We start from the raw sequence: 57,671 nt of genomic DNA on the forward strand, positions 1-57,671 counted from the left end.
AATCAAGATTTACTATAAATATAGACAAAAATTCAGTGTATTATATAGGGGTGATAAAATGAATTTTATAAAAAAGTTTGAAAGTGTTTCTTATGAAAATGGGAAGCTGAAGGATTAGAAGATGTATCACTTAGAAGAGTTAGAAAGATAAATAGACTCTTAAATATAAATTTTTATGAATTAAGCGATAATTATGAAAATTTAAATAATAAATGGAAAAAAGAAAAACAAGATAAAGATTTGGAAAGACAGTCTACACAATAAAAAATAAAGTAGCATAAACCTAAATTAAAATATAAATAAAATACCTTGAAATCAACAATAAAAATTGTTATAATTATTATATAACAAAAGCGAGAAGTATGTAGTCTTCCTAGTTCGGCTAGGTATTTAAAAGCATACAAAATAAGAGATGTGTTCTTCTCCCTGATTAATCAGGTATAAAAAACACCAGAATAAAAGCGAGAAGTATGTAGTCTTCCTAGTTTAGCTAGGTATTTAAAAGCATACCACAAAAAAGTTTCGAGGTAATACAGTTGTATTATCTTTTTTTTTACATAAGATTAATTGAAATTTCACTCTATATTCAATATAGAGTGATTAAAATGTTGATTTTATGCCACTTTATAAGGTATAATTAAAATAAAAGTAGTTTATTAATAATTTACTTAAGGAATATGAGGTTATTTATGGAAAGATTTGATGAAATTATTATTGATTTTGATATGCCAAAGCATATAAAGGAACAAATTGATGAGTTAGATGAATTATATGATAAATATGGTGGTGAAAATTCAAAGAAGTATAGTAAAGAAGAAATTACTCAAGCAGAAATTAAATTTTTTGAAATTATAGGTTGGTTAGAAGTAGATGTAAGATCTGCATATAGAAATGGTCTAATAAGTGTTGATGATGGATATAAAATATTAGATAAATATTTAAGTTTTTAATTGAAAGGAGAAAATTATATGATAAAAGATTTTAATAATATTGTTAAAAATTATTTAGTATATGGTGGTAACGCTGGATTTAAATTAGGATTTATTAATGAAAGTAATGAGAACTGGTTTTTAAAGTTTCCTAAAACAACTAAAAATATGATTAATGTTGATATGTCATATAATACGTCACCACTATCTGAATATATTGGATCACATATTTATGAAATATTAGGTTTTAATGTTCACAAAACTGAATTAGGTGTATATAAAGATAAAATTGTTGTTGCTTGTAAAGATTTTATAGAAGGAAATAGATTTGAAGAATTTAAAAATTTTCAAAATAATTTTTCAGATAATTTCAGTATAGATTTAGAAGAATTTCAATCAAAAAATAGAAGAGAATATGAATTAGATATTGAGGAATTATATATAATAATTAATGATAATAATATAGAATCAATAAAAGAATTAAAAAATAGATTTTGGGATATGTTTGTAGTAGATATGTTTATAAATAATAATGATAGACATTCTGGTAATTTTGGTTTTATTTATAATAATAAGATAGAATTAGCACCTATTTATGATAATGGAAATTCATTTTTTAGTAAACATTCTGATAATAAAAAAAAGATAATATTAGAAGATAATCAAATGAAAAATTCTATTATTAATACTGGACAAACACCATATACATATAAAGATAAAAAAATAGATTCAGTAAAATCAATTCTAAAAGCTGAAATAAAGTTAGGTGACATAAATAATGAAATAAATATTGATTTAAGAAATGCAATAATTAGAAATACAATAAAAATTGAAAATAATATTAATAAAATAAAGGAATTTATAAATAACATACCTGAACAGCATCAAGGCAAAGAAATAATTTCTAAATTAACAAAAGAATTTTATAATGTATTTCTTGAAAATAGATTAGAAAAATTAATATTAGGTAAGGAAAAGGCAATTGAAATAAATAACAGTATAAATAAATGGAATAAAAATAAAAAAATTGAATATAGAGATATATAATATTCACTCTATATTCAATATAGAGTGAAAGGAGTATATTATGAAAAATGAAAAATGGAAAGATAAATTAAAACACATAAATGTTCCAAATTATGTAATGGAACAATTAGAAGAATATTTTCAATATGTTAAAGAAAATAATAAATTTATGATAAGCATACAAATTGATGATGTATTATCAAATTTAAATGTAGCTAATCAAGAAAATGATTTAACAATTGAGGAAATAATGTATGTAAGATCAATATTAGGAGAAGATTTTTATGATTGATTTTCAAAAAGCTGAAATAAATTTATATAGGGTATTTGATGGTGCTAATGGTAATAAAATTTCTATATATTATGATGAAAGATTATATATGTTAAAATTTCCAAGTTATCATCCTAAAGAAAATTTTGATACAAAATCTACAATTAACGAACATATTTCTTGTTTAATAGCTAAAGAACTTGGCTTAAATAGTCAAAATACATTATTAGGAATGTATAATGATAAAATTGTTGTTGCATGCGAAGATTTTCAAATTAGTGGATATAAATTAGTTAATTTTACTTCTATTAAAAATAGTATAGTAGATAGTGAAAAAATGGGTAAAGGTTTAAATTTAAATTCAATTTTATATACAATCGAAAACCAAAAATATGTTAATAAAAATAAATTAAAAGAATTTTTCTGGGATACATTTATTCTTGATTCATTAATTGCAAATGGTGACAGACATAATGGAAATTGGGGATTATTAATTAATGAAACAGATAAATTATGTAAAATAGCACCTATTTATGATTGTGGATCATCATTTCATTCTCATTTAAATGATGAAGAAATGTTAAATATTATAGAAAATGATAAAAATACTCTTAATAATTTAGTAATGGGAAAACCAAATTCAGCAATTAAAATAAATAATAAACAAATTAATTATTATAATTTCTTAACTACTACTGATAATCAAGACTGTTTAGAATCTTTAGTAAAAATAACTAAAAAAATAGATTTAACTAAAATTGGAAAATTAATTGATGAAATTGAATATATGACTGACATTCATAAAAAGTTTATTAAAACTATCTTACATGAAAGAAAAACTAAAATTTTAGATAAAGCACTTATTCTAAATAATAATATCTCTAAATGGACTAATAAAGAAAATATTGATAAAAATTTATATAGATAGTTTTCACTCTATATTTAACATAGAGTGAATAAAATATAAAGAGAGGATACATTTGATGAAATATAAAAAAATACCTGAAACATCATATGAAAAATATATTTCTGGGTGGGAATCTTTAAATATACCATATAAAAATGGAGAAATTGCTGATTGGCATCCACATAATTTTTTTATATCAAGTAATGATGAATACATTAAATTATATTATTATAATCCAATAATTGGGAATGTAGGAATAGAGAAAAGAAAAATTACTTTTCCAGAAAATAAAGAAGTCTATATTTCTAATTTTCCAAGAGCGATTATAGATTTATTGTTAAATTTAAATAAAAAAGAAATAAAACAATTATATGGATCAAAAAATGAATTATTATCCAATACTGATCAAAAACTATTATATGAATATCTAATGATATTAAAGGATAATGAAAATATAAAAGACTATTTAAAATATGAATATGGATATATTGAATAAATTAAAAACATGAGGTTAAATATGGAAATATGGAAAACTAAAAGAATTGAAATAATGAAAGAAATTTTAAACATTATAGGAGAGAATTATATACTAAAAGGTGGTACTGCATTAATGCTATATTATGGTTTAGATAGATTTTCTGAAGATATTGATCTTGATTCTAAAACTAATAATTTAAATATTTTATCAAAATTAGAAAATTATTCAAAAAAGAATAATAAAAATTGGAAATTTAATATAAAAAAAAATACTGATACAGTATTTAGAATAATGTTAGATTATGGAGAAAAAAATGAAAAAGGATTATATCCTTTAAAAATTGAAATATCAAATAGAAATAAAAATTTAATAATTAATAATGTTTTGAATTATACGATAATTAACGGTGTTAATGTATATAATTTAGAAGAAATATTATCTATGAAAACAAGAGCTTTTAATAACAGAGATAAAATAAGAGACTTTTATGATATTTCATTTTATATAGAAAAAGAACCTATTAAATTTAATGAAAATGATTTATTAAATATAAAAGAAAAACTAGATTATACAGATATGGAAGTTTTTGAAAAATTATTAAATAATGAATTTAAAGAAAATAATTTAAAAGATATTGATGCAGAAAAGATAATTATTAATACTTATGAAAAAGTTGAAGAACTTATATTAGAAAATAAAAGAAATAAATGGAATAAAAAAGATAATAATATATCTGATAGAGATAAAACTAGTAGATAAAAGGAGTTATTATGCTTGAGAACTTTGATGAAAGAACATTACCAAGATATTTAAAAAATGATATTGATGCATGGGTTAACAAAAATGAAAGTAATAGACATATATGGGATTGTTTATGGGGTGAATTGTACGGTTCAATAAATTCAGCACAACATGATTTTGTAATTTCAAAAGAAGTTGCTGATTATTTAAGAAATAAATATTTAGGAATATAAAAAAGAATATTAATACAAAATATTTTTTTGTATTATTATATATAAGGAGTTTTTATGAAAAGAATAATATTCACTGATTGTAAAATTGATTATACAAGGGCATATGGTGGGGCTAATGGTAATAAAATTGGAATCATATATAATAATGAAAATTATATGTTAAAATTTCCACCTAAACCAACAATTAATAAAGCAATTAGTTACACAAATAGTTGTATTAGCGAACATATATCATGTAAAATTTTAAATGAAATTGGAATGAATGCACAAAAAACATTATTAGGAGAATATGGTAATAAAATTGTTGTTGCTTGCAAAGATTTTACAGAATATAACAAAAGATTTTTTGATTTTGCTTCATTAAAAAATACAATAATTGAAAGTGAACAAGAAGGTTATGGAACAGAATTAAATGATATATTAGAAACAATAGAAAATCAAAAAATAATAAATAAAGATAATCTAAAAGAATTTTTCTGGGATATGTTTATTATTGATGCTTTTTTAGGTAATTTTGATAGACATAATGGAAACTGGGGATTTTTAATTGATGAGGATAAAAATATTTCTATTGCACCAATATACGATTGTGGATCTTGTTTATTTCCTCAAAATGATGATAAACAAATGGAAGAATCTTTAAAAGATTTACAAAAGATGGAAGATAGATTATATTCATATCCACAGTCAGTAATAAAGATAAATAATATAAAAATAAATTATTATAATTTCTTAACTACTACTGATAATCAAGACTGTTTAAAATCATTAAATAAAATTTCTAAGAAGATAGATTTAATTAAAATAGGAAAGCTAATTGATGAAACAGAATATATAAGTGATACTCATAAAAAATTTATTAAAACAATTTTACATGAAAGAAAAACTAAAATTTTAGATACATCACTCACTTTAAATCCTAATTTTTCTAAATGGAAGAGTAAACAACAAAATCATAAAAATATATATGATAGAGATGAAACTGGCAGATAAAAGGAGTTATTATGCTTGATAATTTTAATCTTTTATTTGACAATAAATTTTAAAAATGATAGTATCAAAATATAAACAATAAAAAATTTAAATTAAATGAATTACTGATTTAATTAGCTGGTTAAATCTTAGGGTATTCATACAAGTCAGCGAGCTTGTTATGGGTACCTTTTTATTTTAAGAAAGGAGAATAGAATGGCAATTTATAGATTAAGAGCAAAAGCAGGTAAAGATGTATTACCTCATTTAAGTTATATAAATGGAGAAGATAAATATAAAAATAAAAAAGATCATATTGAATTTATTGAGACAAAAAATTTACCTGAAATTTTTGAAAGTGTAAAAGATTTTTGGAATACTGCATTACAATATGAAAGAAAGAATGCGAACATATATAGAGAATTTGAAATAACATTACCAAAAGAATTTAATAAAGAAAAAAATAAAGAAATTTTAGATAGATTTTTAGATAAAACTTTTGGTAAAGATTATGTTTATAATTACTCAATACATAATCCAAATGGGAATCAACCACATGCTCATGTTATGTTTAATGAAAGAAAATTAGATGGAATAAAAAGAGAAAAAGAAAACTTTTTTAAAAGATATATTCCAGAATATCCTGAAAAAGGTGGAGCTAAAAAAAATTCAGAATTAAAGAATAAAACTTATTTAAAAAATATAAGAAAAAACTGGGAAGAACATTTAAATTTATATTTAGAATCTTCTGGAATAGAGAAAATTTCAAGTAAAACTTTAAAGAAGCAAAGAGAAGAATCAATTAATGAGGGTAATTTAATAAAAGCTGAAATATTAGATAGAGAACCTGTTCATTTCAAGCAAAATTTAAAATATAAAAAGAAAAAAAATAAAGATGCTTATGATCTATATGAAAGAATAAAAAGAGATGAATATATAAAAGAAAAACAAATAAAAGATGAAGCTGATAGAGTATATAAAATTAATTTTTTAAATGAAAAATTTGAAGAAAAGAAAGAGGAATTTAAAAATTATTCTTTTGAAAAACTATTAGAAGAGAAAGAAAAAGTTGAAATAGATATATTTAAATTATCTAAAAAAATGTTAGATAAGACATTAGAATCTGAAGCATTAAATCAATTAACAAATGGGCAAAGTAATAAAAATAAAAATGAAAAAAATCATTTATTTAAGATGATAAAGAAAGATAAAAATAATAGAAATAAATACAAAAAAAGAATCAATGAAATTAATAAAGAAATGGATACATATAAAGATATTTTTAAAGAAAAACTTATTGATCTGAAGTTAAAACTTAAAGCTAAATATATGAAACCATTTAAATATAAAATGATAGAAAAAGGGATTGTTGATGAGCTTTTTATGCAGAGATTAAAACAAGAAAAGTATAAAAATCAAGACAATATAAATTTATATAAAGCATATTTTGAAAGAAAAAATTTAAGAGATGAAAAGCTAAAAGAATTAAAAAAAATTGAAAGTAATAAACAAGAAATCAAAAAATTTGTTAAATCAAAAGATTATAAATCAGCAAAATATTTTCAGAGTATAAATTCAAATTTATATAAAAATATAAGATCACTTGATAGAATTTCTAAAAAATTTAATAGAGATATAAGAGTACAACATCAAATTTTAAAACATGGTGAATTTATACTTGATGAATATAAAAATATTTTAGAAAATGAAGAATTAGAAATAGAAAGAGAGAGATAATTTATGGAAAAATTTTTAGCAGTAGGTATATGTTTTTTAGCAATAGTAGTGATGTTATTTTTTATTTTTGATAAAAATAAATATAATGAAAATAATGGAAAGTATTTAAAGGATTTTATACGAGATAGTATAATTATATTTATTTTATTTGTAATTTATAATTATCTTTTTATTAGTGGTGACACAAAATTTTATTTTGAAAAAGAATTTATATTTTTCTTAATTTTAAGTAAATTAATTCAAGAATATTACCAAAAATTTAACAAAGAAAAATATAAATGGAAGATAAATTTGATAAATATAGTTTATATATTTATCATCATAATTAAAGATTATTTTAGAGGGTAGGACTACCCTCTTTTTTTTTAAATCATGGGAATCAAAGATTCCTATGCACGCTTAGCTGTTTCTCTAATTTTTGAAAAATTTACGAGAAACACTATCGTGGTTTTTTATATCCAAAAAACACTTGCCACAAGGGCTTGAAGAAAGAAAAAATAGAAAAAAATTTAAAATATGAAATTTTGATATTGTAAAAGAAAAATATTTGTGGTATAATACAATTATAAAAATGAATAAAAGAAAATTATGGGATACTGATTTAATTAGCAGGTTAAATCATTAAGGTACTCATACCAGTCAGCGAACTGGTGTGGGTACCTTTTTCTTTTTTTTCAGATTTTAAAAAAAATTAAAAAAAGGAAGTGATAAAAATGTGAGATATAAAACAAATAAAATTATTCAAAAATAAAATTAAGAAAGGAAATAAAATGAAAAGAAAAAATTTATTATTTATTCTATTAGGAGTACTTTTATTTTCAACTTTAACTTTAGCAGATACAGCTGGAGCTACTGCAGATGGTTTTGAGAATTTCACAAAATATTTAGTTAGTTTTTTAAGATTTATAAAGTTTGTTGGGTATGCTGTTGGTGCAATTTATTTTATAGTTAAACTAATTGAATTTATATTTAACCCTCAATGGGATCAATTAGGAAAAACAATTTTAACTTTTGTTTTAATCATTACAGGAATATTTAGTATTGATACTATAGTAAAAGCAGTAGGTGGAAATACTGTTAATGAAAATATACCAAAAGTTAAAGTATTAAAACTTGAAAAACAAATTTTTTTAGGTGAAAGAAATGAAGGAAAGTAGATTAAGTAAAATGGGTAAAAAATTTATTGTTGAAGAAAATAAAAGTTCAAGAAATAGAGAAAAGTTAGGATTAGGAATTGAAAGATATATTGCACTTGCTGAATCATTAAATACTTGGAAAAGAGCTTTTATAGGAATGACATTTTTAGCATTATTACTTGGTGGTGTGTCTACATTTTTATTCATTAATAAAGCAGAAACAAAAAGTTATTTAATAAAAGTAAATGATTCAGGAGAATTAGTTGGAACTGAAAAATTAAGTGATCAAATTACAAAAGTTGGGAATAGAGAAATAGAATATTTTATGAAAAAATTTATTAAAGATACAAGAACAATTACACTTGATAAAAAAGTCTTTGATAAGACGATGAAGGAAGCTAATTATTTCTTAAATAAAGAAACACAATCAAAATTAATTTCGATTTTAAGTACAGAAAAAGTTTATTCATTTTTTGAATTAGGTAAGACAAGAGATGTAGAAATTATTTCATTTATCAAAATACCAGAAGCTGAAAATACATATCAGATTAGATGGAGAGAAAAAGAATTTGAATCTAATGGTGATTTATCAAAAAGAAAAAATCTTAACGCTATAGTAAAAATTAAAAATTTCAATCCAAATTCAGAACAAATAATTTTAAATCCATTTGGAATAGTAATAGTTGATTTCAATATGCAGGTGGAAAACTAATGGGGAATTATAAAAATTATTTATTTTGGAAAAGAAAAAACATTTTAAAAATAATAAACAATGAAATTGAAATTTTTGAATATAGTGTTGATAAAAAAATAAATGAAATAAGAGATTTTTTACAAGTGAAGTTATCAAAAGAAGAAATACTATCTTTAGAAGAAAAAGCTGAAAAAGAGGAATATAATATTTTATTTAAAAAAGAAAAAGATATATTTTTAGATATAGAAGATTACTTAAATGAATTAAAAAAAGAAACTAAAGAAGAATATAAAAGTTTAAAAGATAAACTTGAAGAATTTTTTGAAAATTCAGATATTGAATTTGATGAAAATCAAATATTACAAGTTATATTTGAAGAAAAAATATTAGAGAAAGATGAAAATGATATTATAGATATTTATGAATTACCATTTAAATATAGAGGGACTATTTATAATATAGATCATCAGAATAAAGTTATAAAAAAAATATAAATGAAAGGATGTAATTTAAATGAAAATGTCAAAAGTTATGGGATTATTTTTATTAAGTACAACAATTTTATCTTATTCAAAAGATACAAACAAAAATATTTCTAAATTACAAAAAGAAGTAAAAAAATATGAACAAAATGTTAATAAATTAAATAATATAGAAAACATAAATGATGAAGAAATACAAAAAATATTAAAAGATAAATTATCAATTATTTCTGGAAAAGCTGCATCAATTTATGCAGTATCAACTGAATTTAATTATTTCAAATCTTCCATTTATCAAGTTTATACTAAACCAAATTTCACTACAGTTTTAAAATTAAATGCTGATGAAAATTTAGTTTATGTTGGTGGTGGAGATACAGAAAATTGGCAAATAGATGAAACATCTGGTGGTAATGATGGAGCAACATTCTTATTTGTTAAACCACTAAATAAAGGATTAAAGACTAACTTAAATATTATAACTGATAAGAGATCATACTTTATAGTTTTAGAATCAACTGAAACTGATTTTAATCCATATATTCAATGGAAATATCCATATGAAAACAACATGTCACATATTAAAAAAATAATTGAGAAAAAAGAAAATCAAGAAATTACTTTAGGTAAGAGTGATGAAATAAAATTTGGATTTAAATATGATAAAAATCATAAGTTAGCACCAGAACAAGTATTCACTGATGCTGAAAAAACAATATTAGTTTTAAATGATAAATTACAAGAAGCACCAGTTGTTTATGTTTATGGAGAAGATAATGTATTAAGTTTAGTAAACTATAGAATGATTGGAAATAAAATAATAATAGATAAGGTAGTAAATAAATTTCAATTAGTATTAGGTAATGAAAAATTAGATGTAATCAGATAACTGAAGGGAGAAAAATTATGAAAAATAAAAAAATAGCCTCTTCTGTAATTGATAGAATGAATAAAAATTTAGATGTTATAAATTTTTCAAAAGATGAAGATGAAGTAATAGAAGCAAAAGAAAAATTTATTATGGATTCTGAGGAATTTGAAGAAGTAATAGAAAATATTGAAGATGAAGTTGAACATTTAAATGAAAAAGATGATATACCTAATAGAAAAACAGAAGAACAAATAAATAAAGATTTGATAAAAGAAGATAAATCAACTTCTTTAAAAAATCTAAAAATGTTATTTGGAATTATTGCACTTTTATTATTATCAATAGTTGGTATTACTATATATAAAAATTTACCAAAAGCTGAGAAACAAGAAGAAGTTGTTGTAGCTGATCCAAATAACTTTAGAATAACTGATAAAAGTGAAATTGATGAAGATGAGGCTTTTGAAAAAATTGAAGATATACAATATACAAAAGAAAAAAATCAAACAGAAGATCCTATAAAAGAAGCTGTTGTTGAAACAACACCAAATAATTCAAATATAGAAAAATACGATGATATTTCAAGAGCTGATGATAAATACAATAAAGAACATGCTGAACTTGATAGAGCAATTGCTGAGCTTGAAGGAGAATCACATGTAAATGAAGTATTAGGTAAAAAAAATAGTGATAGTTTATCATTCTTAAAAAGAGAATTACCTAATAATAAGAATAAAGAACAAGAAAGTAAAAATATTAATAAAAATCAAATTATTAATAATAATAAATCTTTTGAAGATGATGAAGTAGTTAATGAATTTACAAGAAAAAATAAAATTGCAAAATCAAATAATGAATATACAGTTCATCAAGGTTCTGTAATACCTGCAATATTTTTAACTGAAGTAAATACTGATTTACCTGGTGCTGTTCTTGCACAAGTAAGAGAAAATATTTATGACAGTAAAACAGGACAACATTTATTAATACCTAAAGGTTCTAAAATGTACGGTAGATATGAAAGCAATGTATTTAAAGGACAAACTAGAGTATTCTTAGTATGGGATAAAATTTCTCTACCTAATGGTAAATATGTTGAATTAACAGAATTTCATTCAACAGATAATTTAGGGAATAGTGGAGTAAGTGATAAAACAAATAATCATACTTGGTCTTTAATTGGAAATGCTATTTTATCAAGCATACTTAATTTTACAGACACTTTAGCAAGTGGAGTAAGTTTTAATGTAGCAGGAGTAAACATAGGATTAAATGGACAAGCTAAAGAAGGTAAAGAGGGTTCACCTTTTAAAGAAGTTACCTCTCATTTAGTAAAAAGAGAAGTAGATAGACAACCTACTATAACTATTAGAAGAGGATTTAAATTTAATATTATTGTTAATGGTGATTTAGAATTAGAAAAATATAAATATTAAGTGATATTATGAATAAGATTAAAATGATATGGAATGATTTAAAGAAAATTAGATGGAAAAACATGAAAAAAATTGAAAAAAGATTTGTAATAGGAACTATATCTTTAATAATAATTTCTATTTTTTTAATAATGTTTTTCTATCTATCTAATTATTCAAGAATAATAAATTATCCTGAGGTATTTAATAAATATTTAATAGTAGATATAGATAAAATAAAAATTTATTATCCTAATAAATTTATGTATAAAGCTTTATTGAAAACACCTAATGCTGCTAAATGGGCAAAATATGAATATTTAGCAATACAAGCTTTATTTACTATACCTTATATAATCTTTTGTTTACCAATAAAATGGATTCCAAAAGACACTACATATGGTTCGGCAAGATGGGCAACTTTTGATGATTTAAGTTTAAGTGGATTTATGATTCCTAGATTATCAGCTAAGGCTTTTGAATTAAATTTACTTGAAGAATCTGGTGTAGTATTAGGAGAAGTTGATGGAAGAATAATAAGAGATAATGGGAAAACACATATACTTTTATCTGCACCAACTAGAACTGGTAAAGGAGTTTCAGTAATAATTCCTACACTAGTTGATAGCTGGAAAGATTCAGTAATGGTATTAGATATTAAAGGTGAGAATTATCAAATGACAGGTGGATGGAGACAAAAAGAATTTGATAATACTATTTTTAAATTTTCCCCTTTATCAATAGATTCTTGTTCATTTAATCCAATGAAAGAAGTTAGGTATTTAACACCAGATGAGATAGATGATTCTAAGACTATAGCACAGATTATAGTAATAGATGAAGGTTCATCAGATCCATTCTGGGGACTTGCAGGATCAGATTTAGCAACTACTTTAATACTTTATGAATTATATAAAGGAAAAGGTGAAGCTAATTTAAGTAGTGTTGTTAAATTTATTACAGATCCTAGTGGACCTCTTGAAGAAAGACTTACTAAATTAATTAATAAACCTGTTTTTAATCCAGAAAAAGATAAAGATATTCTAGAAAAATTATTAAGTATTTATACAGCACAAGATGATCAAGAGCAAATAAAAAAAGGGATACATCCTTTTATAGATAGAGGATTTGCTGATGCTTTAGGTAAAGGAGAAAAGACACTTCAATCAATAGTTGCCACAGCAAAAGCAAAATTATCTATATTTGAATCACCAAATGTTGAAAAAAATACTAGTAAAAGTGATTTTAGAATTTTAGATTTAATGGCAGCTGAAAAACCAATATCTTTATATATAGTTGTTCCGCCAGGACAAATACAACCTTTAGCCCCTTTATTAAGAATATTAGTAATACAATGTGTTCAATTATTAACACCAGAAATGGATTATTCTGGGAATTCAAATAAAATAAAATTTAACCACAGATTATTAATGCTTCTTGATGAGTTTCCAGCAATTGGAAAAATGGAAATTTTAGAAAAAGCAATAGGATTTGTTGCTGGATATGGAATGAAAATGATGTTAGTAGTACAATCCCTTGATCAATTAAATAAGATATATACTGAAAACAATATGTTTATGGGAAACTGTCAGGTTCAAGTATTTTATACAGCAAATGACAATAAAACAGCTGACTATATTTCTAAAACTATAGGACAAGAAACAATAGTTACAAAAAACGTTTCAAGTGATGGAGGAATATTTAGTAAAAAAAATATTTCAGTTTCTAAATCTGGAAGAGATTTAATAAAACCAGATGAAATGAGAAGATTTCCTTTAGATCAGATTTTATTATTAGTAGGTGGTAAACCACCAATAAAGTCCAAAAAAGTCTTGTTCTTTACTGATAAAAGATTTAAAGATAAGGTAAAACTACCAATTAATCCAACACCACATATGCAAAAAGAAATGGAAATACAACAAGGAAAAAAGGGGTGATAAAATGAAAGTAAACAACAGAATAATGGAATATGAAAAGAGGATAAAAGAAGAATTGAAGAGACTTAAAAATAATTTAACAAAAGTTTTTACAGAATCTCTGGAAAAATATCCTATTCATACTTTTTTTTCTCAACGAGATTTACAAAAATTAATTAAAGATATTTATGAAAAAAGGGAAGAAAATCCCATAATAGTTGAATTAATGTATGAAGAAAGAAAACGAAGGAAAAAATTAGAAAATAAAGAAATTGATGAAAATGATGATTTAGAGGAATTAGAAAAATTAGAAAAAGAAATTAAAGAATTAGAAGAAAAAGAAGCTGATTAATATGACGGATTTAGAGATAAAAAGAAAACTTGATTTAGAAAGAAAAGAAAATTTTCTAAAAGAAAATTTAACTGGGATACAAAAATTTTTAGAAGATATATCTATTAGCGAAATTTCTTTAAATCAAGATGGAAAAATATTTTTGGATATTAAAGGTAAAGGTAGGGTTGATAGTGGAGAAACACTATCTAAAATTGATGGAGAAAATATCATAAAGATAGTAGCTGCATTTAGTGAACAAGAAATTACGGAAACATCACCTATAATATCAGCGTCTTTACCAGATGGATCAAGATTTGAAGGATTAATGTATCAAGTCACAAATTATAATCCAGTTTTTTCAATCAGAAGACATACTACTGAAGTAATACCTTTAGAAAAATTTATTGAAACAAATTTTATTACAGAGGATCAAAAAAAGTATATAGAAACTGCAATTAAAGAAAAGAAAAATATTTTAGTAGTTGGTGGTACATCAACTGGTAAAACTACATTTTTAAATGCATGTTTAGATAAACTAAAAGATACTGATGATAGAATTAGTGTTATTGAAGAAATAAGAGAATTAAAATGTGAAGCAAAAAACATAAATTATTTTACTTCTACTGATACAACATCTTATAGAGATTTATTAAGATCAAATATGAGGCTAAATCCAGATAGAATTATCTTAGGAGAGCTTAGAACAGGTGGAGAAACATTAGAATTATTAAAAGCATGGAACTCAGGTCATTCTGGTGGATTTGCAACAATTCATGCTAATAGCACTATAGCTGGTCTAAAAAAAATAGAACAATACATAGATGAAGTTACTGTAAAGTCACAGCATTATTTAATAGTTGAAGCAGTAAATATAGTTGTAAACATAATAAGAGATGGTACTAGAAGGTATGTTAAAGAAATAGCAGAGGTAATAAATTATGATAAAGAAAATGACACATATATAATAAAAAAAATATAAGGAGTGCATAAAATGAGTAAAATGTTAGAGTATATACAAGGTAAAATTGAAAAGAATAAAGAAGAAAGAGGAAATGAATATGCAGGAATATCTAAATTCGCAATGTATACGGATTTAGGATATAAAAAAGATGCAGATTTTATGAAAGACTTAAATGAATTAATAGAAAGTAAAAAATTATTCTTCTATAAAAGAGAGTATACTAGTTTACAAGATAATGGCGATTTAGAAAAATATAGCAGTAGTGTATTTTTTACTAATATAGAAAAATTTGTTGATTATTCTTCTGAAATGTTAAATAAGAACAAAGAAGAGGCTGAAAAAAATATTGAAAAAGAATTAGATAGATTATCTAAATTAAGTGGATTATCTAAAGAAGCAAAATATGTTTATCAAATAGTTCAAAATGAACTTGAAAACAAAGGATTTGTTGATAATAAAACTATACTTGATAAATCGAAATTATTATTTAATGACTTTAAGGAAGCACAAGATGAATTAGTAAATAATAAGGTTCTATATTTACTAAAAATGGAAAAAGAAAACGATAAAAAATATGTGTTTATAAAAGAAGATAAATATTTTGCAAGATTAATTCAAGCCGAAAAAAAGAAAGAGGATAAAATAGTTGAAGCTGAAGAAATAAAAGAAAAAGAAGAAACTAAAGAAGATAAAAAATGGAAAAATAAAAAAGATAAAAATAAAGAAGTTGAAAGGGAGAGATAATTATGGAAAATAAAAAAATTAAAATGTTAAAAAATTGCTTAAAGAAAAAAATTAAGGTTACTAAAGGATTGATGATAGCTTTTTTAATTACTGGAATATTTTCTTTTTCAAAAGATGTTGATTTTCATAATTACATAATAAGAATAAATGACACTAATACAATTTATGAATTTATAGATAAAGAAACTAATTTTTCCCCATTATCTTTGGATTTAACTAGAATTAATAATGATTTAAAAGTTTTATTCGAAAGTAGGAGAGATTTAGGTGAATATATTATTGAAAATTTTTATGATGGTAATAAAAAAAAGTTAATAGGACTTTCGGAAGATGGCCGTTACTATAGATATGGTAGTGAGGTTGGAAGTGAGGATTATGATTATAATAATTTTAAAAATAATGATTTTGGTCATTTTGTTGCTAGTACCGATGGTGATGGTGTTGTTGGTGATGTTGCTGTTGCTGGAGGAGGAGTTTCTGGTGGTTCACATGGTGATAGTACAAATGGTGGTACGAATGGAAATACCATTTCTAAAGAACAAAATTTTTATTTTAATTTAAAAAATAAAGAAAATTTAGTGAAGGTAAATAAAGAGAATACAATAGAATTTATTGATGGGAAAGGAACAACAGCAACAGTAACACCAACTGATAATGGTGCTACGGTTAAATACGATGTTAATGTTGATGGTTCAACTATATATATAGGAAATGATGGTAAATTAAAAGCTAATATTCCAAATATAAGTAATGGTGATACTATCGGATATGATTATGTTGTAGATGGTGAAAATACTAAATTAATTTTAGGAAAAGAAATGAAACAGTTTATTAATGGAACAGAAAATTATTTAAATAGTGTTTTTAAAAATCCTGATAGAATTGAAAATGATTTTTTAAATGATAGTGATATTCCTGAAAATGTTAGAAATGAAGTTAGAAAAATTGTTATAGATAATAAAGAACTTTTAAATAAAGTTAAAAGTGGAAATTATACTGAAAATGAATTTGATGAATTATATTATAAAATGGGGGAAATGTGGAGGTCTATTAATGATTGGAGGAGAAATAGTGAAAATTCAAACATAGATATTGTTAAAAATTATAGAGATGTTTTTGATATAGAAATTGGGGAAACTGGGGTTACTACTAACACAAATACTGATATTTCCATAAAAATTGATAATTTAAGTGATGGATTAATTAATGAAACCTCAAAAGAAGCAATTAATGGATCTCAATTACATTCTATTGCTAAAGCAAGTAGTACAGATATTGATGTAAATGCATGGAGAAACAAATTAGGTATTACTGATAATGTGGCTACTCCTACTAACATTAACATCAAAGCAGGTGATACTACTAAAGCTATTACTGATGGTAATACTGTTGAATACATTAATGGTAGTGGAACAACAGCATCAGTAACACCAACTGATAATGGTGCTACGGTTAAATACGATGTTAATGTTGATGGTTCTACTTTAACTATTAATGATAGTAATAAATTATCTGTTAATATAGATGGTACTACTTTAAAAATTGGAGAAGATGGGAAAATAAAAGCTGATTTAGATGGATATGCTAAAACTGATGGTTCTAATATTAAGGGTGAAGATAAAACATCATTCATAACTAATCTAAATGATGGATTTAATTTAACAAATCCTACTGGGGCTGTTGCTACTGATAGAGATTTAAAAGATTTAGGTGATGCTAAATTAAATGTTGATGCTAATAATTTAACTGATAATGGTAAAACTAATTTAGTTACTAAATTGTCTGATGGTTCAAGTTTAGATAAGCCAACAGGAGCACTTGTTACAGATACTATTGTAAAAGATAAATTAGATACTAAAGCAGATAAAGATGCAAGTAATATAAATGGAACTGATTTAACTGCTTGGAGAGATAAATTAAATAGTGGTATTAGTTTAGAAAATCCAACTGGGGCTTTAGTTAAAGATAGTGACTTAAAAAATGCATTAGGAGATAAATTAAATACAGACTTATCTAATTTTGACAATACTAAAGTCGATGCTGCAGGTAAAACTAAATTAATAACAGCATTAAATGATGGATTTAATTTAGATACACCAAGTGGTGCAGTAGCGACTGATAGAGATTTAAAAGCTGGTTTAGCTGGTAAGTTAAGTGATGGAGATATAACTAATAATTACTTAACAGGTAAATTAACTAAAGGTAATGTAGTTAGTTCAACACTTACTTTAACTAATAACGAGGGTAGAATACTAGGTGCCGATGATTTAACTATAGAATTAAAAAATTCAACAGTAGGATTTAATCACTTAGATAAAAACTTACAAGATTTAATTAATTCTAAAGGTACTGGAAATGGAACAGCAACTAATATAAATATTAAAGCTGGAGATATTACTAAAGCTATTACTGATGGAAATACTATTGAATATATTAATGGTAAAGGAACTATAGCAACAGTAACATCTACAGATAATGGAGCTACTGTTAAATATGATGTTAATGTTGATGGAACAACTCTTATTATTGGAGAAGATGGTAAGGTTAAAGCTAATTTAGATGGTTATGCTAAAATAGATGGTTCAAATATAACAGGTAATGATAAAACTTCATTTATTAATAATTTAAATGATGGATTTAATTTAACTAATCCTACTGGAGCTGTTGCCACAGATAGAGATTTAAAAGTTTTAGGTGATGGAAAAGCAGACATTAATTTAAATAATATTACAACAATTGGTGATAAAGGTAAAGAAAAATTAAAAGAAGCATTAATAACAGGAAATTTAGATAACCCTACAGGTAACTTAGTTACTGACACGGATATAAAAGAAAAATTAGATACCAAAGCTAATAAAGATGCTTCAAATATAAGTGGAACTGATTTAACTGCTTGGAGAGATAAATTAAACTCAGGGGTTAATTTAGAAACTCCAACAGGTGCATTAGTTAAAGATAGTGACTTAAAAAATGCATTAGGAGATAAATTAAACACTAATTTATCTAACTTTGACAATACTAAAGTCGATGCTACAGGTAAAACTAAATTAATAACAGCATTAAATGATGGATTTAATATTTCTAATCCAACAGGTGCAGTAGCAACTGATAGGGATTTAAAATCTCTTGGGGATGGTAAATTAAATGTTGATGCTGATAATTTATCTGATACAGGAAAAACTAATTTAGTTACTAAATTAAGTGATGGTTCTAATTTAGATAATCCTACTGGTGTATTAGTAACAGACACTGCTGTTAAAGCTAAACTTGATGATAAAGCTAATAAAGATGCTTCAAATATAAGTGGAACTGATTTAACTGCTTGGAGAGATAAATTAAACTCAGGTATTAATTTAGAAACTCCAACAGGTGCATTAGTTAAAGATAGTGACTTAAAAAATGCATTGGGAGATAAATTAAATATAGATGCAGATAATTTAACAGATAAAGGTACTACTAATTTAGTTAATAAATTAAGTAATGGTGCTGATATTAATAATCCAACTAACAAGTTAGTAACTGATACTATGTTAAAACCTATTTTAGAAGATAAATTAAACACTAATTTATCTAATTTTGACAATACTAAAGTCGATGCTGCAGGTAAAACTAAATTAATAACAGCATTAAATGATGGATTTAATTTAGATACACCAAGTGGTGCAGTAGCGACTGATAGAGATTTAAAAGCTGGTTTAGCTGGTAAGTTAAGTGATGGAGATATAACTAATAATTACTTAACAGGTAAATTAACTAAAGGTAATGTTGTTTCTAATACTATTACTATTACTAATGGAAATGAAAGAGTTTTAGGAAGTGAAGATTTAAGACTTGAAATTTCCGATGGAGCTATTACTAAAGATAAATTAGCTAATGATCTGAAAAATGAAATTGATGCTAAAGCTAATAAGGATGCTTCTAACTTAAATGATGGGGATGTTTCTAAATGGAGAGATAAACTGGGTATTAATGATAATGGTAATAACGAATTTACTGAAAAAGATGGGGCTATTACTTATAATAATGGTGGATCAACAGGATTTAGAATTGGTAATGTTAGCACACCTATTTATTTAAATGATGCATCTAATAAAAAATATGTAGATGATAAGTTTAATGATTTAAATAATAAACTTAATGCAGCTAATGCTGGAGTAGCTTCTGCACTTGCTACAGCTTCAACACTTAAAAACTGGGGTAATGGTAAACATACTATTTCTGGATCTTTAGGATATTATGAAAAAACTGTTGCTGGAGCTATTGCTTATTCAACTCATCACAAAAATTTTGGGTTCTTAGCTAATGCTTCATTTAATAGTGAGAAAAAATTTGGAGCTGGACTTGGAATGTCTTATACATTTGGTGTTGAAGAAGAAAATAAAGATGTAATAAATGTTGTAGCACCTGCACTTGCTGGTGATAATGATGAAAGAATCAAAGAACTTGAAAATCAGAATAAAGAACTTGCAGATAAATTAAATGATTTAATGGCATATGTTAAAAATATAAAAGTAAGTAAAGGAGATACATATGTTAATGATTTTGAGTCTTATATTATTTCTGGTTTTGATTCTGATAAATATTTCTTAAAATCTCATATGAAACAACAACTTGATGAAATTGCTAAAAAATCTGTCGGTAGAGAAATTATTGTTGTTGGATTTACTGATACGGATGGGTCTGATAAATATAATTTAACCCTAGGATTAAATAGAGCTAATACGGTTAAAGAGTATTTAGAAGCTAAAGGTGTTCAAGTTAAACAAACTAGAACTGCTGGATTTAACGAAAATATTAGATTTAATAATTCTTCTAGCAATAAAGCATTAAATAGAAGGGTTGAAATATTTATTAAATAAGAGGTTGGGCTTTTGCCCTTCCTCACTCTATACTCAATATAGAGTGAATGCACAATGAAAATATGATATTTATATAAATCTAGTCTTGATTATTTGATAAATAAACAGTATAATATTACTGAGAAATGAGCTCAAAGGATGCAAGTATCCTTGTCTCGCTTAAGAGGTCAGAAATATTAAGGGCAGCGAAAACTTGTTACTGTTTAGATTTATCGGTAGACCTTAGCATAGGTGACATTAAATGTATGTTAAAAATCATTTATAAAGACTAGATTATTCTAGTCTTTTTTTGTTTTAGAAAGGTAATTTATGGAAGAAAAAACATATATAGCACAAGAAATAATCAAATGGTATGAAAAATTTGATAATAATATCAAAAGAAAGCGAGGAACATATGAAATCTGAAATTATAAATAAATTTTTAGGAACTATTAATGGTGTTGAAATAACAAATGAAATTATTTATTACTCAACTGAATTTTTATTAGAACAAATTGAAAATAAATTTGGTGAAATATACAATAAAGAATTTGTTGAAGATTTATCAAATACAATTGAAACTATGTATTTGAAATATGATGAATTTAGTTTTTCTGATTTAGAAAATGAATTTTATTATTGCATTAAAAGAGCTGATAATTTTAATGATATTCAATTTGAATATTTTGGATTAGATTGGAAAATTACAGATTTAAATGAAAGTATTTCAGAAGGTAAATATACTGAAAATACTAAAGTAAATTGGAACAAAAAAGATAATATTGATAATGAAATGGAGAGATAATTTATGGAAAATAAAACAGCAAGAGATGTAGTTATAGAAAGTAGAAATAACGCAATATTAAATATAGCATATAACATAAATAAAATGGGATTTTTACCTAAAGTTGAAGATGATTTCAATTTTAGATCTGATAATAAATTAAGATTAATAGGACATATATTAAGAAATGGATTTAAAAAAGGATATTATGTTGATGAGAATTTTATTGAAGAAAATCAATTTACTATAAAAGAAGAACAATTTCCAATTATATTTGAATACTTAAAAGAAATTGATGAAGAAACAGGACAAAAATCATATAGATATTTTAAAAAATATAATGTAGAACAAATTAATGAAACTGAAAAAGCTATTGAAATATTAGAATCAAAAGAAAAATTAGAAAGAAAAAAATATAATTTAAGAAAAGAAAAAATAGAAGAATTTTTCAAAGAAAATAACTTTGATCTTCTTAATAGAATTTTATTTATAGGTATAGTAAGAATACTAACAGGAAAAGATATAAATTTTGGTGAAAAATATGAAAAAGAATATAAAGATGAATTAATTAAAATTGCTAAAGAAAATCCTGAATATATAAGAAATGCATTTATAGAAACAGATAGATTTGTAAGCAAATATTTTAAAGAAAATGAATTAGAGGTGAAATAATATGAAAAAATCAATACTTAGTGCTTTTTTAGGTTTAGTTTTATTATCTTGTACTGCAACTAAAGGGATGTTAAATGAAGAAAAAACACTATTAAATACATATCCTATTAGAAAAGCAAATGAAATAGATAGATTATATGTTAAAGATAAATTAGATTTAAGAAATAAAGAAATTAACTTATATCATATTAAAGATTTAAAAGTTGAGGGGATACCTAAGGTAAATTTAGATATAAATTATGAAAAAGGATTAATTGATTCATTCTTGATATATAAAGTAGAAGGTGACAAAATAATTTTATCTTTAAACAACTTAGGTGAGAATAAAACAATAAGAAAAGAAATGATATTTGCAAGAGTTCCTAAAGACTCAAAATTAAAATTCAAATTAGAGAATGAATATCAAGTAATTGATAACACTATTTTTGAAATAAAAGCTGTAGAAACAGATGAATATAGATGGTTTAAACTAGTTCCATTTTTCTTAGATGAAGATACTTTTGAAATTAAAGCAAAAGAAAACATTGAAAAGGAAACAAATATTGCTTTTTATGAAGATAATTTAATTTTAGAATTTAACAATATTAAAACTTTAAATAATGTCACATATAAAAATACTGAAGCAAAACTTGGAAAAGGAAAATCAATTAAAGGGTATGGACAACCTGGTTCTGAAATAATGTTAGATTTTGATGATTTTAGAATAAATACTTTAGTAAATTCAGATGGAAAATGGTCAACAATTATTCCTAATTCATATTCTGGAAATCTAAAAATTTATCAAAAAACTATAGTTAAAGGTAAAACTATATATACTGAAGCTAACATGAATATTGATAGAAGAAATGGAGAATAATATGAAAAAATTACCCGTATATAAAGGAATTATGGAAAATAAAACAGCATTTGGTATTCCAGTAGGTGCTTATACATATATTTTGGGATTTGGATTACTTTTATATATGTTGTTAAGAACTTTTTTAATAATAATTCCAGTTATAATATTATTCATAATTTTAAAGATTGTATCAAGAAAAGATTCAAAATTTTTATCTGTTTTCTTTATTAATCTATTCCATAGTAAATATTATGGATTTTAGGAAAGGAGTTGAATATGCTTAATCAAATACTAAATAACTATAAAAAATCATATAAGTTTTTTATTCCTTTTGAATCTTTAGTTGAAGATGGAATAATTTTAAACAAAAACAGTGGTTTTCAATCAACATTTAAAATTAGATTTTATGATCTAGATTATTTAAGTGCTGATGATGTAAATACAATAAATGATAGATTAAATAATGCATATAAAAGGTTACCAGATGGTTTTTCTATACATTTTGAAGTACAAAGAAATAAAAGCGATAAATATCCTACAAAAAATTTAAAAGGAAAACCATACCCAACTAGAATAATAGATAAAATAAGAGAAAATTCAGTTACTAAAGAAACTTTTTATCAAACTGAATATTATATCACTCTTACATACATAATGAATAATGATAGTACAGAAAAAATTACAGTATTATTAAATAAATTTACTAATTTGTTTAGTAAAAACAGAATACAAGAAGAAACTAAAGAAGAGTTAATGAAAATATATAAGAATGAACTTAAAGAATTTAAAGATCAAGTAACGATGTTTATAGAACAATTAAAAACAGCTGCAATTAGTGCAGATATTTTAAAAGGAGAAGAATTACTAGGTTATTTATATACAGCAATTAATATGGATAAAAGAGAAAAAATAAAAGTTCCAAAAGATAATTCAGTCTTGCTTGATGAATATTTAACAGTGTCTACATTATCTAATGGAGAATATACTAAAATTAATGATGAATATGTAAAAGTAGTTACTATAAATATATTTCCAGATCAAGTTACTCAAAGGATATTTAATCAATTAGAAAGTTTAAATTTTGAATATAGATATGTAACTAGATATATAATGCTTAGTCGTGAAGAAGCAATTAATATATTAAAAAGCTTTAAAGTATACTTTTCAGCGAAAGTTAAAACTTTGGCACAATGGATAATAGAAATAAAAAATGGACAAGAGGTTCAAAATATTGATTATACAGCATTAGATAAAGTTGATGAAGCTGATTATGCACTAAATGAAGCTAAAACAGGATCATTAGCATATGGTTATTATACTTTTTCATTTATAATAAAAGATAAGGATATAGAAAATCTGGATAAAAAAATAAATGAAGTTAGAAGAATACTTAACTTTTATGATTTCATAGCTGGTGAAGATAGATATAATACATTAGATTCAATATTTGGATCAATACCAGGAAATATTGTTAATAATATAAGAAGATCACCTATGAATACATATTTATTATCTGCATTACTTCCAATGTCTTCTCTTTATACTGGAAATAAAATAAATAATCATTTAAAAGATGTTGCTTTATTTACAACTAAAACTGAAAAAGAGTTATTCTATATGAATTTACATAATAAAGATATTGGTCATAGTTTAATTATAGGTCCTACTGGAGCTGGAAAATCATTTTTATTAAGTATGATAGCAACTAATTTCTTAAAATATGAAGGAAAAATAATTAAAGATGGGAGAGAAATTATAAAACCAGCACAAGTATTCTTTTTTGATAAAGATGCTTCAAGTAGAGTACTTACATATACCTCTGGTGGAAAATTCTATGATTTAGGAAAAAGAGAAATTGCATTCCAGCCATTAAAAAATATACATATAAGTAATGAAAAAGAATGGGCTTTAGGATGGATAATTTCAATACTTGAGCAAGAAGGAATCCCTTACGATGCTACTACGAGAAATATAGTAGAACAATCATTAGAATCACTAGCAACTGCTAGAGAAGAAAGTAGAACTCTATCAAATTTAAAGACATATATAGCTTCTCGTTCAAAAGTAATTGCACAAGCATTAGAATCATATTGTGGTGAAAATGTTTATGGTGAATATTTTGATAATAATGTAGATAATATAACTACTAATAATTTTATTACTTTTGAAATGGGAGATGTTATTTCTAAACCTAAAGTAATAGCACCGCTGCTTGATTATATTTTCCATAAAATAGAAACAGAAAAACTAGATGGGACACCTACTTTATTACTTTTAGATGAATGTTGGATATTCTTAAAAAATAAAAAAATGAGAGATAAAATAAATGAGTGGTTAAAAGTATTAAGAAAGAAAAATACATCTGTTGTTTTTGCAACACAATCATTAGCTGAAATTGCTGATTCACCTATATTTTCAGCTATAGTAGATGCTTGTAAAACTAGTATTTTCTTGCCAAATGAAAAAGCTATGAGTACATGGCTTGAATTATACAAAAAATTTAACTTAACAGAAAAAGAAATACAAGAAATAAATGATGCAATAATGAAACATGATTACTTTGTTAAAACTACTGAAGGATCAAGATTATTCCAGTTAAATCCATCTGATTTAGAAATAGCTTATTTAGGAGCATCTACAAGTAATGATCAAAATACTATAATCAATCTAAAAAATAGAATTGATGAGGAAGTATTAAGTGATAGCGATAAAGTACAACTATTAAATAAAGAGTGGATAAAACATAAACATAATCTTGGAGAAATAAGTATTGGGACAATTAATCAAATAAGAGATATATTAAATGAAAAGGAGATAAAGTAATATGAAAATGAAAATTTTAGGTTTAATGGCTTTACTTGTGATGTGTAGCACTATTTCTAGTGCTGATTTAACAGAAAGATTTAAAATTATTTCAGAATCTATTGAAGTTTCTGAAAATAAATCAAATGATGAAAATAAAAATTCAAATTATGAAGCATTAAAAATTTTAGATCCAAAAGCGTATGAACGTTTAAAAAAAGAAGAAAATATTAGAAAGAATAGTAATGCTACTAGTTTTAGCAATTTCATAAATAGTAACAGTGATACATTTGATATAAATAAAATGATGGATGATATGGATAATTATTATGAAGCATTTAATAATATTACTGACCAAGCTTTTGGTGCTGTTTCTGCTGTAGGAGATGCTTTATCTGCAGCTTTATCTGTTGGTGGTATGTTCCCGACACTTGGGGGAATTTCTACAGCAGGAAATACTATTCAAGCAATGTTACAAAAGGCATTAATGATGAAAAATAGGGTAGATCAATTGAAACAATATAAAAGATACATAGATCAAATTAAAAATTTAGGTAAAACTGATGTAAAGAAAATAGGAGATATTTTAAATGTTTTAGGTTCAGTTGAAGGATTAGTTAGAGATGGTAATGGTTTAGTTGATATGACTAAAAGCATTGCAGAAGATATTAATAATGCAGATTTATCAACTGCTGAAGGGTGGGAACTGTTATTAACTGGAAATAAAAAAGTATTAAATGAAAATGATAAAGCATATAAAAAGGTTACTAAAGATGTTGAAGTAAGTTTAGATGCTATTAAAAAGGCTAGAGAAAATCTTAAAAGAATAAAACCAAAAAATGAAGTACAAAATCTACAAGTAATTTCATCACAAATGGATATATTAATTACATCTTTAGAAAAATTAATAGATAGTCAATCAGCACATGCTGCTGCTACTATTCAGGAACAAAATAAGGAAATGGAAAAAGACATAGCAGCTAAGGAAACAAAAAAAGGTGAAGCTGAAAAGCTACAAAAAGATATTGAGAAAGCAAATCAAAATGTAAAACAAATAAAATTAGGAAATAAATTTGTTGGATCTGTTAATGGGAATAGATAGGTGATAAATTATGATTAATAATTTTGTACAAATATTTGCTGATATGTTATCAAACGGAGTATTAAAAACTGTGAATATAGTATTAGGTATTATGAGTATAATTGCAGCTATAGACTTTGTTTTATCATTTATTTTTGAATATGCTGCTGATTTTATGTCTTTTGTTAAGGTATTTCTTACTAAAATATTCAAATATGCAATATTTTTTGTTATAGCTAAGCTATATGTACCAATTACAGATGAATTTGTAAATATAATATTTAGAGTAGGTTACTTGTTTTTCCCAGAGGGTAAAACACCTTCTGGGAAGATAGGGCTTCCAAATTTTGATGAAATTTATGAATTTTTATTTAGTGGAATCACTAGAATTAGAGGAGATTGGGCTAAACTTAGTTGGTATCAAATGGGAGCACAACTTGTATATGTAATTATAGTAATAGTCGCATTTATAGCAATCTTTTTAATAATAAAAGAAATAATAGTTAATTTCGTTGAAATTAAGATTACTATAGCACTTGGAGTTTTACTATTACCATTTAATGTATTTGAATATACTAGAAGTATGGGAGCTAAACTATGGAATGCATTATTAAATTCTGCAGGTAAACTATTAGTTGCAATTTCACTTACTGGAGTTACATTACAAATACTACAAAATAACATTTTTGAATCTAATGGTGAAGTTGAAATAGGTAATGCACTAGCATGGACTTTTCTACTAGGATTATGTGCATATCTAGTAACTAATTCAAGAGAATTAGGTGGTATGTTAATTAATGGTACGGGTAGTGGTAATGCTAATAACATTATAGGTCAAGCTATGGGACTTGCTGTTGGTGGAGCACTTGGAGCTGTTGGTGGGGCTGTTGTTGGGGGTTCTGCTATGAGAGGAGCACTTGCTAAAGGAACTTTAGCTGCTAAAGGTGGTAAGAATTTTAGAGGTATAATGAAAGCTGCAAGAGAAGGAATGAAAGAAGGAGCTGCTATTGCTAAAAGTAGTAGAATTGCTAAGGTTGGTTCTAAACTTGCACGTGGAGCACAAAATACAGTTGGATATGCTACAGGTAATAGAAGTGTCATGAATGCTATGAGTGATATTTGGGGAGCTACTGCAGGTACGATATCAGATCAAATTATGCATGATGGAGAAAAATTAGCACAAAATAAAGAAAATATGTTATTTGATGATCCAGGAGAAGCGAAAGATTATGTAAACTCTTATCAAAGAGTTAAAGATGCTATAAAAGAAGCTAGAAACTCATTTAATAAACCAAATGAAGTTGGAGAAATGCCTCGTGGTAATTTACAAAAATATAGAGAAGCATTTAAAGAATTTAGAAAACAAATGAACGATCCTAAAGCTAAGGATAGAGCTTTTGAAAAAGCATCAAGAATTGCTAAAGAAAAAAGAGAAATACATAATACTAGAAAAGAATATATGGATGAAAGAAGATATAACCCTAATACATTTAGTAAAGATGGTAGAAGAGTTAAAAAAGATATTTGGAATGAAGAAATTGGTAAAGATATTTTAGAAAAGAGAAGAAGTGAAAGTAATAGTAAATATAATAATAAAGAACAAAATGAAATTAATGATGAAAAATATTAATAAACTCTTGTAAAATCTCTGTTTTTATGGTATAATAAAGTATAAATAAAACATGTTTTAGAGGTGATTTTTATGGATTATTTAGAAATGTGTAGAATTGCAGATAATGCTGTTCGTAATGCAGGTTCTAATTCATATCAACCTGATTTAAATAATTTTGTTTCAGATAAAAGGTTTAAGTCTTTTGTTAATGGAACTAAAGAACAAGTGTATTCTCTTCATGATGAAGATAAAAGATTACAAGGTGAACTTGATGAAGTTAAACAAATGATGCAATCTATAATTAATGAAAACAAAGAACTTAAATTAGAAATTGAAAAGTTGAAACAAGAAAAGCAACACAAAGATTATTATAGTTTAGATCTATAATATTCACTATATATTTATATAGAGTGATTGTATTAATAGTAAATAATATATTTATGGGGATTTAAAAATAAAGATACATATATATTCTAGCATGGATATAATTTAAAATGCTTCTTTATAAACTTTAAATATATTAACAGACTAAAAGTAAAATTTTAGTTATAAAAAATTTATATAATGTTTTATGGGATACTGATTTAATTAGCATATTAGATCATAAGGTACTCATGCCAGTCAGCGAGCTGGTGTGGGTACCTTTTTCTTTTTTTACAGGAAAAATTTTATAGAAAGAGGTATTAATATGGAAAAAAAATTTGAGTTGTATGGTTATAAATCAAAAGTTGAATCTGAAAATGCTGTTACAGGTATGAAAAGGATTAAAACTGAAATTGGATTACTTGAAGAAATTAAATCATTTTCAAATGATTTATTAGAAAAACCTATTGAAATTAGGAGATTAAATGAAAATGTACGTTTTTTTAGATGGAGTTGTGGTGTTGGTTATGATGTTATTGATACAGATTTGTTAGGTGGATATAGTGATGGATCTATGAAACGTGTTTTTGAAAGTTATAGAGATTATAAAAAAACTCATAGTGAAGTAGATTTAAATAGATTAGAAAATTATATTGATGATTTTAATGAATATCATCCTAATGATAAGATTTCTAAAGAATATATAGAAAGAGAGAATAAAATTATAAATGATTATAAAAAATGGGATAAAAAAGAAAATAAAGATATGGATATGGAGAGATAATTTATGGATAATAAAGAAAAACTAATTGAAATGCTTGAAAATAATTTATATAGAATGAATAATGATAGTTTTGATAAAAAAGATTTATTAAGTTCATTAATATCTTTTATTGATGATGAACTAAAAAATAGTATTGATGAAAGAGCTATTGCAGAATTAGATGAATATTTAGAATATATAGAACAAGATATAATTGATGGAGATATAGAAAGTTCATATGAATTAGCTGAAAGAGTATTTGAAAACGCGAGAATGGATGGTAGTTTGACACTTAGTACATATTGGGCTGAAAGAGAACTATATTCAAAATATTCTTTAGAAGAAATTACTGAATTATCGAATGAATATAATATTACAAGTGCAGAAACATTACATGTATTATCAACTGAAAATGCCTTGAAAGATTTAATACAAGAAAAGATTGATAATTCAACTTTTTCTAAATTAGATGATAATGAAATATTATTACATTCAGTATATGAATTACTTATAGAAAATGGTTATGAATTAAGTGAATTTTCACAACAAAAATTAAATGAATTAAAAGATAAAGAATTTCCCAGATGGAACAAAAAAGATAATATAGAAAATGATTTAGAAAGATAAATTTTAAAATAAAAAAGAAGCCCTCTGTCTTGACACGGTCCAATTCCGTAAAGGAAGCAGCTTCTTTAGATATATTATACTTTAAAATTAAAATTAATTCAAGAAAAAAAGAAAGCCTCTGACTTGACACGCTCCAATTGCGTAAAGTGAAGTACTTTCTTTAATATATTATAACTTAAAAAATAAAAAAAATCAAGAGGAGAATAAAAATGAATATTTTTTTAGAAAAATATAAGGATGAAAATGGAATTTTAATTCCCTTCTATAAACAATTGTTGGAATTTGAATATGGACTTAAAGACTTTTATTTTCCATTTTTAGTAAATGAAAATAGTAATAAATTAGAGTATGCAAATATTGATAATAATCCATTGATAATTAATGTATCGACAATACAAAAATTAAAACAAAAACATAAATTAGATTTAAATTTTATGATTAATATAGATAAGATTGTTGAAAACTCAATCTTTGCGATTGATTCATTAAATAGAGAAGACTCAAAAGTATTTATTCCTGGTATAAAAAATAAAAATGATAATAGTATTATTTTTACGGTTGCTAATAATAAATTGTATAAACATAATACAGTAAATGAAATCACAAGTATGTATGATAAAAAGAATTTAACAAATTTAATACGTAGAACAATGGATGAAGGAAAGAAAATATATATTAATCCAGAAAAAGAACACGATTTTATTAATGGTATTGATTTAGATATTGATGATTTAAAAACTAAATTTATTATTTCTAAAATACATAATAATGAAATTGAAAATATAAAATCATTTGATTTTAATAATTTTGATAAGTATAAATACTTAAAAAATAAGATTGAATATAATTTGTTAAATAAAAAAAGTAATACAATTAATGGAATAGATTTTAAAGATGAATTTGTTAAAAAAGATTTTGAAACTTTTTTCAAAAAAATAGCATTAACAGATATTGAACAAAAATGGGATTTGAATTATTTAAATAAAGAAAATGAAGTTAATTTTTACAATGTAGATATAGATAATGAAAATTTCAAAATGTCTTTTGATCCTGAAAAATGGACCAAAAAAATATACATAAATAATGAGTTGGTTTATGAAAAAGAAATTTATGAAATGACAATAAATAATGAAATAGTAAATCCAAATCTAATATTATCTTTTATGGATAGAGAAAAAATACAAAAATTTACTATAGATAAACTAGATGAAATATTTAATGAAAAAAAATCTATTTTAGTTGAAGAACCTAAATATAATTGGAAGAAAAAAGATAATATAGATAAAGAGTTTGAGAGATAAAAGGAGTATTAGTTATGAATAATTTTATTTATAAACCAAATAATAAAGAGGAATTAATTGAATTAATTAATAATGAGAATATTTTTTTAGGTGATATTGATACAAGTGAAATATACGACATGTCTAATTTATTTTATGAATCAAAAAGAGAAAATTTTAAAGGTATTGAAAAGTGGGATGTTTCTAATGTTCAAGATATGGAAGGTATGTTTAAAAATTCTAATTTTAATGGGGATATCTCAGGTTGGGATACTTCTAATGTTCAATATATGAGTGAAATGTTTTCATATTCTGATTTTAATGGGGATATATCAAGTTGGGATGTCTCTAATGTTGAAGATATGGAAGGTATGTTTAAAAATTCTAAATTTAATGGGGATATTTCTAAATGGGATGTGTCGAATGTTTATGATTTTTGTAGTATGTTTTATGGTTCAGATTTTAATCAAAATATAAATGAATGGGAAATTAATCCTAATGCTGAATTTGCTTATATATTTGAAGAATCGAAATTTAATCAACCTCTTGATAAATGGATTGAAAAAACTGGTTATTTTAAATTTTATAGTAATGAATTAATAAATAATTTTGATTTAAAAGAATATGTAATGAAAAATATACCTGATTCTTTTTCACCTGAGGGATATTACAAAACTGAAATTTATGATGTTGATGAAAAAATTTTAAAAAATTTTATACGTGATGACTATAATCTTTTATATTTAGCTGAAGATAATATTTTTAATAAAGATGAATTTGAAAACACTGTTTTAAAAGATGTATATGAGCATTTATTTACTAATGAATATAATGTTTATGGACTTGAAGAAATGCTAGAAAAATTTAAAAATGCTGTTGGAGTTGATACTTATAATTTATCATTAATTAGAGCTGGTGTAGTTGATAGCAAAGATAATCACGATAAGAGTATTGTAGTAAATGATATATCTAAAATAATGGATAAAGGATTCTCTGTTGGTGTTGATTTAGAAAGAGCAAAAGAAGATTTTAGAGAATGTTTTGATACTTTTTACCAAATTAATAAAATTAAAACCAATGGATGGAATAAAAAACAAGATCAAAGTAAAGATTTTGAAAGATAAACTTCACTCTATATTCAATATAGAGTGAAAATATAAATAAAACAAAGAGAGGTGAGAAAATGAAAAAATATATTTTAATTTTAATGATTTTTATGATAGGAATTATTGGCTTTTCAGCACCTACAAGAGAAGAAATTGTAAGAGCAGCACAAATAGAAGCAAGTAAGGGATATAAGTATGGTTATGGTTCAAAAGGAGAAAATGGGCTTATAGATTGTTCAGGATTTATTAGTAATACATTTAAAAGAGTAGGAATAGATAGTATGGTAGATTCTAAAGGATATGCAAATTCTGGAAGGGCAAAGGATGTAGGTTCAGTAAGACCAGGAGATTTAATATATATGCCACCAAAAACACCAAATGGACCGTCACATATAATGATGGTCGTATCAAATAACCCATTAAAGGTTGCAGATTCAGCTGGGGGTATTGGTTCATCGGTGAGAAATGTTAACTTAGAAAAATTAAAAGAAATAGGAGCAATTGGAATTGATTATGATTCAATCATAAGTGGTGTTAAAGGAAATAAATTAACATATAACAACAATAACGTAGACTGGAGTACAGGATCTACAGATGGTTCTTCAGGTAATTATGGTAGTTCATCATTAATAAATTATGCACCATCTGTTGAATATGATTGGGATGGATTTGCTACAACTTTATCATTATTAATGGAAAATGGATTAAAAAAATTAGAAAAAGTTGGAATTACAATTTTATCTTTATTATTTGCTATTCAACTTGTAGTTGATTTATACACTGTATATGCAACATTTAATTTAATAGAATTTAGTAAAAAATTCTTTAAAAGATTACTTACATTTTCATTGTACTTATTTGCTATCAAAAAAATAATAGATGGTACAGTATTTAAAGTAGTAGAAGAGATGTCATATAACTTATTACAAAAAATAACTGATAGTGGTGGAGTAGAAAAAATATCTAATATATGGCAAATAAAAGAAAAAATAACATTAAATGTATGGACTGCAATATCTGAAATGTGGGGATATGGTTCATTTTTACCGAATGAATTTGCACAAGATTTAGTAGTTACAATAATTTTAATAGCAATAATATTTTTCTTAAATTTAGCATTCTTTATGATGATGTTAAATCTATTTAAAGCATTGATTAGTTTTAAGATAGTACTTGGATTATCAACAATTTTATTACCATTTGGTATTACAGATACAACAAAAGAATACTACAACATAGGTAAAGTATTATCAATGGCATTAAATTTTGCTGTTAAACTTATTTCTATTAACTTTATAGCATTAATTATAACAAAAACATTAACTAGTAATGATTCAATACTAAATTTTGCTGTAAGTGATATGCCAAGCATATTTTCATCAGGATTTGTAGCATATTTAGTATTAATTGGTGTAATGTATCATTTAATTACTAGAGTAGAAATTAATTTTTAGGTGAAATAACATGAAATACATAAAAAGAATTTGTTTAACTGTATTTATATTAATAATTCTTATATTTTCAAATATAAAGATAAATATAAGCGAATCATCACCTATAGGAATATATTTAATAAATAGATTTTCGAAGACATATAAAAAAGGTGATTATATTATATACAAAATTAATGATAAATACAGGCAATATATAAAAACCAATCAATCAAAACTAGATACAGTAAAACAAATAAAAGGTATTAAAGGTGATGAAATAGAATATATAGATAATTATTTATATATAAATAAAGAAAAAATTGCTGAAATTATTTATGATATAGAAATAAATGCAAAACAAAAATATACAATTCCAGAAAATGAAGTATTAACTATAGGAGAAGTTGATGAATCTATTGATGGAAGATATTACGGAACAATTAAAGAAAAGGATATTAAATACAAAGTGTATTTAATTTATAGGTTTAAAAGATGAAGAAATTAGAAAATATGATAGTGCAACTTATAAAAGAACAAAGAAAAGAAAAAAATATAAAAAATAATAAAGAAAAGTTATCAAGAAAAGAAAGAGCACATAAACTAATTCAATTAGGGACTTTATTTATGATACTTGAAGTAGATGAAGAAGATCATGATTTATTAATAGGATTACTTATGAATTACTATAATTTATCTGATGAGGAAAAAGAAAAATTAAGACAAAAAGGTGAAGCTTTTAGGATTGAAAGAGCAAAAATGTTAGAAGAGGAGAAAGAAAAAAATGGATAGTAGAAATAGAAATTTAATGGATGCGAACTTATTTGAAAGGGCTGATGCTTTAGCATCAATAAAAAACAAAAGATTATATGATATACAGACTGAAGACTTTATAAAAATACTTTATTCTTTTTTAGAAAGATTAGAGGCATTAAGAGATAAATTAAAACCAATATCAGTTGAACAAAAAGAAATGAAAAATTCAATTGAAGAAATTATTGAAAGTCTTGAAAAAACAATTGAAATACAAAAAGAAAGAACTGAAAAAGAGATTAACAATGAATTATTAAGAGATACAGACTTGGATGGATTAAGTGATAGAGAAGAATTAAGAAATGGATTAGATCCATTTGATAGAGATACTGATAGAGATGGTATATATGATAGAGATGATATTAATCCAAAAGAAGCTGATAATAGAATAAAACAAAGAACTAAAGATTCAATTTTTTAGGTGATTTTATGGATAATTTAGATACATTAAAACAAAAAGTTATAGAATGGTTAGAACAAGAATATGAGGAAAGCTATACACTAGAATATATAAATGAAGAAATTGATAAAAATAATGGATTAATTGGTATAGCTTATACCATAGATAGTTTTGATTTAGATGAAGAATTTGAGATAGAAGTAAAATTAGATATTAATAATTTATCATTAATTACATACATTGATGGAGAAGTACTTGAAACAATAGAATATGAAAATATTCAAAATTTAATAGATGAATTAAAATATTCTACTTTTGAAGATATTGTTAGAATTGATCCCGAGTCATATTTTAATTTAAGAATGGGAATTAATAATAATCATAATGATTTAATTTTTTTAGATGAAAATGGACAAATTAAAAATCAAAACTTTGATGAAAAAAATAAAGTTACAATTCAAAATTTAATTGATGAATATGTAAATAATGATTGGAATAATAAAGAAAATAAAAATAAAGAAATTGAAAGGGAAAGATAATTTATGGCTAAAAAAGCAATAAAAGTAGGAAAAATTTTTGTAATAACTGATGAAATACCAAATATAGAATTAGATAATACAGGTATGGAAGTAGAAGTTGATGGAAACAAATATGAAATATTTAAAGGATATTCATATAATGATAGTAAAAAAATTGATAATTATATTGATCAAAACAATTTAAAGGAATATAGAATTGATGATTATAAGGTAATTGATAAAGATTTGGGTAAAAAAATAATGTCATTCTTAAGGGAAAATCATCATATAGATAAAGATGGAGCTATTAATTATTTTTGGGATTATAATGATATTATAACTGCTGAATATGCTTTAAATGTAATTAAAGAAAGAAGGATTAATAATTACGAACAATTTAATATAGAATTAGAAGAATATTTAGAAGAAACAAACGTTGATATGAGTTGGGAATATAGAAATCAAGTAATTAATGAAATTTTAGATAATTTTGATGAAGATGAATTATGTGAATACTTTGAAATTAATGATTATGATTTAAGAGATACTATTGAGGATTTTATGTTAGATAACGGAATATTTTTTTCATGGAATCTAAAAGAGGCTAGATTTGAAGATATTCCATTTCAAATTGTTCTAAGTGAAGAAAACTATTTAGAGGATGATTGGTGGCAACTTACACCTTTTCAAACTGGATATGATGAATATACTAAAGGAGATTTTAATCCTGATAACATTGAAATTAATCAAGATTTAATAGATTTTGTAAAAAATCAAGAATCTGATTTACATGTAAATAAACATAACACTCTAGGCTTTTTACTTCAATCACAAGGATATGATTTAAAAGATTTGTATGATGAAAATAAAATAAATAATTCAAAATTTTTAAAAACAGTTAAAGAAGAACTTTGTAATTATTACTCTGAACTCTCAGGATGTTCTATTACATTTGCAGGAAAAACAGATATTCAAAATTATTTTGAAATAATAGATAATCGTTCATTAAATATAGTTATTTCAAAAGAAGCATCTGTTGGTTTTGTAAATTTTGTACATGGATCAGGATGCTCTATGAACATAGAACTTGAAAAAGATGCTGTTATACCAAAGGAAAACATTTTAAATATTAATTATAATTATGATTATAATGTAGATTCTATTTTTGGTTATGATTTACCTGAAGTAAATATTGGAGCAAGTAATGAAATAGTGAATTATAAGGAAACTAATTTTGAAAATCTAATATATGAAATTCAGGAAATTGATAAAAATAAAAAATGGGATAAAAAAGATAATATAGAAAATGAAATTGAAAGATAATTCACTCTATATTCAATATAGAGTGAATAGTACTATGAAAATTGAATAATATATTATAAATTTAGTCTTGATTATTTGATAAATTAACGGTATAATATTATTGAGAAATGAGCTCAAAGGATGCGAGAAATCCTTGTCCCAGCTAAGGGGTCTGAAATATTAGAATCAGCGAAGCTCGTTACCGTTTATATTTGTCGGTAGACCTTAGCATAGGTGAGGTTGTATAACTAAAAATATGTTAAAAATCATTTATAAAGACTAGATTATTCTAGTCTTTTTTGTTTTAGAAAGGATTTTTATGAATAATGAGACATATAAGGTTCAAGAAATTTTAAATAATATGAAAAAATATAAAAATATTAATATATTAATAAAAGGGGAAACTAAAAAATTTGATATTATATTTGATCAAAAAAATGTTCCTCATTTATTAGGACTTCAGTATATTAATGAAAATAAAAAAGATAAAACTGGCAATGAATTATTAAATCATGTAAAATCTAAAGGTTTTTCAGATCAAGAAATTTTACAAAAAGTAGAAAAATATTATGGTGTTTTACAAATGATAAGAGTTGAAAATAGGATAAACTCTTTTGAAGATTTTATAAATAATTTAGAAAAAGGAATTATAGTTGAAAAAACTTTAGAAAAAGGTGAAATGAATGTTAATTATTTAATTGTTCAATCAAAAAATAATAAATTTTATCATTTAGGTATTCTTTCATGTAATATTGGTGAAATGTTTGAAAATTTTGATGAAATTGATGAAAAAATACAAAACGATATTATTAAAACATATTTTACACAAAAAAATATAAAATATTTTGAAAATACTAAAATAATGGAATATATTGAAAATATTTCAATATATAATGATTCATTAGAAGATTATATTCCATTTTCATTTGATGATAACAAAAATAATGCTCTTATTGAAGAATATAAGAAAAATAAAGATTTTAATTACAAAGAGTTTTTAAAAAATTTTGAAAATAATGTTGTAAAAGAACAACAAATAAATTGGGGTAAAAAAGAAAATATTGAGAATGAAATTGAAAGGTAATTCACTCTATATTCAATATAGAGTGAATGTACTATGAAAATATATAAGATTATAACTAAAATAATCTAAAAATTCAAGGAGTAATTATGAAAAAAATTTTATTTTATATAATAATTAGTAATTTATCTTTTTCTTCAGGTTTAAGTTTTGTTAATAGAAATAATAATTTTAAACCACAAAATAACAAAACCATTAAAGAAAAAGTCATTGATGAATTAAATATAAAAAACGATAAAGTATTTAAAGAAAATAAAAAGAATCAAAAAAAAATACTTATACTCAAAAAAGCTAAAGAATTAATGGGGAAAAAATATGTGTGGGGGGCAAAAGTTGGAGATTATAATAATTTTGATTGTTCTTCTTTTGTAAAAACTTTATATAAAGAAGCTGGTATTAATTTACCAAGAGTTAGTAAGGACCAATCAAAAATTGGTAAAAAGATACCTATAACCGAATTAGAAATTGGAGATTTAATTTTTTTTCACACACTAGGTAATTATGTTAGTCATGTAGGTATATATATAGGTAATAGTGAATTCATTCACGCTTCTAGTAAAGCTAAAAAAACAATAGTTAGCAAATTTGAAGGATATTATAAAGAGAAAGCAGTATTTGGAACAAGGTTAGGTATTTAAATGGAAATTAATACAAATAGAAATAATATAGAGTTAAAAGATATATTAGAGTATATGGGAGAAGAGATTATACCACATGGAAGAACATCATTTAAGTTAAGAAAACATGATTCTTTAATAATAAAAGTTAGTAAATTTTATTGGAACTCTAAAAATATGGGTGGAAATTATTTTTTACTTTTAAAAGAACTTTATGGATTTGATAATAAAAAAATATGGGATACTAGTCAAGCATTTTTAGATGCTGTAGAATATGGAGATTATATTCCTAATATAAAAATACATAATAAAGAACAGAAAGAATACAAAATATATGAGAGAAAAAATAGTTTAAATGAAATAAAAGATTATTTGTGTGAAAAAAGATGCATTGATCCTAAAATTGTAGAATCTTTATATCATAACAAATTATTATATATGGATTACAAAAAAAACATTATTTTTGTAATCAATGATTTAAAAGGTAATAAGATAGGGGAAGAAATTATTGGTACAGGAGAAATTAAATATAGGAGAAATACAAGTAATTCAAAAGGGTTTAATTTAACTAGAAGAAATGAAATTGAAAATAAAAATATAAATAACTTATATATTTTTGAGGGTACTATTGATATGCTGTCGTATATACAACTATTTCAAAAAGAAATTAATGAAAAATGGAAGGAAGAAAATATTAGATTTTTAACATTATCTGGGCTAAGAGAGGATATTTTAAATAGTTATCTAGATAATATTAAAAATATATATGTATGTATTGACAATGATACTGCAGGGGAAAATTTTTATAATACACTAAAAGATAAATTACCTAATTTAAATCTTATTAGAGAAAAATCAAAAGAAAAAGATTGGAATGAAGATCTTGTAAAAAAAGAATTAGAAAAAAGAGGAGTAAATATTGGGAAAGATGAAATTTTTAAAAATACTGATGGTGAATTTAGAGTAATTTCAAATAGTGTATCTTCTTTATTAAAAAATGATAATGTTGATATTGTATTAGATGAATTAAATATAGAAGATAAATGGAATAATAAAAATAAACAAAACAATGAAATTGAAAGATAACTCACTCTATACTCAATATAGAGTGAAAGGAAAGTGAGAAATATATGGAAAGAAATATTATAAGTAAATTTGAAGCTGAGATTAATGGAGTTAAATTTAATGATGAAGAATTATATAACTCAGTTGAATTTATTCTAGAACAAATTGAAGATAAATTCGGTGAAGTATATAATAATGATTTTGTAGCTGCTTTAGAATCGACAATAAATAATATGTATTTAAAATATGAAAATTTTAGTTATGGAGAATTAGAAAATGAATTTTATTATTGTATTAGTGAAGCTAAAGAATTTAATAATCTAGAATTTAAATATTATGGAAGTGACTGGAAAATAGAAACTTTAAATGAAGGAATAATAGCAGGAGATTATTTTGAAAAAGATATTGAAAAAGTATTTAAGAAACAGGTTATTAATCCAATATGTCAAAAGTTAAATAAAAGTGTAAATCTATTTGAATATAAAGGTAAGAATTTAATAGAAAAATATACGGAATGGAATATAGATGAATATTTAAAAGATAATATTATTAGTAGAATAAAAGAAAATAAAGACTTATTAGAATTATATAATAATAAAAATATAGAAGAATTAATTGATAGAATTAATGATGAGTTTGTGTATGATAATTTAAATGAAATGGAATATGATTTAATAAAAGGAATGTTTTATGAAAAAATCAATAATTTAAATGAAAAAGTAAATGATAATATTTTTGATAAATATTTAGATGAAATTTACAAATATGTAGATGAAATTAAAGAGGCAGCAAATGTTAGTATATCATATAATAATAGAGATATGGAAGATTATTTTAATAAATATATCAAAAATAATGATTTAATTAATTTATATAATATTTCTTTTCAAGAAAATGAAATGGAAAATTCTATATTTTTAGAAACTGATGATGTAAAGATTGAATTATCAGGTATTTTTAATATAGATGAAGTAAAAAATAAAATTGAAAATATAAAATTTGATAAAGAGTTTCAGCAATATCCTGATTACGAACAGGTTGTTATTATAGCCAAAAATATAAGTAAAGATATTAATGTTGAAAAATGTATGTTTGAAGTAAGTGAAGATTATCTTTATGATTTAGGATTAGAATCTACATTTAAAGAAGCATTGAAAATAAAGAGTAAAAATTATGAAGTATTTTCTGAGAATCCAGAAGCTGAAAATTTAGTTTATAGTGAGAATGAATTAACATTAATTAGAGATGGAAATTCTATACAATATTTAAAAACGGGTGGCAAATGGGGAAAAAAGCAATCATTAAATGCTAATGATGAATTATTTGAAGATTTAAAAGAAATTGGAACAAATATATTGGAAGAATTGAATACAAAATGGAAAAAAGTAGATAATAAAAATATAGATTGGGAAAGATAATTTTCATTATATATTTAATATAGAGTGAAAGGAAAGTGAGAAATATATGGAAAGAAATATTATAAGTAATTTTGAAGCTGAGATTAATGGAGTTAAATTTAATGATGAAGAATTATATAACTCAGTTGAATTTATTCTAGAACAAATTGAAGATAAATTCGGTGAAGTATATAATAATGATTTTGTAGCTGCTTTAGAATCGACAATAAATAATATGTATTTAAAATATGAAAATTTTAGTTATGGAGAATTAGAAAATGAATTTTATTATTGTATTAGTGAAGCTAAAGAATTTAATAATCTAGAATTTAAATATTATGGAAGTGACTGGAAAATAGAAACTTTAAATGAAGGAATTAAATTTGGAGATTATAATAAGGAAAAAATAAAAAAATGGAATAATAAAAAAAATGAAAGATTAAATGAGATATTAAAAGAAGTAGCGAACTTATTTGAAAAAACTATTAAAGAAAATGGTATTAAAGATTATGATAAAAGCTTAAATATTTACATTAATGATATACCTGAAATAACCGCTAAATGGAACTTAGATGAAACTCTACCAGCTTTTATATTAAAAGATGAGGATCAATTATTTGAATCAGTTAAGATATACTTAAATAAAGATGGGAATGCTGTAATTTGGTGTAATGAATTAACTAAAGAAGGGAAAATTGAAACATGTATAAAAAAAGAATTTAATGCCAAATCAATAGAAACGTTATATGAGTTTTTTAAACAATTTGAAAATTCAAATTTAAGTTCAAGTGAATCTGTTAATAAAGTAATTGAAGAATATCAAAATATAAAAAAAGAAGAAAAATGGAACAAAAAAGTTGAAAAGAATTTTGAAATGGAAATATAAATTTCACTATATATTTAATATAGAGTGAATGAAAGGAAAGAATATGAAATTAATAATAGCTGAAAAAGGAAGTTTAGCAAGAAATATTGCTGCTGCAATAGGTATAATCAAAAAAAATGATGGATATATAGAATGTAAAAATGATTATGTATTAACTAATTGCATAGGGCATTTATTAGAACTAAAGCAACCACGTGATTTTTCCGAAAATAAAGATAAAAAATGGAGAGAATATGATTTACCTTTTATTCCAAATAAATTTATATATCAAGTTAAAAATGATGCTGGAATAAAAAAACAATTAAATATAATAAAAGAATTAATGAAAAAATCTAGTCAAATAATTAATTGTGGAGATGCTGATCGTGAAGGACAAATAATAGTTGATACATTATTACAATATAATGTAAATAAAGTTCCAGTAAAAAGATTGTGGCTTCCAGAACAAACTGAAGAAACTATTAGAAAAGAACTTAATAATTTAAAAGATAATTCAAAATACTATAATTTACAACAAGAAGGATATGCTAGAGCATATATGGATTATTTATTAGGTCATAATTTAACTATAGTCTTAACTAATTTATCAGGTAAAATGTTAAATGCTGGAAGAGTATTAGTACCAATAGTTAAATATATTTATGATAGAGATAAAGAAATAAAAAATTTTGTAATTGAAAAATATTTTAGTATTGAAAATGAAAATGTTGTTAAGTTAATTTCCAAAAATAAATTTAATACAAAAAACGAAGCTATAGAATATGCAAGTTTAATGAATCAAAATAAAGCAAAAGTAATTAATATTGAAAATAAAGAAGTAAAGAAACAACCAAAAAAATTATTTTCATTATCTGATTTACAAAGTGAATTAAGTAAAAAATATAAAATAAATTTTGCAACAAGTTTAAAAATCATTCAAGAATTATATGAAAAAGGATATTTAACTTATCCTAGAACAAATACTGAATATTTATCAGAAAATGAAAAAGATAAGGTAAAAGATATAATAAAAGTATTAAACAATGATGATTTAGAATTTAAAGATAGTAAGAAAATATTTGATGATACAAAAATTGAGTCGCATAGTGCAATTACTATTACAACTAAAATCCCTAAAGATTTAAAAGTTGATGAAGATAAAGTATATAAAACTGTATACAATAGATTTTTATCTAATTTTACTAAAGAAGAATGTATTATTTCAGAAACAACAATGACAATAAGGGTAAATGATGAAGAATTTAAATTAAAAGGATCAGTAATAAAACAATTAGGTTTTATGAAATATGAACCTAAAGAATTTAAAGATAAATTACCAAATTTAAGTTTAAATGAAGAATTTGAAGTTTATTTTAAAGAAGTAGAAAAAGAAACAACACCACCATCTAAAGTTAATGAAGGAGAATTATCTAAATTTTTAAAAAATCCTTTTAAAAAAGAGGAATATCAAAATGAAGAAGAAAAATATAAAGATATTTTTGATGGTGTTGAAATTGGTACTGAAGCAACAAGAACTGGAATAATAGATAAATGTGTTGAAATTGGTTATTTGACTTTAGATAAAGGTATTTTTGATATTACTGATTTAGGTATATTACTTATAGAAAAATTGATAGAACACAATATTAATTTGTTTAAAGAAAAATCAGTAGAATTTTCTAAATTACAGAAAAAAATATATAAAAATGAACTTAAATTAGATGAGTTACTATCTTTAATAAAAGATGAATTAATTGAAATAGTAAATAGAACTAAAAATATTACACCACCTAAATTTGAAAACAAAAAATTATTGCCTGGAGAAGTAATTGAAATTAAAGGTAAAAATGGAATAATGTTTAAAGGTATTTATGAAGGTGAGGAAAGATTTTTATTTGAAAAAATGAAATATTATGATAATGAATTAAAAATAACAAAATCTATAGCAGTAAAATTATTTAATGGTAGAGCTGTAAAGTTTAGATTAAAATATAAAGATAAAGAATACGATCAAGAATTAAAATTGAACTTAAAAGGGAAATATCTAAATTTAGTTAAATAAAAAAATATACATCTTGATAAATGTTCACTCTATATTTAATATAGAGTGAATAAACAATGAAATTTGAATAATAAATTATAAATTTATTTAAAAATAAAAATAACAAGTCTTATAAATAAAAATTGTATTTTTAAAATAAAAATGGTATAATAATATTGGTTAGAGATGTATGAGTCTCGCTTTTCTGTGCAAAAGTGCCAGGTGATGGGTCAGAAATTTCACAAATAATGCACAGGCAATTTTATGCTTTTATGGCTAAGAAGTTTAAAGGTACTTCAAAAAGTATATTTATAAAGACTAGTTTATTCTAGTCTTTTTTATTTTTTTTAGTACTGAAAGTAGGGTATGGGTTATGGAGAATTTATATATATATAATTTATTAAATAAATATATGGAAAATTTCAATAATAAAATTTATGTCAAATTTGATGATGATAGTATAATAGATTTTTATTTTGATAGAAAAAAATTATCACACATACTTGGGTTACACTATTGCAATAGTAATTCAAGGAATGCTGATATTATAGCTGAAAAAATTATTAATAATAAAATAAATGATGATGAAATTTTGGATTTAGTTAGAAATAATAATGTTAAGTTTATTAAAGCAGTTAAAAATAGAATTAAATATATAGAAAGTTTTTTAGATAATCTTGAGAGTGCGTTTTTAACTTTAGTTAATAAAGGAAGTGAAAGTGATATTAATTCTGTAAATTTCATTGTAGAAACAAATGAAAAGAAAATTTTAGAATTAGGACTTGCAATAGATAATTCAGATCAATATTATATTGAAACTTTTTTAGTAAGAAATAATGATAATAATATTGATTACTCAATAAATAAAAAAATAAAAGAAATTTTTATAATAAAAAACAATGAATTAATTCCATTTTCTTTTGATCAAAATAAAAATATTGTTCTTATTGAAGAATATAAGAATAATAAAGATTTTAATTACAAAGAGTTTTTAAAAGAATATGAATATAATTTAGTAAAAGAACCTAAAAATAATTGGAACAAAAAAAATAGAGATAATGAAATTGAAAGATAACTCACTCTATATTTAACATAGAGTGAATGAAAGGATAGTAAAATGAACATTTATGAATTATTTGATTGTGAAAATAAAGAAAAAAATACTCTTGAATAATACATCAATTTATGTTATAATTTTATTACAAAGATAGAGGTGATAATGATGAATAATGAAATAGAAAAAAGATTTTTTGAATTTTTTAAAGTAGATAACTACGAGGATTTAAGATTAATTTTAGCTGATAAAGAAAATGAAAAAAACAAAAGAATTTTGGAAAATGATGAAAGAAATCACAGAATAATATTTCACTCTATGTTTAACATAGAGTGATTTTCTTTTATTCACTCTATATTTAATATATAGTGAATAAACACTTGATTTTATTTAGTTTTTAAGGTATAAATTAATGAAAATATTTTTTAGAAAGGAATTAATATAATGAAAAAAATACAATCAGTAGAACCTAATATTGCAAATTTAGTTAATGGTTGGCTTAAAAGTTATGGTTTAGATTTTAAATTAGAACAAGAAAATTTAAATTTAGAAATAGATAAGGCTTTAGAATATTACGAGTCTAAAAGTGGAGGAAAAGGAGGAAATAGACCTGATGCTAAGTTATTATTACAAGATAAAACATTAAAATATTATCCTATTTTAATTGAATATAAAGGTTACAAAGATAAATTAGTAAAATTTGATGAGAATGGAAGAGTTGATAATAGAAATAGTAAAAATGAACCTAATTTTAAAAATATAAAAAATTATGCTGTAAATGGAGCTATACATTATGCCAATGCTTTATTGCACTATACAAGTTATACAGATATTATTTCCATTGGTGTCACAGGATATAAAAATATAAAGGGAGAAATAGAACATTCCATAGGTGTATATTATGTTTCAAAAGATAACTATGGTATTGGTCAAGAAATTGGAAAATTTTCAGATCTGTCTTTTTTAAGAAAAGAAAACTTTAATGATTTTATTCAAACAGTTAATAATCTTTCATTAACAAATGAAGAACTTAATGAACTTAAAGAAAAAAGAGAAAAAGAAATTAAGTCAAGTTTGGTAAAATTAAATAATGATATATATACAAATGAAAAGGGTTTAAGTGAAAACGATAGAGTTTACTTAGTTTCTGCCATTATTATGTCAACTTTAGGAATACCAGGTAAAGTTAGTCCACTTGAAAAATCTGATTTAAAATCATTAGAAGAAGATGGAAATACTGATGGAGAAATTATTGTAAGAAAAATTGAGGCATTTTTAAAAAATAAAAAATTACCTAAAACAAAGCAAGACTTAATAATTAGAACTTTGAAAAATACATTATTATCAGAGAATATTAATAAATCAGTAAATGGAGAAAGTCAATTAAAAAGAATATTTTCAAAAGTAGTTGATTATTTGGGTATTTACTATAAAATAGGTTTAACAACTGATTTTACAGGGAATTTATTTAATGAAATGTACTCTTGGCTTGGCTTTACACAAGATAAGTTAAATGACGTAGTCCTAACACCATCTTATGTTGCTAATCTTTTAGTTAAACTTGCAAGAGTGGATAAGGATAGCTATGTTTGGGATTTTGCAACTGGAAGTGCAGGTTTATTAGTTGCAGCTATGAATGAAATGATTATAGATGCTAAAAGTAAAATAAAATCCCCTTTAGAACTAGAACAAAAAATATTAAATATTAAAGCAGAACAATTATTAGGGTTAGAAGTTCTATCTAATATATATATGCTAGCTATATTAAATATGATATTAATGGGAGATGGAAGTTCAAACATATTAAATAAGGATTCATTAAAAGATTTCAAAGGGAATTATGGATTTGGTAAAACTAATGATAAATTTCCAGCAACAGCTTTTGTATTAAATCCACCGTATTCGGCAGAAGGAAATGGAATGATATTTGTAGAAAAAGCTTTATCAATGATGAAAAAAGGTTATGCATCGATTATAATACAAAATTCAGCAGGTTCTGGTAAAGCAAAAGATATAAATAAAAAGATTTTAGAAAAAAATACTTTATTAGCAAGTATAAAAATGCCTATAGATTTATTTATAGGTAAATCAAGTGTTCAAACAAATATTTATGTATTTAGAGTAGGAGAATCACATCAAAAAGATGATATAGTTAAATTTATTGATTTTTCAAATGATGGTTATACAAGAACAAATAGAAAAAAATCTAGTAATAATTTAAAAGATACGGATAAAGCAAAAGAAAAGTATCAAGAAGTTGTTGATCTTGTTAGATTCGGTAAAAGTAAATTAAATATATTTACTGAAAAGGAATATTATGAAGGGCATATTGATCCAAATAATGGATCAGATTGGAATCAATCAGCACCAATAGATACAATACCATTACTTGAGGATTTTAAAAAAACAGTTGCTGATTATTTATCTTGGGAAGTGTCTAATTTACTCAAAAAAGAAAATAAAGAGGATAAAAACATAAAAAAATAGATGCCTCACTGAATGAAATGTTAAAAAATGTTCAGTGGGGCGAATATAAGATTGGGGATTTATTTGAAAGTGAAAATGGGGATTTCGATATACAAAAAAAACATATAAACAATAAAGGAACATATGTAATAACATCAGGAGTAACCAATAATGGAATTTTAGGTAAAACTGATGTAAAATCTAAAATTTTTAATGAAAATACAATAACAATAGATATGTTTGGTAATTCATTTTTTAGAAAATTTAAATATAAATTAGTGACACATGCTAGAGTTTTTTCAATAAAACCAAAATTTAAAATTGATTTTAAAGTAGGATTATTTATATCAAATTCATTTAATTACTTAACTTTAAAGTTTGGGTATGAAAATATGTGTTCTTTTGAAAAAATTAAAGATGAAAAAATAAAATTGCCAATCAAAAATAATCAAATTGATTTTGAATTTATGGAAAAATATATCGATGAACTCGAGGCTTTACACATAAAGAAACTCGAGGCTTATCTTGTTGCAACAGGACTAAAAGATTATCATTTAACAAAATATGATGAAGAAATACTTGACAAGTTTAATAGATTGTCGGAAAATTTATCAGACAGGCAGACAGACAGACAAACAAAATTAGATTAGGTGATATTTTTAATATATTTACAGGTGGAGATTTCATAATAAACAAATCCACGAGTGGAACTATCCCTTTAGTATCGCATCAACACAAAAATAATGGAGTATCTAAGTATGTAGGTAATTATGGAGATAGGAAAATTTTTAATTTTAATGATACAATTTCATTAGCTGATAGAGGTGTTTTTAAAGCCAGTACACAAAATGAAAATTTCTATATTGGGACAAGAGTAAAAGCTTTACAATTTAAAGATGGTAATAAGTCGTTAGAACAAAGGTTGTTTATTGTATCACAAATAAATAAATTACAAGTGTTCTTTGAAGACTATTCTATAAATGCTACAGATAGTCTACCAAATTTAAAAATTGAGTTGCCTTTTAACAATAAAAAACTTGATTTTAAATTTATGGAAGATTTTATAAGAGTTATTGAAAAACTTGTCATAAAAGATGTTGTTTTATGGGCTGAGAAAAAAATACAAGCTACAAAAAAAATAATAAATACTTAAAATCAAATTACTAACATAATCTAAAAGGAGCCTCAGCTCCTTTTTAATTTCCCACCATATTATCAATATAACTATAAAATTTTTTTACTCAACCCTCTTTGATATAGAAATTTACTGGCATACTAATTGAAAATAAATTATGATTTTATCTACTTTTTACATATTTTTAGCACCTAAAACTTGGACACTGTACGGTGAAATTGTATAAAATATAATTAAGAGATAAAAATTTTATCTCTTTTTTTTGAAAAATAAATAATATAATTGACTTTTGATAAAATAAGGTTATACTTTAGTAGATAGAATTTGTAAAGGATGTGAAATTTATGGAAGTATTGGCAATGATTTTAGCCGGTGGGCGTGGATCTAGGTTAGATATTCTTTCAGAAGAGAGGGTAAAACCAAGCGTTCCTTTTGCAAGTAAATTTAGAATTATAGACTTTACACTTAGTAATTGTTCTAATTCTGGTATTTATGATGTTGCTTTGTTAACACAGTATTTACCTTTATCTTTAAATGAACACATTGGATCTGGTAAACCGTGGGATTTTGACAGAAGAGATTCAAGTATTACTTTATTACAACCTCATGAAAGTTTGAAAGGACAATCTTGGTATCAGGGTACAGCTGATGCTATAAGACAGAACTTAGCATTTATTAAAAATAAGGCACCTAAATATGTACTTATACTATCAGGTGATCATATTTATAAAATGAACTATAAGTGGATGCTAGAAGAACATAAGAGAAATAATGCAGAATTAACTATAGCTGCAATAAATGTACCTTATGAAGAAGCTTCTAGATTTGGAATTTTTGAAGTTGATGAAAATCGTAAAATATTGAGCTTTGAAGAAAAACCTAAACATCCAAAAAGCAATTTTGCATCTATGGGAATATATATATTCAATACAGAAACATTAATTAAATATATAGAAGAAAGTGAAGTTCCTGATTTAGACTTTGGAAAACACATTATTCCAAAATTAATAGAAGACCAAAGAGGAGTTTTTGTACATTACTATGATTCATATTGGATGGACGTAGGAACTTACGATTCTTATTTAGAAGCTAATTTAGATTTAATTAAAAAATCTGAAGAAGTAGGAATAAATTTATATGATCCAAATTGGAAAATATATACTAGAAGTGAAGACATGGCACCAGTAAGAATAGGTGTTACTGGAAGTGTACTAAATTCTTTAATTTGTAATGGGTGTAAAATTGAAGGAAGAGTTGAAAATTCAGTTTTAGGACCAGGAGTTACAATAAGAAAAGGTGCTACAGTAAGAAATAGTATAATTTTTTCTAATTCATATATTGATGAAAATACACATTTAGATACTGTAATACTTGATAAAAAAGTATATATAGGTAAAAATTCATTAATAGGTCATGGAGATGACTATAGACCTAATAATGATAAGCCTGATTTACTTTCAAAAGGTATAAGTGTTATAGGTAAGAATGCAAAATTAGGTAATAGTACTATAATAGAAAGAAATGTAAGAATTTTTTCTAAAGTTGAATTACTAAATGATGGAAACTATATACGTAGTGGAGAAACAATAAAAAAATAAGGAATAGGAGTTATATGAAAATTGTATATGTAGCATCAGAAGTATATCCTTTTTTTAAAACGGGTGGACTTGCAGATGTATTACAGGCATTACCCAAAAAAATGTCAGAATTAGGGCATGAAGTATCAGTAATTATGCCGAAATATGATAAAATTCCATTAAAATTTCTAGAAAAAATGGAATTTGTTAATAGTACAGAAATTAATGGAGAAATATTTAATTTGGTAAGATATAGTGTTGAAAATAAAATGAACTACTATTTTATTGAAAATAGAAATTTCTACGAAAGAGGAAGAGTATATGGAGATTTAGACGAAGATTATCAATATGCTCTATTTTGTGAAGCTACATTAATTTTATTAAAAAATATAAATTTACAAGCAGACATATTACATTGTAATGATTGGCAAACAGGACCTTTACCATATTTCCTTAAAAATAGATATAAACATGATCCTTTTTATTGGGATATGAGAGTAGTTTTTTCAATTCATAACTTAATGTATCAAGGAAGATTTAACAATTATTCTTTTGATAAATTAGGATATTATAGAAATTCCAATTTTCTTAATTTTATGGAAATGGGAATAACTTATGCTGATTTAGTTAATACAGTAAGTCCGAGTTATGCTGAAGAAATTAAATATCCATATTTTGCTGAAGGATTAGAATGGTTAACATCTAATAAAAAAATATATGGAATTTTAAATGGTATTGATTATGAAATATATAATCCTGAAACAAACATAAATATACAAAACTTTAATGTTAAAAATCTTGAAATCAAAAAAGAAAATAAAAGGAAAATTCAAGATATATTTGACTTTAAAAAAGATGAGACTATTCTAATAACTTTAATTTCAAGATTAGTTGAGGGAAAAGGTTTAGATTTAATATCATCAAAAATCGAAGAAATATTAATGCATGATTCGGTACAGGTAGTTATATTAGGTTCTGGATCGAAGTACTATGAGGATTATTATAAATATTTAGAGTATAAATATCCAAATAAATTTAAAGCATATATTGGTTATTCAGAGGAAATGGCTGATTTACTTTATGCAGGATCAGATTTATTCTTAATGCCATCAAGATATGAACCATGTGGTCTATCGCAAATGATAGCTATGAGATATGGAACTATACCTTTAGTTAGGGAAACAGGAGGATTAAGAGATACTGTTAAGCCATTTAATGAATTTACAGAAGAAGGTAATGGTTTCTCATTCAGTAATTTTAATGCAGATGATATGTTAAATACTATAAGATATGCAGAACATATTTATTATGACAAGAAAAAAGAATGGGATAAATTAGTGAAGAAAAATATGCTTATAGATAATTCATGGAACAAATCAGCTAAAGAATATGAAAAAATATATAATTTGGCAAAAATGACACCATAAAAAATAAACACTCTTAATACTTATTAAGAGTGTTTTTAAAGTAAAGGAGTAATGAATGTATAAAATATTATTATTTGATTTAGATAATACATTGTTAGATTTTGATCAAGCTGAAGAAAATGCACTAAATCAATTTTTAAAAGAGGAAGGTATAGAAAATATAGAGGAATTTAAAAAATTCTATAAAGTAGAAAATAAGAAGCTTTGGGAAAAACTTGAAAAAAATTTAATAACAAGAGAAGAATTGTTAAACACAAGATTTTACATAACATTTAAACATTTTGGAATTGATAAAAATGGTAAAGAATTGTCTGATAAATATACAAAAATTATAGGGCAACAAGGTGTAGAAATTGATGGTGCAGTAGAATTATTACATAAGTTGTCTAAAGACTTTGAAATATATGCTGCAACTAATGGTATTAAACAAATACAAGAAAATAGATTAAAAAATTCTAAAGTATTAAAATATTTTAAGAAAGTCTATATATCTCAAGAATTAGGATATAGTAAACCATCAAAAGAGTTTTTTGAAGCTATACAAAAAGATATATTATTTGATAAAAAAGAAGTATTAATGATAGGTGATAGTTTAAGTGCTGATATAGTAGGTGCAAATAATTTTGGGATAGATTCTATGTGGTTTAATATTAAAAAATTAGAAAATAATATTAAATGTAATCCTACATATGTAGTTGAAAATTTTGATGAAATACTAAATGTCTTAAAATATTGTAAGAAATGACAAAATATGATATAATTAAGTATTAAACTTGAAAGGAAAAAAGTATGTTTGATGAAATTAAAGAAATTATTTTAGATCAATTAGATATAGAAAGTAAGGATATAACTTTAGATTCAAAAATAGTTGAAGATTTTGGTGCTGATTCTCTAGATTTAATAGAGTTATCTTCAACTATTGCAGAAAAGTATGGGTTCGAAGTTTCAAAAAATGAAATTAAGGAAATAAAAACAGTTAATGATTTGATAAAAATTGTTGAGGAGAAAAGAGTAAAATAATATGAAAAAAATGGATTTTGAAGAATTAATGTCCAAAATTAATTACACATTTAAAAATAAGAAGCTATTATTAGAAGCTTTGACACATAGTTCTTATGTAAATGAACATAATTCTCCTAATATTAAAGACAATGAAAGATTGGAATTTTTAGGAGATTCTGTAGTGGATTTAATAACTACAGAATATATATTTACAAAAAATTTAAATAGTACTGAAGGAGAATTATCAAAATTTAAAAGTAAGATAATAAGTGAAACAGTATTTGCAACTATTTCAAGAGATTTAGATTTAGGAAACTATATTTTTTTAAGTAATGGTGAAAATATATCAGGAGGAAGAGAAAGAAATTCTGTTCTAGGTGATGTATTCGAAGCTTTAATAGGTGCTATATACTTAGATTCGGATTATCCAACTACAAGAGAAATTGTAATAAAATTATTAGACTCTAAAATTAAAAATTTAGATCAAATTGAATGGGTTTCAGATTACAAATCAGCATTGCAAGAAATAACACAATTAAAATTTAAGGTTACACCTATATATACGGTTGTAAAAGAAGATGGTCCAGATCACGATAAAACATTTGAAGTTGAAGTTTCAGTTGAGGATAAAGTATTTGGTAAAGGTGTAGCAAAAAGTAAAAAAATGGCAGAAAAAATTGCAGCTAAACAAGCTATAGAGAAATTAAATAAGGAGCAATAGATGAATTCTAAAGTTATATATCCTGGAAGTTTTGATCCTATAACTAAGGGTCATTTAGATATAATAAAAAGAAGTTCGAAGTTATTTGATGAATTAATAATTGGTGTATTTATTAATTCTTCAAAAAAACAATGGTTTACTACTGATGAAAGAGTAGAATTAATTAAAAAAGTATTAGAAAAAGAAGGGATTACTAATGTAAAAGTTGTTCAATTTTCTGGTTTACTTGTTGATTATATAAAAAAAGAAAATATTGATATTTTAGTAAGGGGTTTAAGAGCGGTATCTGATTACGAATATGAATTACAAGTAACACTTACTAACGAAGCACTTACTACTAAACAATTCGAAACTATATTTTTAACGGCTTCAAGAGAATATCTTTATTTAAGTTCTAGTATAGTAAAAGAAATAGCATTAAATGACGGAGATTTAAAAGGATTCGTACCTAATGTAATAATACCAGATATTTATGAAAAGGTAAAAATGATAAAAAATGGCAAATAAAAAAATAAAATATGTTTGTACAGAATGTGGTAATATCACTCCAAAATGGCTAGGAAAATGTCCGGTTTGTGAAAGTTGGGGGACAGTCCAAGAAGAATTGGAAATTAAATTACCAATATCATCAAAAAAGAAAGATATTGAATTAACTGATTTGACAGAAATAAAATTTGAAAAAGAATTTAGAATAAAAACTGAATTTTCGGAATTTGATAGAGTGTTAGGTGGAGGATTGACTCAAGGTGAAGTTGTATTAATTACAGGTAATCCAGGTATAGGTAAATCTACTTTTTTATTACAACTTTCTAACGAGTATTCAAAATCCAATAAAGTACTATATATATCTGGAGAAGAATCAAATAAACAAATAAAAGAGAGAGCACTTCGTATAGGTGTTAACTCAAAATCAATATATTTATTAAGTGAAACAAATTTAGAAAATATTCAATCAGCAATTGATAAATCAAAACCAAAAGTAGTGATAATTGATTCTATACAGACTATTTATAGTGAATTAGTTTCTTCAGTTCCTGGTTCTGTTTCTCAGATTAGGGAATGTGCACTTAAGCTGATAGAAATTGCTAAACAAAAAGATATCTCATTTTATATAGTTGGTCATGTTACTAAGGATGGTAAATTAGCAGGACCTAAATTATTAGAACATATGGTCGATGCAGTATTGTCTTTTGAAGGTGATGAAAATAATTACTATAGAATTATTAGAAGTATAAAAAATAGATATGGCTCAACAAATGAAATCTCTATTTTTGATATGAAAGAAGATGGTGTAGAAGAAATAAAAAACCCATCAGAATTTTTTATTTCAGAAAGAGATGAAAAAAATGTTGGGAGTATTATTACGACATCAATAGAAGGTTCAAGAGTTATACTTTTTGAGATTCAAACCTTATCTTTACCATTAAAATACGGTATACCAAAACGTATAATTGAAGGATATGATAGAAATAGAATAGAAATATTACTTGCTGTACTTTCTAAGACGCTGTCTTTAGATTTAGGAAACAATGATATTTATTTAAATATTCCAGGTGGAATAGTACTTAAAGATCAAGCCGCAGATTTAGCTATAGTTTTATCTTTAATTTCTACTATAAAAAATCTTGAAATTAGCCAAAAAATTGCAGCTATTGGAGAAATTGGATTAAGAGGAGAAGTTAGAAAAGTTTCCTTTATAAAAAAGAGAATAAGAGAATTAGAAAAATTAGGATTTAAAGGTGTTTATTTACCTAAATCTCATCAAAGTGATTTTGAAAATTTTGATACAAAATTAAAACTTAGCTATATTAATAATATTAGTGAATTAGTGGAAAGGTTGTGATATTCCGTGATAAGTAAAGAAAATGAAAAGGTTTTTGAGCAAATATTTAAAATTGTTGCCCCAGGTCAACCTTTAAGAACTGCGATAGAAAAAATTCAAGAAGCATCATTAGGAGGACTTATAATTTTAGCTTCTATAGATGAAATGAAAGAATATATAGATGGTGGATTTAAATTAGATACATCATTTACACCACAAAAAGTATATGAACTTGCTAAAATGGATGGTGCAGTTTTAATTTCTGAAGATTTAAAGATTATACATGGAGCAAATATACAATTACAACCAGATAAAAACATTGAAACTAATGAAAGTGGTACAAGACATAGAACTGCAGATAGAATAGCTAAACTTACAGGTAATATAGTTATAACTATTTCAGAGAGAAGAAAAAGAATAACAGTTTCTAAAGGAGAATTTAAACACACTTTAGAATTAATAGGAGATTTATTAATTAAATCATCACAAGCTATAAATTCATTAGAAAAATATGCAGTATCTGTTAATAAATATATGGAAGATTTAACTATATCTGAATTTGAAAATACAGTATTATTAGAAGAGATAATTACTGGTCTAAGACATTATTATTTAATGTTTACTATGGATAAAGAAGTTAGACAATACATTATGGAATTAGGAAGTGAAGGACGTTTAGTTGAGTTGCAACATCATGAAATAATGGCAAATCAAAAGAACAATTTAATAGATTTTATTAAAGATTATAATAGAAAACATAAAAGTGCTGAAAAAATATTTGTAGATTTAATGGAATTATCAAAAGACGATATTAGAGATGATGTTAAACTTGCGAAAGTTTTAGGTTACGATTTAAAACAAGACTTAATAGATGAAAATTTATTCCCAAGAGGTTATAGAATACTTAATACTGCAAATAAATTAACTAAAAAAGATGTAGAAAATCTAGTAGATAATTTTAAAAATTTAAGTGAATTGTTAAATGCAAATTATGATGAAATATATAGTATTAAAGGTATGGGTAAATTTAAAACAGAAAGAGTGCTAAGATTAAGAGAAAGATATAGACATTTATTGTAAAAAAAAACGACATTTAGTCGTTTTTTTTTATTCTCCAGTGTAGTTATGATGAACTTTTTGAACATCATCGTTGTCTTCTAATACATCTATTAATTTATTTAATTTTTCTAAATCTTCAGCTGACATATTTTCAACTTCTATTGAAGGAACAAATGCTATATCAGATTCTACTACTGAGTAATTAGCATCTTTAACAGAATTTAAAACTTTATCATATGTATCTGTTGGAGTAGTGATATAGAAACTGTCTTCAAAAACTTTCATATCATCCATTCCAGCATCTAAAGCTATCATCATTAATTCATCTTCGTCTGACTCAGGTGTTTTCTCTATATATATTTCTCCTTTTCTTTCGAACATATAAGATACACAACCTGGGGTACCTAAATTTCCACCATTTTTATCGAAAGATGATTTAACACTTGAAGCAGTTCTATTTCTGTTATCAGTAAGTATTTCAACTATTATAGCAACTCCTCCTGGTCCATATCCTTCATAATTTAAACTTTCATAACCAGCTCCACCATCTGCACCTGAACCTTTTTTAATTGCTCTTTGAATATTATCATTAGGCATATTAATACTTTTAGCTTTTTCTATAGCGTGTTTTAATGCCACATTGTATTCTGGATCTGCACCTTCTCTTGCTGCAACCGTAATTAATCTAACATATTTTGTAAAAGCTGACGCTCTTTTTCTATCTTGTGCTTCTTTACGACCTGCAATAGTACCATGTCTTCCCATTTTTGCCTCCATTATTATTTATATTCTTGATTATATCATAATTTTTTTTAAAATTAAACATAAAAAAGAAAAAATATAGGAATATTGTTAAAAATCTTGATTTTAATGTGTAAATATGTTAATATATATGTAGAAATTAAAGTTGAGAGGAGAGTGGGGAAACCCACTCTTTAATATTAATGTGAAGGAGGAAATAGAGTGGATGAAATTTTAATAAAAATTGAAAAAGAAATACAGCCATATCTAGATGAAAATTCTTTGGAATTAGCAGATATTGAGTATGTTAGAGAAGGAGGATACAATTTTCTAAGAATATATGTTGAATCTATTAACGGAAATACAAGTTTAGATGACTGTGTAATGCTAAGTACAAAAATAGATGATATTGTTGATAATTTAATTGATGATAAATTCTATTTAGAAGTTTCGACTCCTGGTCTTGAAAGAAAATTAAAAAAAGAAAAAGATTTTATAAGATTTACAGGGAAAAAGATTAGTGTA

General features: G+C 24.0%; 59 protein-coding genes (1 of these 59 running past the window's edge). 58 read left to right on the forward strand and 1 reads right to left on the reverse strand.

What is annotated here, in order from left to right:
- Positions 1–689: 689 nt before the first annotated feature.
- The 57 genes from AYC60_RS04130 to disA all read left to right on the forward strand — a co-directional run bounded on the left by AYC60_RS04130 (position 690) and on the right by disA (position 56,426).
- On the forward strand, positions 690–950 hold the full coding sequence (locus tag AYC60_RS04130; protein WP_067321590.1) for a hypothetical protein: 261 nt from the start codon (positions 690–692) through the stop codon (positions 948–950).
- 18 nt (positions 951–968) lie between these two features.
- Complete coding sequence (locus tag AYC60_RS04135; RefSeq protein ID WP_067321593.1) at positions 969–1,976, forward strand: HipA domain-containing protein; 1,008 nt, start codon at positions 969–971, stop codon at positions 1,974–1,976.
- Positions 1,977–2,016: 40 nt separating this feature from the next.
- Positions 2,017–2,247: a hypothetical protein gene (locus tag AYC60_RS04140; RefSeq protein WP_067321596.1), complete on the forward strand. Its 231-nt coding sequence runs from the start codon at positions 2,017–2,019 to the stop codon at positions 2,245–2,247.
- Positions 2,240–3,154, forward strand: a complete 915-nt coding sequence (locus AYC60_RS04145; RefSeq protein WP_067321599.1) for a HipA domain-containing protein — start codon at positions 2,240–2,242, stop codon at positions 3,152–3,154. The genes AYC60_RS04140 and AYC60_RS04145 overlap by 8 nt, the downstream gene beginning before the upstream one ends.
- A gap of 55 nt (positions 3,155–3,209) precedes the next feature.
- The gene (locus tag AYC60_RS04150; RefSeq protein WP_067321602.1) at positions 3,210–3,629 is read left to right on the forward strand and encodes a hypothetical protein; all 420 of its coding nucleotides are present in this window, start codon (positions 3,210–3,212) and stop codon (positions 3,627–3,629) included.
- A gap of 21 nt (positions 3,630–3,650) precedes the next feature.
- Positions 3,651–4,370 carry a nucleotidyl transferase AbiEii/AbiGii toxin family protein gene (locus AYC60_RS04155; protein ID WP_067321605.1) on the forward strand — a complete coding sequence of 240 codons (720 nt, stop codon included), beginning with the start codon at positions 3,651–3,653 and terminating at the stop codon, positions 4,368–4,370.
- 11 nt (positions 4,371–4,381) lie between these two features.
- Positions 4,382–4,585, forward strand: coding sequence for a hypothetical protein (locus AYC60_RS04160; RefSeq protein ID WP_067321608.1), 204 nt, complete (start codon positions 4,382–4,384; stop codon positions 4,583–4,585).
- Between the two features lie 54 nt (positions 4,586–4,639).
- Positions 4,640–5,578 (forward strand): HipA domain-containing protein, encoded by a 939-nt coding sequence (locus AYC60_RS04165; RefSeq protein WP_082762566.1) that lies wholly within the window; start codon positions 4,640–4,642, stop codon positions 5,576–5,578.
- 195 nt (positions 5,579–5,773) lie between these two features.
- Entirely contained in the window at positions 5,774–7,294 is a 1,521-nt protein-coding gene (locus AYC60_RS04170) for a MobA/MobL family protein (RefSeq protein ID WP_067321611.1), read from the forward strand.
- A 3-nt stretch (positions 7,295–7,297) separates the two neighbouring features.
- Positions 7,298–7,642, forward strand: coding sequence for a hypothetical protein (locus AYC60_RS04175; RefSeq protein ID WP_067321614.1), 345 nt, complete (start codon positions 7,298–7,300; stop codon positions 7,640–7,642).
- A gap of 422 nt (positions 7,643–8,064) precedes the next feature.
- On the forward strand, positions 8,065–8,451 hold the full coding sequence (locus AYC60_RS04180; protein WP_067321617.1) for a hypothetical protein: 387 nt from the start codon (positions 8,065–8,067) through the stop codon (positions 8,449–8,451).
- On the forward strand, positions 8,438–9,142 hold the full coding sequence (locus AYC60_RS04185) for a VirB8 family type IV secretion system protein (protein ID WP_067321620.1): 705 nt from the start codon (positions 8,438–8,440) through the stop codon (positions 9,140–9,142). The genes AYC60_RS04180 and AYC60_RS04185 overlap by 14 nt, the downstream gene beginning before the upstream one ends.
- The gene (locus AYC60_RS04190) at positions 9,142–9,618 is read left to right on the forward strand and encodes a hypothetical protein (RefSeq protein ID WP_067321623.1); all 477 of its coding nucleotides are present in this window, start codon (positions 9,142–9,144) and stop codon (positions 9,616–9,618) included. The genes AYC60_RS04185 and AYC60_RS04190 overlap by 1 nt, the downstream gene beginning before the upstream one ends.
- Before the next feature lie 19 nt (positions 9,619–9,637).
- Positions 9,638–10,495 (forward strand): TrbG/VirB9 family P-type conjugative transfer protein, encoded by an 858-nt coding sequence (locus AYC60_RS04195; RefSeq protein WP_067321625.1) that lies wholly within the window; start codon positions 9,638–9,640, stop codon positions 10,493–10,495.
- Between the two features lie 17 nt (positions 10,496–10,512).
- The gene (locus AYC60_RS04200; RefSeq protein ID WP_067321627.1) at positions 10,513–11,913 is read left to right on the forward strand and encodes a TrbI/VirB10 family protein; all 1,401 of its coding nucleotides are present in this window, start codon (positions 10,513–10,515) and stop codon (positions 11,911–11,913) included.
- A gap of 8 nt (positions 11,914–11,921) precedes the next feature.
- Complete coding sequence (locus tag AYC60_RS04205; RefSeq protein WP_067321629.1) at positions 11,922–13,829, forward strand: type IV secretory system conjugative DNA transfer family protein; 1,908 nt, start codon at positions 11,922–11,924, stop codon at positions 13,827–13,829.
- Positions 13,830–13,833: 4 nt separating this feature from the next.
- Complete coding sequence (locus AYC60_RS04210; RefSeq protein WP_067321631.1) at positions 13,834–14,160, forward strand: hypothetical protein; 327 nt, start codon at positions 13,834–13,836, stop codon at positions 14,158–14,160.
- 1 nt (position 14,161) lies between these two features.
- Positions 14,162–15,121 carry an ATPase, T2SS/T4P/T4SS family gene (locus AYC60_RS04215; protein WP_067321634.1) on the forward strand — a complete coding sequence of 320 codons (960 nt, stop codon included), beginning with the start codon at positions 14,162–14,164 and terminating at the stop codon, positions 15,119–15,121.
- 12 nt (positions 15,122–15,133) lie between these two features.
- Positions 15,134–15,847 carry a hypothetical protein gene (locus tag AYC60_RS04220; protein WP_067321637.1) on the forward strand — a complete coding sequence of 238 codons (714 nt, stop codon included), beginning with the start codon at positions 15,134–15,136 and terminating at the stop codon, positions 15,845–15,847.
- Between the two features lie 2 nt (positions 15,848–15,849).
- Positions 15,850–20,706, forward strand: coding sequence for an OmpA family protein (locus AYC60_RS04225; protein ID WP_067321639.1), 4,857 nt, complete (start codon positions 15,850–15,852; stop codon positions 20,704–20,706).
- Between the two features lie 394 nt (positions 20,707–21,100).
- Positions 21,101–21,490 (forward strand): hypothetical protein, encoded by a 390-nt coding sequence (locus AYC60_RS04230; RefSeq protein ID WP_067321641.1) that lies wholly within the window; start codon positions 21,101–21,103, stop codon positions 21,488–21,490.
- Positions 21,491–21,493: 3 nt separating this feature from the next.
- Positions 21,494–22,141, forward strand: coding sequence for a hypothetical protein (locus AYC60_RS04235; RefSeq protein ID WP_067321644.1), 648 nt, complete (start codon positions 21,494–21,496; stop codon positions 22,139–22,141).
- Between the two features lies 1 nt (position 22,142).
- Positions 22,143–22,997, forward strand: a complete 855-nt coding sequence (locus tag AYC60_RS04240; protein ID WP_067321647.1) for a hypothetical protein — start codon at positions 22,143–22,145, stop codon at positions 22,995–22,997.
- 1 nt (position 22,998) lies between these two features.
- The gene (locus AYC60_RS04245) at positions 22,999–23,241 is read left to right on the forward strand and encodes a VirB3 family type IV secretion system protein (protein ID WP_067321650.1); all 243 of its coding nucleotides are present in this window, start codon (positions 22,999–23,001) and stop codon (positions 23,239–23,241) included.
- Between the two features lie 14 nt (positions 23,242–23,255).
- Positions 23,256–25,802 carry a VirB4 family type IV secretion/conjugal transfer ATPase gene (locus AYC60_RS04250; RefSeq protein WP_067321653.1) on the forward strand — a complete coding sequence of 849 codons (2,547 nt, stop codon included), beginning with the start codon at positions 23,256–23,258 and terminating at the stop codon, positions 25,800–25,802.
- A 1-nt stretch (position 25,803) separates the two neighbouring features.
- Entirely contained in the window at positions 25,804–26,883 is a 1,080-nt protein-coding gene (locus tag AYC60_RS04255) for a hypothetical protein (protein ID WP_067321655.1), read from the forward strand.
- Positions 26,884–26,893: 10 nt separating this feature from the next.
- Positions 26,894–28,492, forward strand: a complete 1,599-nt coding sequence (locus AYC60_RS04260; RefSeq protein WP_067321657.1) for a type IV secretion system protein — start codon at positions 26,894–26,896, stop codon at positions 28,490–28,492.
- A gap of 72 nt (positions 28,493–28,564) precedes the next feature.
- Positions 28,565–28,861, forward strand: coding sequence for a hypothetical protein (locus AYC60_RS04265; RefSeq protein WP_067321660.1), 297 nt, complete (start codon positions 28,565–28,567; stop codon positions 28,859–28,861).
- Positions 28,862–29,162: 301 nt separating this feature from the next.
- Positions 29,163–29,621 carry a hypothetical protein gene (locus AYC60_RS04270; RefSeq protein WP_067321662.1) on the forward strand — a complete coding sequence of 153 codons (459 nt, stop codon included), beginning with the start codon at positions 29,163–29,165 and terminating at the stop codon, positions 29,619–29,621.
- A 3-nt stretch (positions 29,622–29,624) separates the two neighbouring features.
- A complete protein-coding gene (locus AYC60_RS04275; RefSeq protein WP_067321664.1) occupies positions 29,625–30,227 on the forward strand; it encodes a hypothetical protein in 603 nt (200 codons plus the stop codon).
- 209 nt (positions 30,228–30,436) lie between these two features.
- Positions 30,437–31,528, forward strand: a complete 1,092-nt coding sequence (locus AYC60_RS04280; protein WP_067321667.1) for a MuF-C-terminal domain-containing protein — start codon at positions 30,437–30,439, stop codon at positions 31,526–31,528.
- 14 nt (positions 31,529–31,542) lie between these two features.
- The gene (locus AYC60_RS04285) at positions 31,543–32,631 is read left to right on the forward strand and encodes a BspA family leucine-rich repeat surface protein (RefSeq protein ID WP_067321670.1); all 1,089 of its coding nucleotides are present in this window, start codon (positions 31,543–31,545) and stop codon (positions 32,629–32,631) included.
- A gap of 59 nt (positions 32,632–32,690) precedes the next feature.
- Positions 32,691–34,067, forward strand: a complete 1,377-nt coding sequence (locus tag AYC60_RS04290; RefSeq protein WP_067321673.1) for an NlpC/P60 family protein — start codon at positions 32,691–32,693, stop codon at positions 34,065–34,067.
- 10 nt (positions 34,068–34,077) lie between these two features.
- Positions 34,078–34,542, forward strand: a complete 465-nt coding sequence (lepB, locus tag AYC60_RS04295; RefSeq protein WP_067321675.1) for a signal peptidase I — start codon at positions 34,078–34,080, stop codon at positions 34,540–34,542.
- Positions 34,539–34,835: a conjugal transfer protein TraD gene (locus AYC60_RS04300; protein WP_067321678.1), complete on the forward strand. Its 297-nt coding sequence runs from the start codon at positions 34,539–34,541 to the stop codon at positions 34,833–34,835. Before lepB ends, AYC60_RS04300 begins: the two co-directional genes overlap by 4 nt.
- Positions 34,828–35,277, forward strand: coding sequence for a thrombospondin type 3 repeat-containing protein (locus AYC60_RS04305; RefSeq protein ID WP_067321680.1), 450 nt, complete (start codon positions 34,828–34,830; stop codon positions 35,275–35,277). The genes AYC60_RS04300 and AYC60_RS04305 overlap by 8 nt, the downstream gene beginning before the upstream one ends.
- An 8-nt stretch (positions 35,278–35,285) precedes the next feature.
- A complete protein-coding gene (locus AYC60_RS04310; protein WP_067321683.1) occupies positions 35,286–35,795 on the forward strand; it encodes a hypothetical protein in 510 nt (169 codons plus the stop codon).
- 3 nt (positions 35,796–35,798) lie between these two features.
- Positions 35,799–37,097 carry a hypothetical protein gene (locus AYC60_RS04315; protein WP_067321686.1) on the forward strand — a complete coding sequence of 433 codons (1,299 nt, stop codon included), beginning with the start codon at positions 35,799–35,801 and terminating at the stop codon, positions 37,095–37,097.
- 298 nt (positions 37,098–37,395) lie between these two features.
- Positions 37,396–38,160: a PBECR4 domain-containing protein gene (locus AYC60_RS04320; protein ID WP_067321689.1), complete on the forward strand. Its 765-nt coding sequence runs from the start codon at positions 37,396–37,398 to the stop codon at positions 38,158–38,160.
- A gap of 86 nt (positions 38,161–38,246) precedes the next feature.
- A complete protein-coding gene (locus AYC60_RS04325) occupies positions 38,247–38,795 on the forward strand; it encodes a C40 family peptidase (RefSeq protein WP_067321692.1) in 549 nt (182 codons plus the stop codon).
- The gene (locus tag AYC60_RS04330; protein ID WP_067321695.1) at positions 38,796–39,860 is read left to right on the forward strand and encodes a DUF3991 and toprim domain-containing protein; all 1,065 of its coding nucleotides are present in this window, start codon (positions 38,796–38,798) and stop codon (positions 39,858–39,860) included.
- Positions 39,861–39,904: 44 nt separating this feature from the next.
- Entirely contained in the window at positions 39,905–41,257 is a 1,353-nt protein-coding gene (locus tag AYC60_RS09005; RefSeq protein ID WP_197416957.1) for a hypothetical protein, read from the forward strand.
- A gap of 46 nt (positions 41,258–41,303) precedes the next feature.
- Entirely contained in the window at positions 41,304–42,122 is an 819-nt protein-coding gene (locus AYC60_RS09365) for a hypothetical protein (protein ID WP_231724628.1), read from the forward strand.
- A gap of 43 nt (positions 42,123–42,165) precedes the next feature.
- A complete protein-coding gene (locus AYC60_RS04345; RefSeq protein WP_067321697.1) occupies positions 42,166–44,163 on the forward strand; it encodes a DNA topoisomerase in 1,998 nt (665 codons plus the stop codon).
- Positions 44,164–44,515: 352 nt separating this feature from the next.
- Positions 44,516–45,217 carry a PBECR4 domain-containing protein gene (locus tag AYC60_RS04350; RefSeq protein WP_067321700.1) on the forward strand — a complete coding sequence of 234 codons (702 nt, stop codon included), beginning with the start codon at positions 44,516–44,518 and terminating at the stop codon, positions 45,215–45,217.
- 147 nt (positions 45,218–45,364) lie between these two features.
- Positions 45,365–45,532 carry a hypothetical protein gene (locus AYC60_RS08610; RefSeq protein WP_156447660.1) on the forward strand — a complete coding sequence of 56 codons (168 nt, stop codon included), beginning with the start codon at positions 45,365–45,367 and terminating at the stop codon, positions 45,530–45,532.
- 108 nt (positions 45,533–45,640) lie between these two features.
- On the forward strand, positions 45,641–47,683 hold the full coding sequence (locus AYC60_RS04355; RefSeq protein WP_231724629.1) for an HsdM family class I SAM-dependent methyltransferase: 2,043 nt from the start codon (positions 45,641–45,643) through the stop codon (positions 47,681–47,683).
- Positions 47,684–47,700: 17 nt separating this feature from the next.
- Positions 47,701–48,312, forward strand: coding sequence for a restriction endonuclease subunit S (locus AYC60_RS08615; protein WP_067321706.1), 612 nt, complete (start codon positions 47,701–47,703; stop codon positions 48,310–48,312).
- Positions 48,313–48,350: 38 nt separating this feature from the next.
- Positions 48,351–48,815, forward strand: coding sequence for a restriction endonuclease subunit S (locus AYC60_RS08620; RefSeq protein ID WP_231724631.1), 465 nt, complete (start codon positions 48,351–48,353; stop codon positions 48,813–48,815).
- A gap of 326 nt (positions 48,816–49,141) precedes the next feature.
- Complete coding sequence (locus AYC60_RS04370) at positions 49,142–50,395, forward strand: glucose-1-phosphate adenylyltransferase (RefSeq protein WP_067321712.1); 1,254 nt, start codon at positions 49,142–49,144, stop codon at positions 50,393–50,395.
- A 14-nt stretch (positions 50,396–50,409) separates the two neighbouring features.
- Positions 50,410–51,801 (forward strand): glycogen synthase, encoded by a 1,392-nt coding sequence (locus AYC60_RS04375; protein ID WP_067321714.1) that lies wholly within the window; start codon positions 50,410–50,412, stop codon positions 51,799–51,801.
- Between the two features lie 55 nt (positions 51,802–51,856).
- Positions 51,857–52,546, forward strand: a complete 690-nt coding sequence (locus AYC60_RS04380) for a YjjG family noncanonical pyrimidine nucleotidase (RefSeq protein WP_067321717.1) — start codon at positions 51,857–51,859, stop codon at positions 52,544–52,546.
- A 44-nt stretch (positions 52,547–52,590) separates the two neighbouring features.
- Complete coding sequence (locus AYC60_RS04385) at positions 52,591–52,821, forward strand: acyl carrier protein (protein ID WP_067321720.1); 231 nt, start codon at positions 52,591–52,593, stop codon at positions 52,819–52,821.
- A gap of 1 nt (position 52,822) precedes the next feature.
- On the forward strand, positions 52,823–53,524 hold the full coding sequence (rnc, locus tag AYC60_RS04390) for a ribonuclease III (RefSeq protein ID WP_067321723.1): 702 nt from the start codon (positions 52,823–52,825) through the stop codon (positions 53,522–53,524).
- The gene (gene coaD, locus AYC60_RS04395; protein ID WP_067321726.1) at positions 53,525–54,031 is read left to right on the forward strand and encodes a pantetheine-phosphate adenylyltransferase; all 507 of its coding nucleotides are present in this window, start codon (positions 53,525–53,527) and stop codon (positions 54,029–54,031) included.
- Positions 54,021–55,367 (forward strand): DNA repair protein RadA, encoded by a 1,347-nt coding sequence (gene radA / locus AYC60_RS04400; protein WP_067321729.1) that lies wholly within the window; start codon positions 54,021–54,023, stop codon positions 55,365–55,367. The genes coaD and radA overlap by 11 nt, the downstream gene beginning before the upstream one ends.
- A gap of 6 nt (positions 55,368–55,373) precedes the next feature.
- A complete protein-coding gene (gene disA / locus AYC60_RS04405) occupies positions 55,374–56,426 on the forward strand; it encodes a DNA integrity scanning diadenylate cyclase DisA (RefSeq protein WP_067321731.1) in 1,053 nt (350 codons plus the stop codon).
- A 27-nt stretch (positions 56,427–56,453) separates the two neighbouring features.
- Here the strand turns inward: disA and AYC60_RS04410 are convergent, their stop codons facing one another.
- The gene (locus AYC60_RS04410; RefSeq protein WP_067321734.1) at positions 56,454–57,170 is read right to left on the reverse strand and encodes a YebC/PmpR family DNA-binding transcriptional regulator; all 717 of its coding nucleotides are present in this window, start codon (positions 57,168–57,170) and stop codon (positions 56,454–56,456) included.
- Between the two features lie 198 nt (positions 57,171–57,368).
- Here AYC60_RS04410 and AYC60_RS04415 point away from each other — a divergent pair, with 198 nt between their 5' ends.
- Positions 57,369–57,671: the 5' portion of a ribosome maturation factor RimP gene (locus AYC60_RS04415; protein ID WP_067321737.1), read on the forward strand. Its footprint extends 192 nt past the window's final position; 303 of the gene's 495 nt are visible here — the first part of the coding sequence; the start codon lies at positions 57,369–57,371; its stop codon lies off the right edge, out of view.

Source organism: Streptobacillus felis, from assembly GCF_001559775.1.
GTDB lineage: Bacteria > Fusobacteriota > Fusobacteriia > Fusobacteriales > Leptotrichiaceae > Streptobacillus > Streptobacillus felis.

Bases quoted from the DNA above. Each gene is read 5' to 3' on its own strand.
- AYC60_RS04130 (WP_067321590.1), top strand. From the start codon at position 690: ATGGAAAGATTTGATGAAATTATTATTGATTTTGATATGCCAAAGCAT.
- AYC60_RS04135 (WP_067321593.1), top strand. From the start codon at position 969: ATGATAAAAGATTTTAATAATATTGTTAAAAATTATTTAGTATATGGT.
- AYC60_RS04140 (WP_067321596.1), top strand. From the start codon at position 2,017: ATGAAAAATGAAAAATGGAAAGATAAATTAAAACACATAAATGTTCCA.
- AYC60_RS04145 (WP_067321599.1), top strand. From the start codon at position 2,240: ATGATTGATTTTCAAAAAGCTGAAATAAATTTATATAGGGTATTTGAT.
- AYC60_RS04150 (WP_067321602.1), top strand. From the start codon at position 3,210: ATGAAATATAAAAAAATACCTGAAACATCATATGAAAAATATATTTCT.
- AYC60_RS04155 (WP_067321605.1), top strand. From the start codon at position 3,651: ATGGAAATATGGAAAACTAAAAGAATTGAAATAATGAAAGAAATTTTA.
- AYC60_RS04160 (WP_067321608.1), top strand. From the start codon at position 4,382: ATGCTTGAGAACTTTGATGAAAGAACATTACCAAGATATTTAAAAAAT.
- AYC60_RS04165 (WP_082762566.1), top strand. From the start codon at position 4,640: ATGAAAAGAATAATATTCACTGATTGTAAAATTGATTATACAAGGGCA.
- AYC60_RS04170 (WP_067321611.1), top strand. From the start codon at position 5,774: ATGGCAATTTATAGATTAAGAGCAAAAGCAGGTAAAGATGTATTACCT.
- AYC60_RS04175 (WP_067321614.1), top strand. From the start codon at position 7,298: ATGGAAAAATTTTTAGCAGTAGGTATATGTTTTTTAGCAATAGTAGTG.
- AYC60_RS04180 (WP_067321617.1), top strand. From the start codon at position 8,065: ATGAAAAGAAAAAATTTATTATTTATTCTATTAGGAGTACTTTTATTT.
- AYC60_RS04185 (WP_067321620.1), top strand. From the start codon at position 8,438: ATGAAGGAAAGTAGATTAAGTAAAATGGGTAAAAAATTTATTGTTGAA.
- AYC60_RS04190 (WP_067321623.1), top strand. From the start codon at position 9,142: ATGGGGAATTATAAAAATTATTTATTTTGGAAAAGAAAAAACATTTTA.
- AYC60_RS04195 (WP_067321625.1), top strand. From the start codon at position 9,638: ATGAAAATGTCAAAAGTTATGGGATTATTTTTATTAAGTACAACAATT.
- AYC60_RS04200 (WP_067321627.1), top strand. From the start codon at position 10,513: ATGAAAAATAAAAAAATAGCCTCTTCTGTAATTGATAGAATGAATAAA.
- AYC60_RS04205 (WP_067321629.1), top strand. From the start codon at position 11,922: ATGAATAAGATTAAAATGATATGGAATGATTTAAAGAAAATTAGATGG.
- AYC60_RS04210 (WP_067321631.1), top strand. From the start codon at position 13,834: ATGAAAGTAAACAACAGAATAATGGAATATGAAAAGAGGATAAAAGAA.
- AYC60_RS04215 (WP_067321634.1), top strand. From the start codon at position 14,162: ATGACGGATTTAGAGATAAAAAGAAAACTTGATTTAGAAAGAAAAGAA.
- AYC60_RS04220 (WP_067321637.1), top strand. From the start codon at position 15,134: ATGAGTAAAATGTTAGAGTATATACAAGGTAAAATTGAAAAGAATAAA.
- AYC60_RS04225 (WP_067321639.1), top strand. From the start codon at position 15,850: ATGGAAAATAAAAAAATTAAAATGTTAAAAAATTGCTTAAAGAAAAAA.
- AYC60_RS04230 (WP_067321641.1), top strand. From the start codon at position 21,101: ATGAAATCTGAAATTATAAATAAATTTTTAGGAACTATTAATGGTGTT.
- AYC60_RS04235 (WP_067321644.1), top strand. From the start codon at position 21,494: ATGGAAAATAAAACAGCAAGAGATGTAGTTATAGAAAGTAGAAATAAC.
- AYC60_RS04240 (WP_067321647.1), top strand. From the start codon at position 22,143: ATGAAAAAATCAATACTTAGTGCTTTTTTAGGTTTAGTTTTATTATCT.
- AYC60_RS04245 (WP_067321650.1), top strand. From the start codon at position 22,999: ATGAAAAAATTACCCGTATATAAAGGAATTATGGAAAATAAAACAGCA.
- AYC60_RS04250 (WP_067321653.1), top strand. From the start codon at position 23,256: ATGCTTAATCAAATACTAAATAACTATAAAAAATCATATAAGTTTTTT.
- AYC60_RS04255 (WP_067321655.1), top strand. From the start codon at position 25,804: ATGAAAATGAAAATTTTAGGTTTAATGGCTTTACTTGTGATGTGTAGC.
- AYC60_RS04260 (WP_067321657.1), top strand. From the start codon at position 26,894: ATGATTAATAATTTTGTACAAATATTTGCTGATATGTTATCAAACGGA.
- AYC60_RS04265 (WP_067321660.1), top strand. From the start codon at position 28,565: ATGGATTATTTAGAAATGTGTAGAATTGCAGATAATGCTGTTCGTAAT.
- AYC60_RS04270 (WP_067321662.1), top strand. From the start codon at position 29,163: ATGGAAAAAAAATTTGAGTTGTATGGTTATAAATCAAAAGTTGAATCT.
- AYC60_RS04275 (WP_067321664.1), top strand. From the start codon at position 29,625: ATGGATAATAAAGAAAAACTAATTGAAATGCTTGAAAATAATTTATAT.
- AYC60_RS04280 (WP_067321667.1), top strand. From the start codon at position 30,437: ATGAATATTTTTTTAGAAAAATATAAGGATGAAAATGGAATTTTAATT.
- AYC60_RS04285 (WP_067321670.1), top strand. From the start codon at position 31,543: ATGAATAATTTTATTTATAAACCAAATAATAAAGAGGAATTAATTGAA.
- AYC60_RS04290 (WP_067321673.1), top strand. From the start codon at position 32,691: ATGAAAAAATATATTTTAATTTTAATGATTTTTATGATAGGAATTATT.
- lepB (WP_067321675.1), top strand. From the start codon at position 34,078: ATGAAATACATAAAAAGAATTTGTTTAACTGTATTTATATTAATAATT.
- AYC60_RS04300 (WP_067321678.1), top strand. From the start codon at position 34,539: ATGAAGAAATTAGAAAATATGATAGTGCAACTTATAAAAGAACAAAGA.
- AYC60_RS04305 (WP_067321680.1), top strand. From the start codon at position 34,828: ATGGATAGTAGAAATAGAAATTTAATGGATGCGAACTTATTTGAAAGG.
- AYC60_RS04310 (WP_067321683.1), top strand. From the start codon at position 35,286: ATGGATAATTTAGATACATTAAAACAAAAAGTTATAGAATGGTTAGAA.
- AYC60_RS04315 (WP_067321686.1), top strand. From the start codon at position 35,799: ATGGCTAAAAAAGCAATAAAAGTAGGAAAAATTTTTGTAATAACTGAT.
- AYC60_RS04320 (WP_067321689.1), top strand. From the start codon at position 37,396: ATGAATAATGAGACATATAAGGTTCAAGAAATTTTAAATAATATGAAA.
- AYC60_RS04325 (WP_067321692.1), top strand. From the start codon at position 38,247: ATGAAAAAAATTTTATTTTATATAATAATTAGTAATTTATCTTTTTCT.
- AYC60_RS04330 (WP_067321695.1), top strand. From the start codon at position 38,796: ATGGAAATTAATACAAATAGAAATAATATAGAGTTAAAAGATATATTA.
- AYC60_RS09005 (WP_197416957.1), top strand. From the start codon at position 39,905: ATGGAAAGAAATATTATAAGTAAATTTGAAGCTGAGATTAATGGAGTT.
- AYC60_RS09365 (WP_231724628.1), top strand. From the start codon at position 41,304: ATGGAAAGAAATATTATAAGTAATTTTGAAGCTGAGATTAATGGAGTT.
- AYC60_RS04345 (WP_067321697.1), top strand. From the start codon at position 42,166: ATGAAATTAATAATAGCTGAAAAAGGAAGTTTAGCAAGAAATATTGCT.
- AYC60_RS04350 (WP_067321700.1), top strand. From the start codon at position 44,516: ATGGAGAATTTATATATATATAATTTATTAAATAAATATATGGAAAAT.
- AYC60_RS08610 (WP_156447660.1), top strand. From the start codon at position 45,365: ATGAATAATGAAATAGAAAAAAGATTTTTTGAATTTTTTAAAGTAGAT.
- AYC60_RS04355 (WP_231724629.1), top strand. From the start codon at position 45,641: ATGAAAAAAATACAATCAGTAGAACCTAATATTGCAAATTTAGTTAAT.
- AYC60_RS08615 (WP_067321706.1), top strand. From the start codon at position 47,701: ATGTTAAAAAATGTTCAGTGGGGCGAATATAAGATTGGGGATTTATTT.
- AYC60_RS04370 (WP_067321712.1), top strand. From the start codon at position 49,142: ATGGAAGTATTGGCAATGATTTTAGCCGGTGGGCGTGGATCTAGGTTA.
- AYC60_RS04375 (WP_067321714.1), top strand. From the start codon at position 50,410: ATGAAAATTGTATATGTAGCATCAGAAGTATATCCTTTTTTTAAAACG.
- AYC60_RS04380 (WP_067321717.1), top strand. From the start codon at position 51,857: ATGTATAAAATATTATTATTTGATTTAGATAATACATTGTTAGATTTT.
- AYC60_RS04385 (WP_067321720.1), top strand. From the start codon at position 52,591: ATGTTTGATGAAATTAAAGAAATTATTTTAGATCAATTAGATATAGAA.
- rnc (WP_067321723.1), top strand. From the start codon at position 52,823: ATGAAAAAAATGGATTTTGAAGAATTAATGTCCAAAATTAATTACACA.
- coaD (WP_067321726.1), top strand. From the start codon at position 53,525: ATGAATTCTAAAGTTATATATCCTGGAAGTTTTGATCCTATAACTAAG.
- radA (WP_067321729.1), top strand. From the start codon at position 54,021: ATGGCAAATAAAAAAATAAAATATGTTTGTACAGAATGTGGTAATATC.
- AYC60_RS04410 (WP_067321734.1), bottom strand. From the start codon at position 57,170: ATGGGAAGACATGGTACTATTGCAGGTCGTAAAGAAGCACAAGATAGA.